This window comes from uncultured Caldilinea sp., assembly GCF_937128415.1.
Lineage (GTDB): Bacteria > Chloroflexota > Anaerolineae > Caldilineales > Caldilineaceae > Caldilinea.
Genome location: NZ_CAKZMJ010000084.1, coordinates 1 through 57,671, shown reverse-complemented (window position 1 = coordinate 57,671; position 57,671 = coordinate 1). Strand labels below are relative to the sequence as shown.

At 61.1% G+C, this 57,671-nt stretch carries 48 protein-coding genes (1 of these 48 running past the window's edge); 35 read left to right on the top strand and 13 right to left on the bottom strand.

The window, feature by feature from the left end; all coding sequences use genetic code 11:
- The 8 genes from secF to Q0367_RS16430 all read left to right on the top strand — a co-directional run.
- Positions 1 to 234, top strand: the 3' portion of a protein-coding gene (gene secF, locus Q0367_RS16465; protein ID WP_298983591.1) for a protein translocase subunit SecF. 723 nt of this gene lie to the left of the window's left edge; 234 of the gene's 957 nt are visible here — the last part of the coding sequence; its start codon lies off the left edge, out of view; it ends in the stop codon at positions 232 to 234.
- 161 nt (positions 235 to 395) lie between these two features.
- On the top strand, positions 396 to 1,373 hold the full coding sequence (locus Q0367_RS16460; RefSeq protein ID WP_363325881.1) for an alcohol dehydrogenase catalytic domain-containing protein: 978 nt from the start codon (positions 396 to 398) through the stop codon (positions 1,371 to 1,373).
- 359 nt (positions 1,374 to 1,732) lie between these two features.
- On the top strand, positions 1,733 to 1,990 hold the full coding sequence (locus tag Q0367_RS16455) for a type II toxin-antitoxin system RelE/ParE family toxin (protein ID WP_297633887.1): 258 nt from the start codon (positions 1,733 to 1,735) through the stop codon (positions 1,988 to 1,990).
- Positions 1,987 to 2,379: a helix-turn-helix domain-containing protein gene (locus Q0367_RS16450; protein WP_297633890.1), complete on the top strand. Its 393-nt coding sequence runs from the start codon at positions 1,987 to 1,989 to the stop codon at positions 2,377 to 2,379. Before Q0367_RS16455 ends, Q0367_RS16450 begins: the two co-directional genes overlap by 4 nt.
- A 90-nt stretch (positions 2,380 to 2,469) precedes the next feature.
- Entirely contained in the window at positions 2,470 to 3,372 is a 903-nt protein-coding gene (locus Q0367_RS16445) for a pseudouridine synthase (protein WP_297633893.1), read from the top strand.
- Positions 3,369 to 4,130 carry a (d)CMP kinase gene (cmk, locus tag Q0367_RS16440; protein WP_297633896.1) on the top strand — a complete coding sequence of 254 codons (762 nt, stop codon included), beginning with the start codon at positions 3,369 to 3,371 and terminating at the stop codon, positions 4,128 to 4,130. The genes Q0367_RS16445 and cmk overlap by 4 nt, the downstream gene beginning before the upstream one ends.
- A 15-nt stretch (positions 4,131 to 4,145) precedes the next feature.
- Positions 4,146 to 5,126 carry a thiamine pyrophosphate-dependent dehydrogenase E1 component subunit alpha gene (locus Q0367_RS16435; protein ID WP_297633899.1) on the top strand — a complete coding sequence of 327 codons (981 nt, stop codon included), beginning with the start codon at positions 4,146 to 4,148 and terminating at the stop codon, positions 5,124 to 5,126.
- A 47-nt stretch (positions 5,127 to 5,173) separates the two neighbouring features.
- On the top strand, positions 5,174 to 6,175 hold the full coding sequence (locus Q0367_RS16430) for an alpha-ketoacid dehydrogenase subunit beta (RefSeq protein WP_363325880.1): 1,002 nt from the start codon (positions 5,174 to 5,176) through the stop codon (positions 6,173 to 6,175).
- 60 nt (positions 6,176 to 6,235) lie between these two features.
- Here Q0367_RS16430 and Q0367_RS16425 read toward each other — a convergent pair whose 3' ends face one another.
- The 4 genes from Q0367_RS16425 to Q0367_RS16410 form a co-directional block, all read right to left on the bottom strand.
- Positions 6,236 to 7,285 (bottom strand): hypothetical protein, encoded by a 1,050-nt coding sequence (locus Q0367_RS16425; RefSeq protein ID WP_297633905.1) that lies wholly within the window; start codon positions 7,283 to 7,285, stop codon positions 6,236 to 6,238.
- Positions 7,282 to 7,965 carry a hypothetical protein gene (locus Q0367_RS16420; protein ID WP_297633908.1) on the bottom strand — a complete coding sequence of 228 codons (684 nt, stop codon included), beginning with the start codon at positions 7,963 to 7,965 and terminating at the stop codon, positions 7,282 to 7,284. The genes Q0367_RS16425 and Q0367_RS16420 overlap by 4 nt, the downstream gene beginning before the upstream one ends.
- 75 nt (positions 7,966 to 8,040) lie before the next feature.
- On the bottom strand, positions 8,041 to 8,862 hold the full coding sequence (locus Q0367_RS16415; RefSeq protein WP_297633911.1) for an ABC transporter permease subunit: 822 nt from the start codon (positions 8,860 to 8,862) through the stop codon (positions 8,041 to 8,043).
- Complete coding sequence (locus Q0367_RS16410) at positions 8,859 to 9,821, bottom strand: ABC transporter ATP-binding protein (protein ID WP_297633914.1); 963 nt, start codon at positions 9,819 to 9,821, stop codon at positions 8,859 to 8,861. The genes Q0367_RS16415 and Q0367_RS16410 overlap by 4 nt, the downstream gene beginning before the upstream one ends.
- A gap of 352 nt (positions 9,822 to 10,173) precedes the next feature.
- On the opposite strand from Q0367_RS16410, the gene Q0367_RS16405 reads away from it, so the two are divergent.
- From Q0367_RS16405 to Q0367_RS16330, 16 genes are all read left to right on the top strand, one after another.
- Positions 10,174 to 11,844, top strand: a complete 1,671-nt coding sequence (locus Q0367_RS16405) for an isovaleryl-CoA dehydrogenase (RefSeq protein ID WP_297633917.1) — start codon at positions 10,174 to 10,176, stop codon at positions 11,842 to 11,844.
- Positions 11,845 to 12,056: 212 nt separating this feature from the next.
- Positions 12,057 to 12,341 (top strand): ubiquitin-like small modifier protein 1, encoded by a 285-nt coding sequence (locus Q0367_RS16400; protein WP_297633920.1) that lies wholly within the window; start codon positions 12,057 to 12,059, stop codon positions 12,339 to 12,341.
- Positions 12,338 to 12,598: a DUF1952 domain-containing protein gene (locus Q0367_RS16395; protein ID WP_297633923.1), complete on the top strand. Its 261-nt coding sequence runs from the start codon at positions 12,338 to 12,340 to the stop codon at positions 12,596 to 12,598. The genes Q0367_RS16400 and Q0367_RS16395 overlap by 4 nt, the downstream gene beginning before the upstream one ends.
- 78 nt (positions 12,599 to 12,676) lie before the next feature.
- Entirely contained in the window at positions 12,677 to 14,524 is a 1,848-nt protein-coding gene (locus tag Q0367_RS16390; RefSeq protein ID WP_297633926.1) for a cytochrome c, read from the top strand.
- A gap of 9 nt (positions 14,525 to 14,533) precedes the next feature.
- Entirely contained in the window at positions 14,534 to 16,867 is a 2,334-nt protein-coding gene (locus tag Q0367_RS16385; protein WP_297633929.1) for an AAA family ATPase, read from the top strand.
- A gap of 225 nt (positions 16,868 to 17,092) precedes the next feature.
- Positions 17,093 to 18,031, top strand: coding sequence for a CAP domain-containing protein (locus Q0367_RS16380; protein ID WP_298983585.1), 939 nt, complete (start codon positions 17,093 to 17,095; stop codon positions 18,029 to 18,031).
- Positions 18,032 to 18,304: 273 nt separating this feature from the next.
- A complete protein-coding gene (locus Q0367_RS16375) occupies positions 18,305 to 19,498 on the top strand; it encodes an ROK family transcriptional regulator (protein WP_298983582.1) in 1,194 nt (397 codons plus the stop codon).
- Between the two features lie 39 nt (positions 19,499 to 19,537).
- Positions 19,538 to 20,326 (top strand): PIG-L deacetylase family protein, encoded by a 789-nt coding sequence (locus Q0367_RS16370; protein WP_298983580.1) that lies wholly within the window; start codon positions 19,538 to 19,540, stop codon positions 20,324 to 20,326.
- A 63-nt stretch (positions 20,327 to 20,389) separates the two neighbouring features.
- Positions 20,390 to 21,316, top strand: coding sequence for a hypothetical protein (locus tag Q0367_RS16365; RefSeq protein WP_298983578.1), 927 nt, complete (start codon positions 20,390 to 20,392; stop codon positions 21,314 to 21,316).
- A gap of 3 nt (positions 21,317 to 21,319) precedes the next feature.
- Positions 21,320 to 22,369, top strand: coding sequence for a uroporphyrinogen decarboxylase family protein (locus tag Q0367_RS16360; protein WP_298983576.1), 1,050 nt, complete (start codon positions 21,320 to 21,322; stop codon positions 22,367 to 22,369).
- Between the two features lie 139 nt (positions 22,370 to 22,508).
- A complete protein-coding gene (locus Q0367_RS16355; protein WP_298983574.1) occupies positions 22,509 to 23,810 on the top strand; it encodes an extracellular solute-binding protein in 1,302 nt (433 codons plus the stop codon).
- A 79-nt stretch (positions 23,811 to 23,889) separates the two neighbouring features.
- Positions 23,890 to 24,825, top strand: coding sequence for a carbohydrate ABC transporter permease (locus Q0367_RS16350; protein ID WP_298983572.1), 936 nt, complete (start codon positions 23,890 to 23,892; stop codon positions 24,823 to 24,825).
- 2 nt (positions 24,826 to 24,827) lie between these two features.
- A complete protein-coding gene (locus Q0367_RS16345; RefSeq protein ID WP_298983570.1) occupies positions 24,828 to 25,673 on the top strand; it encodes a carbohydrate ABC transporter permease in 846 nt (281 codons plus the stop codon).
- Positions 25,674 to 25,757: 84 nt separating this feature from the next.
- Entirely contained in the window at positions 25,758 to 27,728 is a 1,971-nt protein-coding gene (locus Q0367_RS16340) for a GAF domain-containing protein (RefSeq protein ID WP_298983568.1), read from the top strand.
- Between the two features lie 295 nt (positions 27,729 to 28,023).
- Positions 28,024 to 28,410 (top strand): response regulator, encoded by a 387-nt coding sequence (locus Q0367_RS16335; protein WP_297633939.1) that lies wholly within the window; start codon positions 28,024 to 28,026, stop codon positions 28,408 to 28,410.
- Between the two features lie 441 nt (positions 28,411 to 28,851).
- Positions 28,852 to 32,043: a response regulator gene (locus tag Q0367_RS16330; RefSeq protein WP_297633942.1), complete on the top strand. Its 3,192-nt coding sequence runs from the start codon at positions 28,852 to 28,854 to the stop codon at positions 32,041 to 32,043.
- Here the strand turns inward: Q0367_RS16330 and Q0367_RS16325 are convergent.
- Positions 32,036 to 32,890 carry a TIGR03936 family radical SAM-associated protein gene (locus tag Q0367_RS16325; protein WP_297633945.1) on the bottom strand — a complete coding sequence of 285 codons (855 nt, stop codon included), beginning with the start codon at positions 32,888 to 32,890 and terminating at the stop codon, positions 32,036 to 32,038. The two genes, Q0367_RS16330 and Q0367_RS16325, sit on opposite strands and share 8 nt — an antisense overlap.
- Positions 32,891 to 32,893: 3 nt before the next feature.
- Positions 32,894 to 34,942 (bottom strand): TIGR03960 family B12-binding radical SAM protein, encoded by a 2,049-nt coding sequence (locus Q0367_RS16320; protein WP_297633948.1) that lies wholly within the window; start codon positions 34,940 to 34,942, stop codon positions 32,894 to 32,896.
- Positions 34,943 to 35,281: 339 nt separating this feature from the next.
- Between Q0367_RS16320 and Q0367_RS16315 the strand changes: the two genes are divergently transcribed.
- From Q0367_RS16315 to Q0367_RS16295, 5 genes are all read left to right on the top strand, one after another.
- Complete coding sequence (locus Q0367_RS16315; protein WP_297633951.1) at positions 35,282 to 36,349, top strand: GNAT family N-acetyltransferase; 1,068 nt, start codon at positions 35,282 to 35,284, stop codon at positions 36,347 to 36,349.
- A 95-nt stretch (positions 36,350 to 36,444) separates the two neighbouring features.
- Positions 36,445 to 36,876 (top strand): hypothetical protein, encoded by a 432-nt coding sequence (locus Q0367_RS16310; RefSeq protein WP_297633954.1) that lies wholly within the window; start codon positions 36,445 to 36,447, stop codon positions 36,874 to 36,876.
- 221 nt (positions 36,877 to 37,097) lie between these two features.
- On the top strand, positions 37,098 to 37,544 hold the full coding sequence (locus tag Q0367_RS16305) for an Lrp/AsnC family transcriptional regulator (RefSeq protein WP_297633957.1): 447 nt from the start codon (positions 37,098 to 37,100) through the stop codon (positions 37,542 to 37,544).
- Positions 37,545 to 37,800: 256 nt separating this feature from the next.
- Complete coding sequence (gene gntE / locus Q0367_RS16300; protein WP_297633960.1) at positions 37,801 to 39,141, top strand: guanitoxin biosynthesis PLP-dependent transaminase GntE; 1,341 nt, start codon at positions 37,801 to 37,803, stop codon at positions 39,139 to 39,141.
- Positions 39,142 to 39,672: 531 nt separating this feature from the next.
- Entirely contained in the window at positions 39,673 to 40,110 is a 438-nt protein-coding gene (locus Q0367_RS16295) for a response regulator (RefSeq protein ID WP_297633963.1), read from the top strand.
- Between the two features lie 248 nt (positions 40,111 to 40,358).
- Here Q0367_RS16295 and Q0367_RS16290 read toward each other — a convergent pair whose 3' ends face one another.
- From Q0367_RS16290 to Q0367_RS16270, 5 genes are all read right to left on the bottom strand, one after another.
- Complete coding sequence (locus Q0367_RS16290; RefSeq protein WP_297633966.1) at positions 40,359 to 41,501, bottom strand: PotD/PotF family extracellular solute-binding protein; 1,143 nt, start codon at positions 41,499 to 41,501, stop codon at positions 40,359 to 40,361.
- A gap of 23 nt (positions 41,502 to 41,524) precedes the next feature.
- Positions 41,525 to 42,364, bottom strand: coding sequence for an ABC transporter permease (locus Q0367_RS16285; RefSeq protein ID WP_297633969.1), 840 nt, complete (start codon positions 42,362 to 42,364; stop codon positions 41,525 to 41,527).
- Complete coding sequence (locus tag Q0367_RS16280) at positions 42,361 to 43,263, bottom strand: ABC transporter permease (protein WP_297633972.1); 903 nt, start codon at positions 43,261 to 43,263, stop codon at positions 42,361 to 42,363. Before Q0367_RS16280 ends, Q0367_RS16285 begins: the two co-directional genes overlap by 4 nt.
- Before the next feature lie 5 nt (positions 43,264 to 43,268).
- Positions 43,269 to 44,366 carry an ABC transporter ATP-binding protein gene (locus Q0367_RS16275; RefSeq protein ID WP_297633975.1) on the bottom strand — a complete coding sequence of 366 codons (1,098 nt, stop codon included), beginning with the start codon at positions 44,364 to 44,366 and terminating at the stop codon, positions 43,269 to 43,271.
- A gap of 246 nt (positions 44,367 to 44,612) precedes the next feature.
- Positions 44,613 to 46,595, bottom strand: coding sequence for an NAD(+) synthase (locus Q0367_RS16270; RefSeq protein WP_297633978.1), 1,983 nt, complete (start codon positions 46,593 to 46,595; stop codon positions 44,613 to 44,615).
- Between the two features lie 204 nt (positions 46,596 to 46,799).
- On the opposite strand from Q0367_RS16270, the gene Q0367_RS16265 reads away from it, so the two are divergent.
- The 3 genes from Q0367_RS16265 to Q0367_RS16255 are packed head-to-tail and all read left to right on the top strand — an operon-like array spanning position 46,800 to position 50,033.
- Entirely contained in the window at positions 46,800 to 47,744 is a 945-nt protein-coding gene (locus Q0367_RS16265) for a carbohydrate ABC transporter permease (RefSeq protein ID WP_298983555.1), read from the top strand.
- Positions 47,734 to 48,747 carry a carbohydrate ABC transporter permease gene (locus tag Q0367_RS16260; protein ID WP_298983552.1) on the top strand — a complete coding sequence of 338 codons (1,014 nt, stop codon included), beginning with the start codon at positions 47,734 to 47,736 and terminating at the stop codon, positions 48,745 to 48,747. Before Q0367_RS16265 ends, Q0367_RS16260 begins: the two co-directional genes overlap by 11 nt.
- A complete protein-coding gene (locus tag Q0367_RS16255) occupies positions 48,744 to 50,033 on the top strand; it encodes a sugar ABC transporter substrate-binding protein (protein ID WP_298983548.1) in 1,290 nt (429 codons plus the stop codon). The genes Q0367_RS16260 and Q0367_RS16255 overlap by 4 nt, the downstream gene beginning before the upstream one ends.
- Positions 50,034 to 50,071: 38 nt before the next feature.
- Here Q0367_RS16255 and Q0367_RS16250 read toward each other — a convergent pair whose 3' ends face one another.
- Positions 50,072 to 50,701: a DedA family protein gene (locus tag Q0367_RS16250; protein WP_298983545.1), complete on the bottom strand. Its 630-nt coding sequence runs from the start codon at positions 50,699 to 50,701 to the stop codon at positions 50,072 to 50,074.
- Between the two features lie 131 nt (positions 50,702 to 50,832).
- Positions 50,833 to 55,290 (bottom strand): BTAD domain-containing putative transcriptional regulator, encoded by a 4,458-nt coding sequence (locus Q0367_RS16245; protein ID WP_298983542.1) that lies wholly within the window; start codon positions 55,288 to 55,290, stop codon positions 50,833 to 50,835.
- Positions 55,291 to 55,755: 465 nt separating this feature from the next.
- On the opposite strand from Q0367_RS16245, the gene Q0367_RS16240 reads away from it, so the two are divergent.
- The 3 genes from Q0367_RS16240 (at position 55,756) to Q0367_RS16230 (ending at position 57,542) form a co-directional block, all read left to right on the top strand.
- Positions 55,756 to 56,658, top strand: a complete 903-nt coding sequence (locus Q0367_RS16240) for a GNAT family N-acetyltransferase (RefSeq protein WP_298983540.1) — start codon at positions 55,756 to 55,758, stop codon at positions 56,656 to 56,658.
- 91 nt (positions 56,659 to 56,749) lie between these two features.
- Positions 56,750 to 57,013: an RHS repeat-associated core domain-containing protein gene (locus Q0367_RS16235; protein ID WP_298983538.1), complete on the top strand. Its 264-nt coding sequence runs from the start codon at positions 56,750 to 56,752 to the stop codon at positions 57,011 to 57,013.
- On the top strand, positions 56,976 to 57,542 hold the full coding sequence (locus tag Q0367_RS16230; protein WP_297634001.1) for a hypothetical protein: 567 nt from the start codon (positions 56,976 to 56,978) through the stop codon (positions 57,540 to 57,542). The genes Q0367_RS16235 and Q0367_RS16230 overlap by 38 nt, the downstream gene beginning before the upstream one ends.
- The last annotated feature ends 129 nt before the right edge of the window (positions 57,543 to 57,671 follow it).

Here is a 57,671-nt window from a genome sequence, read left to right as displayed (position 1 = left end):
GCCACGCGCTCGATTGCCACGCAGATCACGGTGTTGTTGATCCTGGTCGCCATCCTGGTGCTCGGCGGCGTCACCCTGCAACAGTTTGTCGCCACCATGTTGGTTGGCTTCGTCTCCGGCATGTACAGCTCGATCTTCAACGCCACGCAGATTCTTGTGGCCTGGGACGAGCGTTCGCTTTTCCATCGCGATGGAAAGAAGTCTGTAGGACAGGGCGCCGCCGCAACTGCATAAGCGGCCGTCGAACTCGCCATCGTTCCGGGAAGATTGCCTTTCTGGAACGATGGCTGTGCTGCCTCATAGTTCAGTCTCCCGATTTGTTCCCGAGGCCGGCAAGACAAGCCGGCTTGCTGTAATTGAGCATGAAACCACCGAGTGTTCCTATCCCTCCCACAATGCGCGCAGCCGTGGTGAGCAACGGCTCGCTGGTCGTGCGCAACGACTACCCGACGCCTCAGCCAACCGGCGACGAAGCGCTCATCCGCGTGCGCCTGGCGGGCGTCTGCGCCACCGACATCGAGCTCTTGCGCGGCTACAAGGGCGGCTTTCAGGGCGTCCTGGGGCATGAGTTCGTGGGGGAGGTCGTGCGCTCGCCGGCGGATCCTTCCTGGGAAGGGCGCCGCGTCGTCGGCGAGATCAACGTGGGGTGCGGACGATGCACGCTGTGTCGTCGCGGTCTCGCCAAGCACTGCCGTCAGCGCACCTCGCTGGGCATCATCGGGCGCGACGGCGTCTTTGCGGACTATACGCTGCTCCCGCTCCAGAATTTGCATCCTGTCCCAGACTCGCTGCCCGACGAGGTCGCCGTCTTCACCGAGCCGCTGGCCGCCGCCTACGAGCTGCTGGAGCAGGCGAGCATCGGGCCGGGCCAGCAGGTGATCGTAGTGGGCGATGGCCGGCTGGGGCTGCTGTGCGCCTTCGTGCTGGCGCAGACCGGCTGCGACCTGACCGTCGTCGGTCGCAATCCGGAAAAGCTGGCGTTGCTCGCCTCTACGCCGGCGCGCACTGTGCTCGCTGCGCCGGATCGGCTCGAGCGCCTGGCCGACGAACCGGCGGACATCGTCGTCGACGCCACGGGCGCGCGCGAAGGCTTTTTTACGGCGCTGCGGCTGGTGCGCCCGCTCGGCGTGCTCATGCTCAAGAGCACCTTCGCCGATCGCCTTCAGGAGTTCGATCTCAGCTGCCTGGTCGTCGATGAGGTGACAATCATCGGCAGCCGCTGCGGCCCCTTTCAACCGGCGTTGGCGGCGCTGAGCGAAGGGCGAATCGATCCACGTCCGCTGATTCACGCCGAGTATGCTCTGGAGGACGCTGCGCAGGCCATTGCTCGCGCCGGTGAGAAAGGCGTGCTCAAGGTGTTCATACGGATATGAGATGGTTTTTGAACGGCTCGGCGTTTCCCGAAGCTTCTGGGGGGAATCACCGGTATCGTTTATTGAAATTGCAAATTGCAAATTTTTCTTGTTGATATTTATTGCATTATGCTAATATATATATATTAAATTAACATAGTAGGTGCGGCTCCCAGCCGCACATTCTCGAATGACAGGGCTGGTCTACAATCTGTCAAAGCAACGATGATGGTGGAAATGCGGCTCCCAGCGCCTGTTCTCGAAGGACAGGACCAGTCTACAACCTGTCGGGGAGGCAGCCGGCGCGGCTCCGCACTGTACATTCTTGGGGAACCGCAAGGTCTTAGGAAATTCAACGAAGCGCAACATAATACAAGATTGTGTATAGAATTGTATTTGCAAAGGAAGCGCAGAGAACCTTGTTGCGCTTGCCCAGAAATACAGCCATTCTGATACGCGAAAAATTACAACTGCTGGCGTTAGATCCATATGCACCTAATAGCAATATCAAAAAGCTGCAAAATCGCCCAGGATATCGCTTACGAGTAGGGGACTGGCGAATCATTTATGAAATCCAGCACGATGTCTTGGCGATTTTAGTGATCAAGATCGCAAAACGTGGGGAGGTTTATCGATGAACGCCTCTGTACAGATCATAGCGCGTGATGGACGACCTGAATGGGCAGTGTTGCCCTATGAAGCCTACCTGCAGCTCATCGAGGAAGTTGAACTATTGCAAGATATTCGTGATTTCGACGCCGTAAAGTTGGCGATTGAACAAGGAAAAGAAGAAACTATTCCAGGCGAGGTTGTCTTTGCGCTGTTAGATGGTGAAAATCCGATCAAAGTCTGGCGCGAGTATCGCGGGCTCACCCAACAACAACTTGCGGAAAGAGCCGGGATCAGTCCGGCGTATTTATCACAACTCGAAACCGGCAAGCGCGTCGGCAGCAAAGGGGTGTTGCTGGCGATTGCACACGCACTGAATGTCTCATTGGATGATCTTGTTTTCCAATCCGATTCATAGCCTCCGAGAAGCCCAATTCGCTCGAATCGGACAACAGCGCCCGCCTCTCCGCGTTGACGCAAAAATGCATCGGCGCTACAATCCATCTTCATGACTCTTGAGAGATTGCAAAAAGTGTTGGCCGCCGCAGGCGTCGGCAGTCGGCGCAAGTGTGAAGACTTGATCGCGGCCGGCCGCGTGCAGGTGAACGGAAAAATCGTGCAGACCTTGGGCGTCAAGGTCGATCCGGCGCGCGACCGCATCGTCGTCGATGGCGCAACGGTGAAACCCGCCTCGACGCACCGCTATTACAAAGTGCACAAGCCGCGCGGGGTGCTCAGCGACGCTCCGGCTGCAGAGGGCGAGCGCCGCACCGTGCTCGACCTGGCGCCGCCGGACGCGGGCCGACTTTTCCCGGTCGGACGGCTCGACCTGCACAGCGAAGGGCTGGTGTTGCTCACCGATGACGGCGAGCTGGCGCATCGGCTCACCCATCCGCGCTACGAACATCCCAAGACCTATTACGTGTTGGTGGAAAGGACGCCCACCGCCGCCGCGCTGGCGGCGCTGCGCGAGGGCGTCGAGTTGCCCGAAGGTCGCACCGCGCCGGCGGAAGTGGAGATTGTCCAGGCGCCGCCCGAAGCGCTGAAGCTGAGCAAAGGGCCGAGTGCAGGCGTCTGGCTGCGCATTGTGCTGCGAGAAGGCAAAAAACGTCAGATTCGCCATATGACCGCAGCGGTGGGGTATCCTACCCTGCGGTTGGTGCGCTGGGCGATCGGCCCCTTGACGCTGGGCGACCTGGCGCTGGGGCAGTGCGTGGCCTTGTCCCAGGCGGAGGTGCGCGCGCTGCGCAGGGCGGTGGGGTTAGAGCCGGCGCCCGATGGCCGTTCGACGACCCGCACGCCGAATCGACGAACGCCTATTGCATCGCCTCGCCCCAAAGAAAGGCGCAAGGAGACAGTCGCAAGAAAAACAAGCCTGAACCTGCAAAGCCATCCGAGAAGGCGAAAATGAGCTTGGCCGACGAACAGGTGAACAAGCCGCTCATCCACCTCCAACTGGCGCCCGCCATGATCGCAATCGACGGGCCGGCCGCCTCCGGCAAGAGCACGCTGGGCTACCGGCTGGCGCAGGCGCTCGACTATCTTTTCTTTGACACCGGCGTGATGTATCGCGCCGTCACCTGGGCGGCGCTGGCGCGAGGCGTCCCGGTGGAGGATGAAGGCGCCGTCGCCGCACTGGCGCAGCAGATCGACATCGACATTCGCTCGCCCGGCCCCGACGAGCAGGATGGACGCCACGCCACCGTGCTGGTGGATGGACAGGACGTCACCTGGCGGATTCGAGCGCCGGAGGTGGATCGCAACGTTTCGGTGGTCTCGGCCTATCCCGCCGTGCGTCAGGCCATGACCGAGCGTCAGCGCCAGATCGCCCATCGCTACGGACGCGGCGAGGGCGACCGCCGCGGCGTCGTGTTGGTGGGCCGCGACATTGGCACGGTGGTGATCCCGGAAGCGCCGATCAAATTTTACATAGACGCGGCGCCGGAGGAACGCGCCCGCCGGCGTTATCATGAGCTGAAAAAACAGGGCAAGCATGTGCCCTATGAACAGGTGCTCGCCGACATCTTGCGCCGCGACCGCATCGACAGCGAGCGCGATCTGTCGCCCCTGCGCGCGGCGGAAGACGCGGTGCGCATCGACAACACCGGGCAGAGCGCCGCCGAGACGCTGGCGCAGGCGCTCGCCATCTTGCGTGCCAAGTTCGGCTGATCGACGGGAGGCTGCATGACGACCTCGCGCTTGCTCACCAATCAGCAACGGCTCGAGCTCTTCTACTGGATGCTGCTGACGCGCATCTTCGATGAGACAATGGTCAATCTCTGGAAACAAGGACGGGGCGTGGGCGGCACATTCAGCCAACGCGGACACGAGGCGATCAGCGTGGGCGCAGCCTACGCCCTGGGGCCGGAGGATGTGATTGCACCCATGCATCGCGACCTCGGCGCCTACCTGCTGCGCGGCCTGACGCCGGCCCGCGTCTTTGGCAACCTGCTGGGCCGCGCCGACGGCGTCTCTCGCGGCCGCGACGCCAACCTGCACGGCATGGGCGACCTTCGCCACAACATCATCGGCTTCATCAGCCATTTGCCCCATTCGTTGCCGGTCGCGCTCGGCGCCGCCATGAGCTTCATCTACCGCAACGAGCCGCGCGTGGCGCTCACCTTCACCGGCGACGGCGCCAGCAGCGCCGGCCTCTTCCACGAGACGCTGAACATGGCCTCGCTCTGGAATGCGCCGCTCATTGTCATTGTCGAGAACAATCAATACGCCTATTCGACGCCGCTGCATCAACAGATGAAAGTTCCCGACATCGCCCGCCGCGCGGAAATCTACGGTATGGCGGGCGTCACGGTCGACGGCAACGACGTGGAGGCGGTCTACGCAGCCGTGCATGCGGCGGCGACGCGCGCGCGTGGCGGCAGCGGCCCCACCTTGATCGAAGCCAAAACGATGCGCATGCTCGGACACGCCATCCACGACGGCGCCGAGTACGTGCCAAAGGAGTTGCTGGAATACTGGGAGGGTCGCGACCCCGTCAAGCGCTATCGACAGAAGCTGCTCGATGAAGGCGTCGCCGATGAAACGGAGCTCACGGAAATCGCCCAACGCGTCGAGGTGGAGATCGCCGACGCGCTGGCGCAGGCCGAAGCCAGCCCGCTGCCCGACCCGGCGACGGTGGAGCAAGGCGTCTATGCAGGAGAGTGAAGGGGATGAAGACGGCCGGCGCACTTCCGTTCACCGATGACCCAAACATGCTTCAGAGTCCAACCGACGTCGCCCGCGAGCTGACCTACATCGCCGCCATCAGCGAGGCGTTGCGTGAAGAGATGCGCCGCGACCCCAACGTGCTGTTGATGGGCGAGGACATTGCGGGTGAATTCGGCGGCGCATTCAAAGTCACCAAAGGCTTCGAGGCGGAGTTCGGCGCGCGGCGCGTCATCAACACCCCGATCGCCGAGCTAGGTTTCGTCGCCGCAGCCACCGGCATGGCGTTGATGGGACTGCGGCCCGTGGTGGAAATGCAGTTCGCCGATTTCATCAGCTCGGCCTTCGACAGCATCGTGCAATTTGCCGCCACCACCCATTACCGCTGGGGCGGGGCCGTGCCCTGGGTCATCCGCGCGCCGGCGGACGGCGGCCTGCGCGCCGGGCCGTTTCACAGCCAGAATCCCGAAGCGTGGTTCGTCCATACGCCGGGGCTAAAAGTCGTGGCGCCGGCCACGCCCGCCGACGCCAAAGGACTGCTGATCGCTGCGATCCGCGACGACAACCCGGTGATCTATTTCGAGAGCAAGCCGCTCTATCGTTCGCTGAAGGGACATGTGCCGCCCGGCGAGTACATCGTGCCGCTGGGCAAAGCCAACCTGGCGCGCGTGGGGGCGGATCTGTCGATCATCACCTACGGTGCAATGCTGCATCAGGCGCTGGCGGCTGCAGAGCGGCTGGCGCAGGAAGGCGTCGACGCCGAGGTGCTCGACTTGCGTTCGCTCAAACCGCTGGACAAAGAGGCGATCCTGGCGACGGCGCGCAAGACCGGCAAGGTGCTCGTGGTGCACGCGGCCAACAAGCTGGCCGGCGTCGGCGCCGAAGTGGCGGCGCTGATCGCCGAGGAGGCCTTCGAGTGGCTCGATGCGCCCGTGCAGCGCATGGGTGGGCTGGACACGCCGATCCCCTTCAGCCCGCCGCTCGAAGACGCGTATCGCCCTAATGCAGAGAAAATCTATGCGGCGGCGCGTGCGTTGGCTGCCTATTGAAAGCGACCTCGTTGCGGCGCCAAGAGTGCAGCGAGTGAAACGTTTTTCCTCTCGCGCAATTTACGCTGCAGTTTGGAGAGAGGACGACGGAGGCGCCTCTTGCATCGTTGCAGCGGCGCTGCGCTGCCTTTGTTCTTCCTCTTCCGACGCTCCACCGATCAATTTTTGATCTTCCAGAATATGAACGACGGCGTCGAGCGTTTTCTCTCCGTACGTGCGCCCGCGGGCGTCATTGGGCAACGGCGTTTTCATGTCGAAGTAATTGCGCTCGTTGTTGTGTCTGTAGTGGCCCAGGCAAATGATATCGATCCGGCCTTCCGCCATGGCGTTGTTCCAGGGCGAGTGCGGGAAGATCGGCCAGCGACCGGCGTAGAGGACGGCTCCTAACGCCTGCAGCGGATCGGCCACGCCGTAGAGATGCCAGAGATGCGTCAGCTTCTCCAGCCCTGGGTCGTCGGACAACATGCCGCCGAGCGAGATGACGTACAACGGACTGGGCAGGTCGGCCAGGTAGTTGGCCGCGCCGATGGCGATCTGACCGCCGCCGCTCCAACCCAACAGCACGATCGGACGACCGTTTTCCGGCCTGTAGCCGTGTTGCAGCAAGACGCGGTAAATTTCATTGGCGATGCCGAGATTGTAGATCGGCCCATAGCGGCGATCGGCGGAGACGAACATTTGCAAAGCGTTGCGCAGGTTGACAAACAACGCCAGCATGCTGTTGGGGTTCTTCCAACGCATCTTCTCGATGCGCTTCCAAAGCCCGGCGAAGAAACGCTGGCCGGTCAAGCCGTTGTTGGTGACCGAGTAGGGGTAAACGTCGGTGATCACCTTCGCAGTGGGCAGGCGAGCCTTGAGTCCTTGCAGGAAGGGATACTCCTCTTCCGGGAAGGAGTCGCCGGAAATGGCACCGATGCCGGAGAGATAGATCAGATAGAAGTCGGGTTCGTCCGCCCGGTGTGCAGCGACGGAGGGTTTCGCCTTCGGTCGAGCTTCTTTGGCGCTTGCTTCACGCGTCCAACCGGCCCACCAGCCCAGCGACTCCAGCGGCGCCAGTGCAGCGGTGACAAAGAGGAGAAGAAACACGCCCAGGAACAGGTAGGTGATCATTGACGGCCTCTCTGCAGCACCACCGGCGCTTCGCCTTTTTGGGCGAATTGCAACAACAGGTCCTCCGTGGACGCGTCCAGCGAGCTGCCGATGACCCGCCGCCAGAGCCGATTGCGCAGCGCCACGATCGGCCGCCCCACTGCGCGATGGAGCGCCAGCATCAATAGCCAGCCGAGGCCCACGCATAGCAGCGCCTGCCAGAAGCCGATCTGAAAGCCGAACTCCACGGCGCTTAGCAGGATCAGGAAGCCCCACACATTCAACACGCGACCGATAAACGGCCCCATCCAGGGGATCAAAATGAAAAAGCCGAAGATCAGCGGCGCCGTGCTCAACCCGACCAGACGGATGACCGAACCCCAAGCGGGCGGATCGCTGAACAGAAACCGCCCGACCAGAGCAATCATGGCGCCCCACACCAGATAACTGATGATATACATCACACCGTTGAGCGCCAGACTAAAGAGAAATCTTCCTCGCCGCACGCGGTTGACGAAGAGCACTACGCTCTGCCCCAGCAACGTCGATGCGCCCGCCAGGAAGACCACGCCGGCGACGAGCCAGTTTGCGCTTGGGTTGGCGCTCACGTAGGCGTAGAGGCGTGGATCCAACGTCAGCGCGTAGTGGATGACTTGCGAGAGATGGTGAAGATAGGTGAAAAAATCTTGGAGAACCCCCATGGGGCGCGTCCTTTCGTCAAAAAGCCGAGACGGTGCAGGACAGAATACCCGCAAGTAGCGCGTTACGCAAACGATTCACCAACGCGCAATGATTTCGCTGCGCCGGAAGGTGCGCACACCCCACCCCAGCAGTGCAGCCGCCGCCATCCAGATGATCAATCCCAGGAACGCGGTCAGGGCGACGCTCAGATAAAGGACGCCCAGCGCCTGGACGATCACGAGCGCCACAATGGGGACCACCACCACGCCGGAGATCTGATACGCCTCTTGAAACGTGTTGACGCGCGAGGAGATCAACACCGCCGCGCCTATGCCTGCGGCGGCGGCGGCCGGCGTCACCCAGAAGACCAACACCAGCCACATGGCGTTCGGGAAGAAGATGCGCTGCATGATCGGCCATGCGGCGAGATTGGCGGTGACGCCATAGAGTGCAAAGCTGAGCAGCGAGATCGCCATGGCGGGCAGCCAGGCGGACAACAGCTTGCCGAGAAAGAGCTCCAGGTCGGTGGTCGGCGTGTAGATGAGCGCCTCCAGCGTCTTGCGCTCTTTTTCACCCGCAAAGCTGTCGGCTGCGATCACGGTCGAGACCATCAGAGGCATCACCAGAAACAGCGGCGCAAACATATAAAGCAGCATATACGCGACCAGTTGCTGCTCGAGCGTATCCCCGGCCAATTGCGCTTTCAACGCAGGGGGCGTTTGCTCTAACAGTTGCTCCATGCCGGCCAGATTGGCGCCGGGGATGTGCGCAGAGGCCGGCGTTGCGAAGGCGACCACCGTCGGCAGGACGATCATCAGGATCAGCGGAACGAGGATCAAGGGGATCATCACGCCTTTGCTACGCGTGACCGAGAGCAGGTCGCGGCGAACGACCGCTCGAACGGCGCGGCGATTCATCGGCTCTCCTCCTTTCGTTCGTGCAGGGCAAAGTAGACGTCCTCCAACGTCGGCTCCCGAGGCGTCAGTCGATAGATCGGAATTTCGGCGGCTGCCAGGTGCGCAACGAGCCGTGGAATCTCTTTGCGATCGGAGAGCGCCAGGGTCAAAATCGGGCGTTCGTCGGGTTGCGTCACCTCACGCGCCGAGGCGAATTGTTGCAAGGCGGCGCAAGCCGACGTCACCGCCTCCGGCGACGTTTCCACTTCCAGGCGCACGCCCTTCCAAAGATTGCGCCCCAGCTCAGTCGGCGCGCCCAACGCCACGATGCGCCCACGCTCCAGCACCGCCACGCGGTGGCAGAGTCGTTGCGCTTCCTCCAGGTTGTGGGTGCACAGAAAGACGGTGTGATCGCCGCTGCGGCTCTGCTCGCGAATCAGGGTGTGCACCTGTCGCGCCGAGACGGGATCAAGGCCGGCAGTCGGCTCATCGAGAAAGAGCAGCTCCGGGCGATGGAGCAGGGCGCGCGCCAGGGCCAGGCGTTGTTTCATGCCGCGGCTGTACGTGCTCACCCGCTCATCGCCCCGATCGGCCAGTTGAAAAATTTCCAACAGCTCGTCGACGCGCGTGCCCACCGACTGGGGAGGCACGTCGTAAAAGTCTGCGTAGATTTGAAGCTGTTCGCGCGCGGTGAGGCGTTCGTCGAGCGAGGGCGTTTCTGTGAGCACGCCGGTGCGCCGCCGCAGCGTTGCGCCCTCGGTCGCCGGGTCGAGGCCGAGCACACGCGCCTTGCCGGCGCTCGGCGTCAGCACGCCGTTGAGCAGCCGCACCGTCGTCGTCTTGCCTGCGCCGTTGTGCCCTAAAAAGCCGAGGACTTCACCTGGATAGACGGTCAGATTCAGCGAATCCACCGCCGTGAGCGCGCCGAATCGCCGCGTCAATCCTTCCGTCACAATCACAGGAGATGCATTTCTGTTCATCGACCCCTCGCTCGCCCCTGCTCTTCGGGCGCCATGTTTGGACGGCGCCGCAGACGATGAAACCCCGCCCGGCTCACAAAGCGCTCTTTTGCGCTTCTTTGCACCTTTGCGTTGAATCTATTTTCACATTAGCGCCATGAAAAATTGAAAAACCGTCGTCTCTGACTTTTGAAGAAGCCGGTGAAGAAACCCAGGCGAAGCCAAACGATTTCGGCGTTCGAAGCGCAGACGAAGGCCTGCGCCCGCAGTCCGCGTCCATAACGAATGCAAAGAGCGAACGGAAGGACATCGATGGTAAAATGCAAAGACAGATGCGTTTACTTCGATCCCCAGTTGAACCGAGGAGGAGACCATGACGGCGCTTTCAACCTTCCAGTCGTTTACTCCGGAGAGCGTGCTCAATCAACCCGAGCCACTGGAGGATTACAATCTGTACACCCTGGACGTCGCTCTGCAAGAGGCGGTGCACCGCGAGGGCGGGGGCTGGATTGAAGCGCGCGCCGTCGAGTTCGGCGCGCTGCTGGGCCGGCGGGAGACATTGCACCTGGGCGAGCTGGCGAACCGCTACACGCCGGTGCTCTACACGCATGACCGCTTTGGCCGGCGTCGCGACGAGGTCGAATACCATCCCGCCTATCATGAGCTGATGCGGATCGGCATGGCCTATGAAACCCATTCCATGCCATGGAGCAAACCGCAGCCCGGCGTTCACGTCGCCCGCGGCGCGCTGATGATGTTGCGTCATCAGGTCGATGAGGGCACGAGCTGCCCGTTGACGATGACGTTCGCCGTGGTGCCTGCGCTGCGCAATCAACCCGATGTCGCCGTCATTTGGGAGCCGCGCGTCCTCGCCACCGAGTACGACCCGAGCTTTTTGCCCGCAGAAGAGAAGCGCAGCGCGCTTTTTGGCATGGCGATGACGGAACGGCAGGGCGGCAGCGACGTGCGCGCCAATGTCTCGTGGGCCATCCCCGAAGGTAGGCCCGGCCCCGGGCAAAGTTACCGCATCACCGGCCACAAGTGGTTCTGCTCTGCGCCGATGTGCGACGCCTTCCTGGTGCTGGCGCAGACGGAGCGCGGGCTTTCTTGCTTCCTGCTGCCGCGCTGGACGCCTGACGGCGAGCGCAACGCCTTTCGCATCGTGCGGCTCAAGGACAAGCTCGGCAATCGCTCGAACGCCTCCAGCGAAGTGGAGTTCCACGGCGCGTGGGCGCAGCTCATCGGCGAGGAGGGCCGCGGGATCGCCACCATCATGGAGATGGTGCGCCACACCCGATTGGACTGTGCGCTGGGCTCTGCGGCGACGCTGCGCCGCGCGGTGGCCGAGGCGTTGCACCACGCCGCGCAGCGCAAAGCCTTTGGCCGCCTGCTCGTCGAGCAGCCGTTGATGGTCAATGTGCTCGCCGACCTGGCGGTCGAATACGAGGCGGCGGTGGCGCTGGCGTTGCGGCTGGCGCGCAGCTTCGACGCTGCGCCGGAGAATGAGGCGGAGCAGCTCTTCGCGCGCATCGTGACGCCGATCGCCAAATACTGGATCACCAAACGCGCCATCGCCGTCGTCACAGAGGCCATGGAGTGCCTGGGCGGCAACGGCTACATCGAAGAGTCGCCCATGCCTCGGCTCTATCGAGACGTTCCGGTCAACTCGTTGTGGGAAGGCGCCGGCAACATCCAGGCGCTCGATTTGCTGCGCGCCCTGCGCCGCGAGCCGGCAGGGCTGGAGATTGTCGTCGATGAATTGCGCGCGGCGGCCGGCGTCAACGCCGAGTACGACGCTCATCTGGCGATGGTGGAGCAGTCGCTGCGCAGGGACGCCGGCGAGGAGGTCGCCGCGCGGCGACTGGCGGAGCAGCTGGCGCTGGCGCTCCAGGCCGCTTTGCTCCTCCGCCATGCGCCGCCGGCCGTGGCGGACGCCTTCTGCCAGGGCAGGCTAGGGGCGGAGCGCAGCTTCTTCTTCGGCGCCTTGCCGCGCGGCCTCGACCTGCGCGCAATCCTGACCCGGGCGTGGCCACGGCTTGCGTAGGGGCGTTGATGCAGGGGCTTATGCGTTTTTTTGATGCAAGATGAGAGCTTCGTTTTGCTCATCGGAATCGTTTTCGTGCATTTGATCGAATCAATTATGATGAATGGGGTGACGCACGAGGGTTTTTGGCGCGAGGTTGAGACCGAGACGCCAACGGCAGGGGAAAACCGGATGGATTCGTTTAAAGGATTTTTGAACAAGGAAACGTAGCAATGAATGTCCGTGTCTATGCAACGTTGCGCCCCATCGTGGGCGGCAAGGAAGCGCAGCTCGCCACCGACGCCGGCGACACTTTTCGTCAGATGATCGAGGAGATGATCACGCGCTGGCCGGCGCTGAAGCGGGAGTTCTTCGACAGCAACGGAGAGCTTCGCTCCAACATCCATATCTTTCTGAACGGCCGCGATATTCGCTATCTGGGCGGCCTGGATATGACCATCCCGGAAAACGCCGACGTCTGCATCTTTCCGCCGGTCGGCGGCGGACGGCCCCGATGACGGTGCGCGTCGAACATGACTACTACGGCGTGCCGGTTTGGCTGATGCAGGAGTACCTCACCCAGCTCGGCGGTCACGCGGTGGGCGAAAACCAGATGGAAGGCGACGGCTGGCGCGCGGAGCTGCGACCGGCCCAACGTCGCCAGATCGGTTCGCTCAGCGTCGGCGGCGCCACCGTTGTCTTTGTCGGCGAGCAGGCGACGCTCGACGCGCTCTTTGCGCAGTTGCATTGGAAGACGCTGCGCGGCGGCGGTTGACGGCGATCGTCATGATAAGTTTCCGCGAGTCGTCGCCTCTTCCTGCTCGCCGATTCTTGCTACGATTGGATGCCTCGCATGTTGAAACAGTTTGCCTCTCGTTTGACGCTTTTGGCGCGTAGACTGGCGTTTCTGTTGGTTGTGCTGGCGGTCTTGTGCGCCGCGCCGGCATGGGCGCAGGAGGAGCTTCCGCCTTTTGACGCTGGTCAGGTGACGCTTCCCGACGCTCCTCCGGCGGCGCTGCTCGGACGCAGCAGCTATCTGAGCAACTGCGCTCCCTGCCACGGCGAGCTAGGGCGAGGCGACGGCCCAACCGCGGCCAGCCTGCCCGGCCCGGCGACCGCCTTCGCCGAACGCTCGGCGATCTGGGAGCGCAGCCCCGCCATGCTCTTCTACACGACCAAGTTCGGCTGGTTGGACAAGCTGATGCCGCCGTGGTCTAATCGCCTGACCGATGACGAAATCTGGAACACCGTGGCGTATGCGTGGAGCCTGCATACGTCCGAGGCGGAGGTGGAGATGGGCGCAACGCTCTATGCCGCCAATTGCGCGTCCTGCCACGGTGAACGAGGCGCAGGCGATGGCCCGGAGGCCGAAGGCGCCTTGCCCGATTTCACCGACCTTTCCTACACCACCTTCGTCAGCCAGGCCGACTGGGACGCAGGCTGGCGCCGCGCGCATCCCGACCTGGGCGCCGACTGGACGCAGGCGCAACGAGAGGCGACGCTCGAATTCATCCGCACCTTCAGCTACGCGCCGCCCTGGGTTTCGCTCTATCAGGCGGGCGAGGGCGTGATCACCGGCGCTGTGCGTTTTGCGGAAGGCGCGCCGCAACCTGAGGACGCGCTGCAAGTTGCGCTCGACGCTTACCTGAATTTCGAGCGCGTCGCCAGCTTTACGACGACGCTCGGCGTCGACAACACCTTCGTGTTCGATGGTTTGGACGTCAACCCGGAGCTGGTCTATCTGGCCACGGTCGTAGTGGATGGCTTCACTTACTCCAGCCCTTTGATTACGTTGACGCCGGAGCAGCCGCAGGCTGCGGCTCCGATCACCGTCTACGGCGTCACCGAGGACCCGTCCGGCGTTCGCCTCAGCCGCATGCATTGGATCGTAGACGTGCGGCCGGGCGCGCTGCTTGTGGCCCAAATTTATCTGTTTCGCAACGACGGCGACCGCGCCTTCGTCGGGCGGACGATGGAGGGCGTGGAGGCGCCGGTCACCGTCGGCGTCGACGTCCCCCTGGATGCGCAGGAGATCACCCTGCAAGGGGGCGTCCTGGGCGGTCGTTTTCGCCGCGTGAGCAACATCATTTACGACACGCTGCCGGTCATGCCCGGCGAGAATGCGCAGCAGATTATCGTACAGTACGCCATTCCTGTGGAGGGCGATGGATACACCCTGGCGCAGGAGCTGCTGTATCCGACCGATTCGCTCTCCATGCTCGTGACCAACGTTCCTGGAGTGCGCATCGATGCGCCGGCTATGAGCTTCGACGGCGTCCAGACCTTCGAAGGCGTGGAGTATCAATTGTGGAGATTGAACGATTTCGGCCCCGGACGAATCGAGGTTCTGTTCCGTGGCCTGCCTCGCTTCGATGCAGCCGCCGCAGGGCTGCCGGCGACCTCTTCACGCTCCACCCTCAGCCCGCCGATGGAGCCGTGGGTCTCCTGGGTGATGATCGCATTGGTGGCGGCGGCGTTGTTGGCCGTGACAGGGGTCGCCATTCAGCGCGGCGCCTTCGCCACATCGACGACGCCGGAAAATCCGGAGGCGTTGCGCAACGCCCTCCTCGATGAAATCGCCCGGCTCGACGATCTCCATGCCCTAGGGCAGATCGACGAGAAGGAGTGGCTGCGCCGGCGTTCTCATCTGAAGGCGCAACTGATCGCTGCGACAGGCAAGCGAAGCGGCGCGGCCTCATAGACGAATCCTATGGATACGCTGCGCGGCGTCGTCGAACGCATCACCTTTCACAATGAAGAGACCGGCTACACCGTCGCCAAGCTGACGCCGGAAGCGACGACGCACACCCTGTTCGGCCCTGCTCGCGAAGTGACAATCGTCGGCGCCATGTTGGGGCTGAACGTCGGCGAGTGCGTCGAGTTGACCGGGCGGTGGACGGTGCACAGCGACTATGGCCGCCAGTTTCAGGTCGAAACGTTTCGCCCGGTTTTACCCGCCACCATCGCCGGGCTGGAAAAATATCTGGGCAGTGGGCTGATCAAAGGCGTCGGTCCGGTGACCGCCCATCGCATCGTCAAACAATTTGGCCTCGACGCGTTGACCATCATCGAAGAGCAGCCGGAACGCTTGATCGAAGCGCCGGGCGTCGGCCCGAAGCGGGTGGAGATGATCCGCAAGGCGTGGGCCGAGCAGCGCGCCATCAAGGAGGTGATGCTCTTCCTGCAGAGCCACGGCGTCAGCACCAGCCTCGCCGCCAAAATTTACAAGACCTACGGCGACGACGCCATCCACATCGTGCGCAGCGACCCCTACCGGCTGGCGCGCGACATCTTCGGCGTCGGTTTTCTCACGGCGGACAAAATTGCGCGCTCCCTCGGCATGCCGGAGGATGCGCCGGAACGCGTGGCTGCAGGCGTCGCCTATGCGCTCAACCAGGCGAGCGAGGAAGGGCATGTTTTTCTGCCCACTTCCGAGCTGGTGAAACTCACCGCCGAACTGTTGAATGTGCCTCCCTCCTTGATCGGCCTGGGCCTGGCGCGCCTGTGGAACGAGGGTCAGGTCAAGGTCGCGCCTGGAGCGGGGGGTGAAGCCATCGAGCCGCAGCCCGCCTTCGTCGCCGAGCCGAAGCTCGTCGCCGAGCAAGGGCAATTGTACGCCGTCCATACGGTTGAAGAGGCGCAGCAGCTGCTGGCGGAGGAGAACGCCGTCTACCTGGCGCCGCTCTATTTCAGCGAAGCCGGCGCGGCGCGGCGTCTCCGTCGCCTCCTGAACGAAGGAGAGAGCCGGCTGGCGGTCTTCGCGCAGTATCGTCCGGAGGAGTGGTCCCACGCCCTGGCCGCCGCCGAGCCTGGCGAGGGGTTTTCTCTCGCCCCTCAGCAACGACAGGCGGTGCAGGCTGCGCTGACGCATCGCGTGACCGTGCTGACGGGCGGCCCGGGCACCGGCAAGACAACCACTGTGCGCACGATTCTTCACCTCTGTCGGCGCGAGGGCAGACGCGTGTTGCTCGCCGCCCCCACCGGCCGCGCCGCTAAACGACTGGCGGAAACGACCGGCCAGGAAGCCAAAACCATTCATCGCCTGCTCGAATTCAAGCCGGGCGAAGGGCTGGCGTTTCAGCGCAATGAAGAAAACCCGCTCGAGGGCGACCTGTTGATCGTCGACGAAGCCTCCATGCTCGACCTGCCGCTTACGCATCATCTGCTGAAGGCGATTCCACCCGGCATGCATCTGCTGCTGGTGGGCGACATCGATCAATTGCCGAGCGTGGGCGCAGGCAATGTGCTCAAGGATGTCATCGCTGCGCTGGAAAGTCAGGAGAACCCCGGCGCCCGCGCAGCCGTCGTCCGTTTGCAGACCATTTTTCGCCAGGAGGCTGGTTCGCTGATCATCGCCAACGCCCATCGCATCAACGCAGGGCAAATGCCGATCATCGACAACCGGGCGGCGACCGACTTCTTCCTTTTTCGCACCGAAACGCCGGAGCGCGCCGCGCAACTGTGCGTCGAGCTGGTGACGGAGCGCATCCCGCGCCGTTTTGGCATTCCACCGGAGGAGATTCAGGTGCTGGCGCCGATGCATCGCGGGGTGGTCGGCGTGGCGGCGCTCAACGCTGCGCTGCAGAAGGCGTTGAACCCGCCTGCGCCCGATCGTCCGGAGCGCACCGTCGGCAGCCGCGTCTATCGCGTTGGCGACAAGGTGATGCAGGTTCGCAACAACTACGACAAAGATGTGTACAACGGCGACATCGGCCGCATCGTGGCCCTTGACCCCGTGATGCATACGTTGACGGTTGTGTTCGATGGCCGACCGGTTCGCTATGAGTTTCTTGAACTGGATGAACTGATCCACGCCTATGCCGTCAGCGTGCATAAGAGCCAGGGCAGCGAATTCACCGCCGTGGTGATCCCGCTCCTCACGTCGCACTACATGATGCTGCAGCGCAATTTGCTCTACACTGCAGTGACTCGAGCGCGACGGCTGGTCGTGCTGGTCGGGCAGCCGCGCGCCATCGCATTAGCCGTCAACAACAACGCCGTCACGGCCCGCTACACAGGGTTGAAGGAGCGTTTGCTCGGATAACGCGCCATCGACTCTCTGCATTAGCCCACTGATAACTCTAACGCTCAATATTAGACGAAAAGCCGTGCATCAGGCGCATGCAACTCGAAGCAAATGCACCATGAAATGGGTTGTCTTTCTGCGTACAATGAGGAACGTTTAGACAAGCGTTTGGCGATATTTTATAGTCATCATCCTTCGCAAAAACCTGGAAATTGCATAAAGCGCAAAAAGGTGTGGTCTTTTATGAATCGGGGATTTTGGGCTTGTTCGGTGATGAAGTTCAGACAAGGCGTCATTGGAATTGCGGCCATTCTTCTGTTGTCTTGCCTGGCGACGGCGCCATCCATCGCGGCCTCTGCTTGGGAAGTCGCCTTCACCGGCTGCGGCGGAGCGGATGTCGCCGTCGTCAACAGCGAATATGAAGCGCGCGTAGTGGAATTGGTCAACCGCGAACGCGTCGCCAACGGCGTCCCGCCGCTCAAGCGCACGGCGGCGCTGGACAAGGCGGCGCGCTACCACGCCGCCGATCTGGCGCTGGACAACTACTTCAGCCACGACACCCATGACCGCAACAACGGCGCGCTGGTGCGCGTCTGCAGCGCATTCGAGCGCATGCGCGTCTGGTATAACTATTGGGCGGCGGCGGAGAACGTCGCCGCCGGCTATCGCACGCCGGAGGCGGTGATGCAAGGTTGGTTGAGCAGTGAAGGCCACCGGCGCAACATCCTCAACCCCGACCTGCGCGAGATCGGGGTGGGGTATTTCAGCGGCGCAGGCGATTATGGCGCCTACTGGGTGCAGGATTTTGGCTCGCGACGGGACGTCTATCCCATGGTCATCAACAACGACGCTCCTACCACCGCCAGCCGTGAGGTCAGCGTCTACATCTACGGCGACTGGAGCGAGATGCGGCTACGCAACAACAGCGGCGCCTGGGAAGCGTGGCGTCCCTTCGCCAGCAGCTTCGCCTGGACGCTCGACGACCGGCCCGGCGAGCAGGTCGTCTCGGCGGAGCTGCGCAAGGGCGCGCAGACCTACGCCGCCTGCAGCCGCATCACGTTGGTGACCGCCGGCGCGGCGGAGGCGATGAACGGCTATCAGATTTTCCTTCCGGCGGTGAGCGCAGGCAATCAACCCTCACAGACCCCACCCAACGAGGAAATTGTTACATGTGATTGGTGAAGAACAGCCACCGATGATAGAGTCGGATGAGGCGCTGCTGTTCATCGATTTTCTGTCGGAAAAATATTAAGCTATCTCCGAACCGAACTGCACTGAGCGCCAAAAGCGAAACTGCGAGCGTTGACAACAGCGGAACAACAGAAAAAAAGACAATGAAATAACGCTTGACAGTCGCTCGTCGCTCTGATATTCTTTCTTTCAGAAAGAAACTCCCTTTGTGGTTTCCCTGTTAAGTGTATATCTCAAAGCGTATAGTTTTTCGTTTCACCTGCGATGAAGCGAACCGGTGATGCAAGGTTACTGCGTCGTGTGAACCGCTCGGCGGTGCTGGACCTAATCTATCGCGAAGGGCCGTTGCCTCGCGCTGAAATTGCGCGTAGGCTTCAGCTCAGCCCGCCAACCGTCACGCGCATTGTCTCTAAAATGCTCGAAGAGGGCGCAATTCTTGAATCCGAAGTGGTCGATTCCCAAGGTGGGCGCCCGGCGACGCTTTTGCGCTTTAACCCTCAGTCTGCACTTATGATTGGGGTCTATATCGGCCAACAGGTCGTAGGCGCGCTTGCGGACTTAAACGGTCAAATCATCGAATCGCGCACAGAGCGAATGGAGTGCGGTGATGGCGGTGTCGAGCAGTTGATTCAATTGATCTCGGCGCTTCATGCCAAAGCGCACTCCCTTGGCATCCCTGTGCGTGGGGTTGGCGTCGGAGCCCCGTCGATCGTGCAATATCCTGAGGGCATTGTCGTCTGGTCGCCGACGTTGGGCTGGCGCAATCTTCCTCTGCGCAATTTGCTTCAGGATACGCTTCACCTGCCGGTCTTTGTGGAGAATGAGGTGAACCTGATTGTGCTGGGGGAGAACTGGCGGGGCGTAGCGCAGGGCCTCAATAATGTTGTCTGTATTTCGCTCGGAGACGGCATCGGCGCCGGCCTGATTCTCAATGGCAAACTCTATCGGGGGACACATTGCGCATCCGGTGAGATCGGATACCTGATTCCCGGACGGCAGTTTTTGGGCTACGCCTATGACACTTATGGGTGTCTGGAAGGTCTGGCCGGATGTTCCGGGATCGTCCGACGTTTTTGGACCGCAGTGGAAGCTGGAGCGTCATCGATGTTATTTGCTGCGGATCGAACGGAGATCACAGCGGAAACGATCCTGATTGCAGCCACGCAAGGAGATGAAGCAGCGGCGCAGGTCGTCGATGAGACCATTGATTACATCGTCATTGCCATCGCCAACCTGTCTGCAATTCTTGATCCAGAGATGGTCATCATCAGCGGAGAACTGGCAAAATACGGCTCAATCTTGATCGACGAAGTCCGGCGGCGGTTCAACGGCCTTGCGCCCCATACGCCGCCGATCCTAGTGTCGGCGTCTCATGTAGACGCCGCCGTGATGGGGGCGGTGGCAAGCGCAATGATGGAGACAAGCAACGCCCTGGAGCTTTACCCACGCAATTTGTGAAAAGGTGCTATCTACGGTGGCATGGATAAAAGTCGCCCTATGAGTATTGTTTCATCCAAACGCGCCTTCGCCATCGTTGCGCATCCTGACGACCTCGAATTCATGATGGCGGGTACGCTTATTTTGCTTCGTCAGGCTGGCTACGAAATTCATTGCATGACGGTTGCAGATGGTTCGTTAGGCAGCGTGAGATGGGACGCCGTAACGACTGCCTCCATCCGTCGGCAGGAGTCCATCGAGGCCGCGGCCTTGTTAGGCGCAGTCTATCATGAGAGCATCTGCCCGGATATGGGCATCTTTTATGAGCCGGTGACGTTGAGGCGACTGGCTGCCGTCGTTCGAGAGGTCGCGCCTACGATTCTGCTCACCCATCCGCCGGTTGATTACATGGAAGATCACATGAACACCTGTCGGCTGGCGCTTTCGGCCGCTTTTGTGCGTGGGGCGCCGAACTATGTGACCGACCCACCCCGTCCTCCGGTCGATGCGCCTGTCACCATCTATCACGCTATGCCCTATGGCTTGCGAGACCCGATGGGAAGGGTTGTGCATGCAGAATACTATGTGGACATCAGCGATGTTCTGCCCTTAAAGCGCCGGATGTTGGAGATGCATCGCAGCCAGAAAGAATGGCTGGAAGCCAGCCAGGGAATCGGAGCCTTCGTCGCCCACATGGAGGCAATGAGCCGACGGGTTGGGGAGCTGTCCGGTCGTTTTCTGTACGCGGAAGGATGGACGCGCCATCTTTCCCTTGGGTACTGTAGGGAGGAAGATGACCCCCTGGTGGATGCACTCGGGGAGCGCGTGCTGCATTTGGAATTGAAGTAGGCGGCGAAGGGGTTTGCAGCTTTTTGGCGAAAAAATTCAGAGCACTGATTCAGAGGGAAAACTATGAGACCGCTGAGCATTGTGGCGCCTGATTGGTGGGATTACACAACACTCGATCGCGAAATCCTTGATGACGCGGCGCGACTAACCCCGGAAGACTTGGTTGCGCTCAGCCGCCCCGGCTTCACCGTGAAAATCTACGACACCGTAGAAGAGTTTTATCTGGCCGAAGCGCTCGAGTACATTCATGCCTGGCAGCAGGCGACGCCGGAGCAGCCGGCCGGCATCTGTGGGCCGATCGGCCCCACCGAACAGTTGCCGTTGGTGGCTCAACTGGTGAACGAGCTGGAGCTCGACCTGCGCTATGCTCACTTTTGGGGCATGGATGAATGGGTGATCGACGGCAAGGAAGCGCCTATCGACTTTCCGTTGAGCTTCGCCCGAGCCGACATGGAGCTTTGCTTCAATCGCATCCGGCCAGATTTACGCATGCCGCCCGAGAACATCCATTTTCCCAAAGCTGACCCCACCGAGTATATCGCAAGCTGGTCGCGGGCGCGCTGCGTCATCATGCAAGGGGGGCAGGGCGAGGTGAAACATTGGGCGTTCAACGATCCGCCCCGACGCGAACCGCCCTGGACGGAAACGCCGCCTCCGCCTGAGGTGTATCGCCAACTGGGCACCCGCGTAGTCGATTTGCACCCCATGACCATTATTCAGAACGCAAGAACGTCAGGCGGTGGGGTGGTGCAGAATGTGCCGACGAAAGCGGTGACCGTCGGTCCTCTCGAAACCTGGCGCGCAGAAAAGGTTTCTATCTGGCACGCAGGCAAACACGACAATCCGTTTGGGCAACGATTGACCACGCTCATGATTTCCAAACGGATCGTCGACACCTCAGTGCCGATGTCTTTGTTGGCCGATCACCCGAATGTTCAATTTAATTTCTTGCGAAGCGGCATCGGCGTGTGCGCGGTGGAGATGCACTAACTCATGAATTCGTATGAACGCTACGAGGCGGTTTGCAATTTGCGTCAACCGGATCGAGTTCCGGTCAGCCCTTTGATCATGACTTTCGCCGCCCGGCTGGCAGGCGTCAAATACAGCGACTATTGCCGCTACGGCGAGGTGATGGCGAGCGCCCAACTTCAATCCATCCGGCGCTTCGGCTACGACAGCGTCAACGTCACCTCAGACGCCGTGCGCGAGTCGGAGACGGTCGGTGCGCCTGTCATCTGGCAGGAGGACGAAGTTCCCGGCGCACCTGGGGATGACTCTTTGATCAAAGGGCCGGATGATCTGAAAAAGTTGCGTTTGCCCGATCCACTTGGCCCGAACCGCATGCACGAGCAGATCAAGGCCCTGCGCATTCTGCAACGCGAATTGGGCGATGGCCAGGTGGTGTATGGGTGGGTGGAGGCGCCGTTCCAGGAAGCGGCCATGCTGCGCGGGCTGAGCAATCTGATGACGGATCTCTACGAGCACCCCAAGATGGTGCATGCGTTGATGCGTTTTGCCACAGAGATGGAGCTTGCCTTTGGTTTAGCGCAGGTTGAGGCGGGCGCTCGCTACATCGGCGTAGGCGATGCTGTTGCGTCGTTGGTTTCGCCGCGGCATTACCGAGAGTACAATTTCCCCTACGTTTCCGAACTGATCTCCTCCTTGAAGAAAACCGGTGTGCGCATCAAATATCACGCCTGCGGGAACACAACGGCGCTGCTTCCGCTTTTTGCAGAGTTAGAGTTGGACATCATCAACCTCGACTCCCTGATCGACTTGAAGGAAGCCAAGGCGATTCTCGGCCATAAGATGTGCGTCAAAGGCAACATCGACCCGGCTCGAGTGATGCTGGCCGGCACTCCAGAGCAAGTGCGCGCAGAGGTGCGACGTTGTTTGCGGGAGGGGGGGATGGATGGCGGCTTTATTTTGAGCCCGGGCTGCGAGCTGCCGCGCGATACGCCGTATGAAAACCTGGAGGCGCTGGTCGCCGCAGCCGACGAATATGGCCGTTATCCGCTGAAAGATTCCTTGCTCGAAGGGTGAATTGGCTTGAGACGAGCCATCGATAGCCATCGATGTGGTTTCGTCGGTTGTACTGATATGGTTGCGTGTGCGTCATCCAGAATTCCGGGTCTTTGGTGCAATGAAGCTGCAAACCATCAAATAAAGGAGGAAAGTCAACATGCAACTCGTCCGCTGGGTCTCTTTTTTCTTAGTTCTTTCTCTGTTGATAGGGTGTACGGCGCCTGTCGCTGCGCCGTCGGCGGCGCCGGCTCCGAGCACGCAGACGGTGCTGCGCGCGCTGTTCATGCAACAGGCCGGTTACCAGCAGAGCGACATCGAGGCGATCACTCAGGAATACGAGGCGCAGAATCTCGACGTTGACGTGCAGCTTGATTTTGTCGCCTACGAAGCCCTGCACGACAAGATCGTCACGGCTGCCGCCGCCGGCGCCGGCGGTTACGACGTCGTGCTGATGGACTGCATTTGGCCGGCCGAATTCGCCTCCGCCGACTTCATTCTCGACGTGACCGATCGCATTCCAGAAGATGTGCGGGCGGACATCTGGCCTGGGGCGCTGGAGGCAGTGACATGGCAGGGGCGACTCTACGGGATGCCATGGTTGAATGATGTGTTGTATCTCTATTACAACAAAGAAATGCTGGAGAAGGCTGGTTTCTCGGCGCCTCCAAAGACATGGAGTGAACTGCGCGAGATGGGCCTGGCCGCCAAAGCCCAGGGTCTGGTTGAATATCCTTTCATTGAGTATTTCCAGCAGGATGAGGGCCTGACCATTGCCTTCGCTTATTATCTCTTCGCCTTCGGCGGCTCGTTCTTCGATGAAGAAGGCAAGCCCACCTTCAATAGCCAGGAAGGACTGGCTGCACTGAATTTCATGGTGAACGGTCTCAAAGACGGATTGATCAATCCGGCGTCGCTGGAGTCCACTTACGAGGAAGTGCGTCGCACGTTTTCGCAGGGCGCCTCGCTCTTTTCCGTCAACTGGGCGTACCAGCTGAACCTTGCCAACGATCCGGCGGAGTCACAGATCGTGGGCAACGCAATTGTGACGTTGATGCCTGGCGAAGTTGAGCCCAGCGCCACCATCAATGGCGGCATGGGCCTCGCTATCATGAAGAGTTCGCAGAATCCAGATCGGGCGTGGGAGTACATTCAGTTCCTTTCCAGCAAAGATGTGCAAAAACGCTACTCCCAGAATGCACTGCCGATCTGGAAATCGCTCTTCGATGATCCGGAGTTATTAGAGATGCAGCCAGCTGTGGCGCGAGAGCAGGATTTTGTGAACGTCTCTAAACAGCAATATGCTTTCCTCCGCAACCGCCCGATCGTGCCGTATTATTCGGAGACGTCTGAGATTATTGCGCGAGAAGTGCAGGCAGCCCTCACCGGCGCCAAGACGCCGGAGCAGGCGCTGGCGGACGCAGAAGCGGCGATCCTGAAAGTGCGCGAACAGTATCAGTGACGCCATCTCTCTGACCTGTCGTCTGCGCAGCAGAAAGAACGTCTGTTGCGCAGACGACGTCTGACCAGAGGACCGATTGATGACTACAGCTTCAACGGTGCGCCATTCCAGCCCGCAACGCACCCAGATGAGCCATTCTCGTCAAGAGAGGTTTCTGGCTTGGCTGCTTATCGCTCCCGCCTTTCTCGTTGTCTTTGCCCTCATCTTCATCCCGATCGTGCGCGCCCTGTGGATGAGCCTTCACGTGATCGATCTCAAGCGTCCGGCGCTTGGACAACCGTTTGTCGGTCTGGGCAATTACGCCGATATTTTACAGGATGGCTCTTTCTGGGCGTCGGTGGGGCGCACGGCGTATTTCATGGGTCTTTCGATCGCTCTGGAAGTGGTATTGGGCGTAGCGGTCGCCGTGTTGCTGAATCAATCCTTCAAGGGCCGAGGGCTGCTGCGGGCGCTTGTGCTCATCCCCTGGGCGCTGCCGATCACGATCGACGCCATCATGTGGAAGTGGATCTACAACCCTTCCTACGGCGCGCTCAACAGTCTGCTCTACCAATCGGGCCTGATCAGCAGCTATCGCACGTGGCTGAGCGATCCGATCTCCGCCATGCACATGGTGATCGTCGCTGACGTCTGGAAGACGACGCCGTTGGTGATTTTGTTGACCCTGGCTGCCCTGCAGACAATCCCACCCGCCCTCTATGAGGCGGCGCGCGTCGACGGCGCTTCCGCCTGGCGCAGCTTCTGGTCCGTCACGTTGCCTCTGTTGCGTCCAACGCTGACGATCATCTTGGTCATCCGAACGATGGACGCCTTTAAGGTGTTCGACATTATCTACATCATGACCTCAGGCGGCCCCTCTGATGGCACCAAGGTGATCGCCTACTATACATATCTGGAGGCCTTTTCATTTTTGCGACAGGGACGCGGCGCTGCGCTGGCGTGGCTGATGACGCTCTTTATCGGGGTGATGGCTTTCTTCTATATTCGACTGGTGAATCGAGAGACGGAATACTGACGATGCGTCGCCTTCTTCCACAGATAGGTCTATACGCTGCAGCAGCGCTGGTGGCAATTGTCATTCTGGCGCCGCCTATCTGGCTTTTGATCTCAAGCATCTCTTCCACAGCGGAATTGCTGCGCGTGCCGGTGCACTGGATTCCGGAAGCGCCGACGCTGGAACGCTATGTTCAGATTGCCACAGCCACCGGCGGGGATTCGGCGGCGAATTTCAGGCGCTCCTTGTTCAACAGCCTGGCGATCGCAGCCTCAGTGACTGCGATCTGTGTGACGGTGGGCGCCCTGGCCGCCTATTCCTTCGCACGGATGTCTTTTGCAGGTCACGGTCAGCTTGTCTATGTCCTGCTCATTTCCTACACGTTGCCGCCGATCATGCTGGTGATTCCGTTGTTTCGGGTCATGGGCGATCTGCAGTTGCTGGACACCATCCAGGGACTGGTGATCGTCTATTCGTCTCTGATCATGCCCTTCGCCATCTGGATTTTGCGGAGCTACTTTCAGACGATTCCCGCCGATTTAGAGGACGCGGCAATGATCGACGGCTGTACGCGGCTACAGGCGCTAACTCGCGTCATCCTGCCCATCTCATTGCCCGGCATTGTGGCGACCGGCCTTTTCTGTTTTCTCGCCTCTTGGGAGGAATTCTTGATTGCGCTCATCTTCACCTCCAGCCCGGCGGCCAAGACAATCCCGGTCGCTATCGCCGAGTTCACCGGTCGGCATGCGATCGACTATGGCATGATGGCGACGGGAGGCGTGATCGCTGCCCTTCCTCCAATCTTGATTGCCCTCCTTTTTCAACGCTACCTGATCAGCGGGCTGGCCTCTGGTGCGGTCAAAGGATGACCTTTGACCCGCCGGAAAATCTGTGGAATAATGGTGTAAGCATAGCGCCATAGTTCTAGCCGCCGGCCTATATGAAGGTCATCGATGCCCTTCAGAAAACCTTCGCCGCCGTCTCAAACTTCCTCCGCTGATGTGGAACTCGATGGGTTCAAGACCATCTGGCGCGTCGTGGTCCCGTACACCCTCTTCAGCGCCCTATGGATTGCTCTGTCGAATCGTGCGCTTGCGCTGTGGGCGCCGGACGCAGCAACGTTGACAACCTGGCAGACTTTCAAAGGCTGGCTTTTCGTCCTCATCAGTGCGCTCTTCATCGCCTGGCGGTTGCGCATCGAATTTCAGCGCCGCCGCCGTGCAGTCACTGCACTGGCGGCCAGCGAACGCCGCGTGCAAAAGCTGAATCGCATCTACGCCGTCCTCAGCGAGGTCAACCAGACCATCGTGCGCGTGCGCAATCCGGCGGAATTCTTGCCCAAAGCCTGCGAGGTCGCCGTCGAGGTTGGCGGGCTGCGCATGGCCTGGATCGGCCTCGTCGATCCAGAGAACGGCGCGGTCAGGCCGGTCGCTCACGCCGGCGTCACCAATGGATATCTGGAACAGCTCCACATTGCCCTCGACGACTCCCCGCGCAGCAAAGGGCCGACGGCCAGCGCGCTGCGCAGCGGTCAGCCTGTCGTCGTCGATTCGGTGGCCGACGACCCGCGCATGGCGCCGTGGCGCAAATATGCACTGGAACTGGGGTATCGCTCCATCGCTGCCCTGCCGCTCATTTCCGGCGGCGCCGTACGCGGGGTGATTACGCTGTATTCCTCGGAGCCGGCCTTCTTCAACGCCGATGAGGTGAAGTTGCTCGAGGAGCTGGCGCTCGACGTCGCGTTTGCGCTCGAGATGGCCGACCAGGAAAAGCGTCGCGCTCAAGCCGAAGAACGTCTACGCATGGCGGTCAGCGCCAGCGCCGTAGGGCTGTGGGATTGGGACCTGCGCACCAACGAAGTGTATTTCTCTCCAGAGTGGAAACAACAGATCGGCTACGCCGACCATGAGCTGGAAAACTCCCTGGACGCATGGCGACGCTGCATCCATCCCCAGGATCTGGCGAGCGTCTTCGACGCCTCCGGCTCGTATCTCGTCGTCTCCGAGCCAAACTATCGCCTCGAATTTCGCATGCGCCACAAGGACGGTTCGTATCGTTGGATTCTGGCGCAGGCGGCCGTGTTGTTCGACGAATGCGGCGCCCCTTCTCGCATTCTCGGCGCCCATATCGACATTACGCCGCAAAAGATGCTGGAGGCGGAGCTGGAGGCGCGTGTGCATGCGCGCACTGAAGAACTAGAAGCCGCCATGGAAAAGGCGCAGACCGCAGACCGACTCAAATCGACCTTTCTGGCTACGATGTCCCACGAGCTGCGCACGCCGCTCAATTCCATCATCGGCTTCACCGGCGTCTTGTTGCAGGAGCTGGCCGGACCGCTGAACGAAGAACAGAAGAAGCAGCTTGGAATGGTCTACGAGAGCGCTCGTCATCTGCTGGCGCTGATCAACGATGTCCTGGACATCTCGAAGATCGAAGCGGGTCAGATCGAGCTGAAAATTGCTCCCTTCGACGTGCGCAGCGCCATCGAGGCCGTCTTGCGCAGTATGATGCCTGCAGCGCAGCGCAAAGGCATCGCATTGTCGGCAATCGTCGATGAAAATGTGAGCGAGGTGATCAGCGACCGCCGTCGCGTCGAGCAAATCTTGCTCAACCTGCTCAGCAATGCCGTCAAGTTCACCGAACGAGGGTCTGTTCACCTTCACTGTCGGGTGGAAGCGCCGATGGTGCTCATCAGCGTGCAAGACACCGGTGTCGGCATTCGGGAGGAGGACCTTGGCCGCCTGTTCCGGCCCTTTCAGCAGCTCGACGAAGGGCTGACGCGGCGTCACGAAGGAACGGGGCTGGGGCTGGCAATCTGCGCCAACCTGGCCAGATTGTTGGGCGGCTATATCAGTGTTGAGAGCAAGTGGGGCGTCGGAAGCACCTTTACGCTGCATCTGCCGCTGCGCCCGCCAACCTCTTGAAAGCGCCGATCGGAGACAAAGTTGGAACGGCTTCACAACTTATGTTACGCAGTCAAGTGAAACCTTCTTGTAGAATACGGACCTCCAGGAAGCTGGATGGAATTTCACAAAGGATTCTGGCGCCTTGTAGGCGCAATTATGAGCTGCGCCTCCTCGATTCCCAAGACTTTGCGGACCATCGAGAACGTGCGGCTCCCAGCCGCACCTGCCGCCATTGCCAGATGATTTTGTTCAAACTCTAGAGCTTCCCGGGCAAGAAGCCAACTGCGCAACGTCTATTCATAAGGAAGTAGAGATGGCAACCATTTTAGTGATCGAGGATAATCGCCAGAACCGCTACCTGGTCACTTTTCTGCTTGAAAGAGAGGGACACACCGTCCTTCAGGCCACGAACGGTCTGGAGGGAGTTGCGCTGGCCGAAGAGCTGCATCCCGATCTCATCCTGCTCGACATTCAACTGCCGGACATCGAGGGCTATGCAGTCGCCGAGCGTCTGCGACAGGCACCCACCCTTGACGACACCCCGATCGTCGCCGTCACTTCCTTTGCCATGGTCGGCGATCGGGAGCGCGCGCTGGCGGCCGGCTGCACCGGCTATATCGAAAAGCCGATCGACCCGATGACATTTCTGGATGAAGTGGCGATGCATTTGCAAGGCGGCTCTCAAGAGACGCCGTCTTGATGAGGGGATAAAGTGCACACCGAACGAATTCAGCGTCCGATAGCAGGAGCTGCGCCAAAGCGAGCGGAGCATGGCGCGGAAGCCAACCGGCTTATGATTTTCATAAAATCACCCGACAATGGGGGCGGCTACGAGCCGCAGGCGCACCGCCCGTAGCTGCGGCTACGAGCCGCAGTTCCTGGCATGCAGTTAGCGCAGGCGCACCGCCCGTAGCTGCGGCTCGCAGCCGCAGTTCCTGGCATGCAGTTAGCGCAGGCGCACCGTCCGTAGCTGCGGCTCGCAGCCGCAGTTCCTGGCATGCAGTTAGCGCAGACACACCGTCCGTAGCTGCGGCTCGTAGCCGCAGTTCCTGGCATGCAGTTAGCGCAGGCGCACCGCCCGTAGCTGCGGCTCGCAGCCGCAGTTCCTGGCCGGAAGAAATGACCAATTACAGGAGATCTTATGGCGACCATTTTGGTGGCGGATGACCACGAGGCGAACCGGTATCTGGAGCGCACGCTTCTGGAAGCGCACGGTCATCGCGTATTGACGGCGACGAACGGCGCCGAAGCGCTGAGCATCGCTCGTCAGACGCAGCCCGATCTGATCATTTCAGACGTGTTGATGCCGGTGATGGACGGCTTTGCGCTGCGCCGCGCTTGCCTGAGCGATGAGGCGCTGCGGCGCATTCCGTTCATCTTCTACACCGCCACGTTTTACGACGAAAAAGACGCCGAGCTAGGGCTGCGGCTGGGCGCTGCGCGCTATCTCATCGGACCGCTTGAAAATGACGTCTTTCTCCACCATGTTCAGCAAGTTCTGACCGAAACAGCCTCCGGATCGCCGCCGGTCTTGACAGGAGAGTCGGCAGACGTCGAATTTTACCGGCTTTATAATGAAGCGTTGGTGCAGAAGCTCGAAGCCAAGATGAATGAGCTGGCGTTGGCCAATCGTCGCCTGGTCGAACGCGAGCGCTTTGTCTCCGGCATCCTGGATCACCTCTCTGCGCAGATCGCCATTCTGGATAGCAACGGCGTCATTCTCGCCGTCAACAAACCATGGCGCTCCGCCGACGACTTTCCTCCAGGGCGACGCCTGCTGAACGAAGGCGCCGATTATCTGGCCTTTTGCGACGCCGCAGCCGCCGGCGATGAACATTTCGCCCGGCTGGCGGCCGCGATCCGTTCCGTGCTGGCGGGCGAGCAGGCGTCGATTGAGCTGGAACATCCTCTGCCGGCGCCGAATGAGATACGCTGGCTTCGCACCCGCATTGTCCGTTTCCCCGGCGAAGGCTCCATGCGGGCGTTGATCGCCCATGAAGATGTCACGCCGCGCGTCGCAGCGGAGGAGAAGCAGCGCCAGAGCGAGCGCAACCTGCAGCAAAGCCTACAGCGCCTGGAGATAGCTGCTCGCGCCGCAGGCCTGGGCGTTTGGGAAGCCGATCTAAGGAGCGGCGTCGAAATCTGGGATGAGCGCATGTATGAAATTTATGGCGTTTCCCCAGAAACCTTCTCCCCCACCCCAGGAGCGTGGCGCGCTTTGGTCCATCCCGAAGATTTGCCGCAGGCGCTTGCAGCGGAGGAAGCCGCCTTCAAGGGAGAAGGCGACCGGGTCGCCCATACTCATTATCGCATCATTCGTCCGGATGGCGCCATCCGTTTCATCGAGACCTACGCCCAGGCGCAGCTCGCCCCAGATGGCTCGATTCAAAAATTATATGGGGTCGACCGCGATGTGACGGAAATGATGATGGAGGAGGAGCGACAGCGCCTGCGCGAGGCGGCGCTGCACAACGCCGCCAACGGCATCGTCATCACCGACCGTGAGGGGCTGATCGTTTGGGTCAACCCGGCGTTTTCGGCGTTGACCGGCTACACGCTGGAGGAGGCGGTGGGACGCAACCCCAAGGACCTTGTTCGTTCTGGGCTGCAAAGCCAGGAGTTTTACGAAACGATGTGGAGCACGATCCTGGCGGGGAAGCCCTGGCGCGGCCGCCTCATCAACAGACGCAAGGACGGAACTCTCTATCATGAAGAGCAGACGATCACGCCGGTGCGCAACGCAGAGGGCGAGATCACGCATTTTGTCGGCATCAAACAGGACATCACCGAGCGGGTGCGCGATGAGGAAGAGCGGGCGCGACTGCTCGAACAGGTGAAGGCGCAGGCGGAGCAGCTGGCGCAGATCATGCACAGTACGCCCGACGGCATCCTCCTGCTTGACGCCGAAAAGCGCATCCTCAACGCCAACCCCCTGGCCGAGGCGTTTCTCCACGAGCTGGTGGACAGCCCGTCCGAAACCCTCACGCGCCTTGGCGACTGCGACGTCGACGAACTGCTGGCGTCGGCGCGGCCCGGTCACTGGCGCACGATCCAGCGCGGAAAACGCATCTTTGAGGCGACGGCGCAACCTGTAACGCACAATGCCTCCTCCGGTTGGGTGGTCGTGATTCGCGACGTCACCGAACGCCGCGAGGTGCAACGTCAACTCTACGCCCAGGAGCGGCTGGCGGCGGTCGGCCAACTGGCCGCCGGCATCGCCCACGACTTTAACAACATCATGTCGGTGATCGTCGCCTACGCCGAACTGACGGCCGAGTCGCCGTCCCTGAGCGAACGCGAGCGCGAACGGCTGCTCACAATCCGTCAGCAGGCGTTGCGCGCCACGCAGATGATCCGCCAGATCCTGGACTTCAGCCGGCGCTCGGTGATCGAGCGACAGACCTTTGACCTGCTGACGCTGCTTAAAGAGCAGGTGAAGCTGTTGCGGCAGACGCTCCCGGAGAATATTGAAATTCGACTGGATTATGAACCTGAGGACTACCTCGTCAACGCCGACCCAACGCGCATGCAGCAAATGGTCATGAATCTCGCCCTCAACGCGCGCGACGCCATGCCGGAAGGCGGACGACTGCGCATCGCCCTTCATCGGCGTCAAATTGACGAGAAGAACGCGCCTGTCTTCGGCATGAAGCCCGGTCTATGGGTGCAGCTGACCGTTTCGGATACAGGCGTAGGCATCCCGCCGGAAATCGGCGATCGCATCTTCGAGCCATTTTTCACCACCAAAGCGCCTGGCAAGGGCACCGGCCTGGGCTTGCCGCAGGTGCAGGGCATCGTCGCCCAGCACGAAGGCCATATTACGGTGGAGAGCGCGCCCGGCGCCGGCGCCACCTTCACCATCTACCTTCCCGCCGTTCCCTTGCCGAACGATGGGCAATTTGTCGCCGCAACGGCGTCCATCACGCCTCGAGGACAGGGTGAGACCATTCTGGTTGTCGAAGATGAAGAGTTTGTGCGCAAGGCGCTGGTGGAGCTGCTCAGCGCCTGGAATTATCGCGTGCTCGCCGCTGCGAACGGCGTAGAGGCGTTGAGGGCATTGGAACCGTGTGCAGCCGTAGACCTGGTGATCAGCGACATCGTGATGCCTCAAATGGGCGGCGTAAGCCTGTTGAAGGAGCTGCGCAGACGAGGATGTCGGGTGCCGGTGGTGCTGATGACCGGCCATGCGTTCGACTTTGATCCCGCCGAGCTGCGCTCCCTGGGGCTGAGCGGTTGGCTCAACAAGCCGCCTTCCATCGCAGAATTGGCGGAGGTGGTTGCGAAGACGTTGAGCAAGGCGGCTTTTCCCGGCGTAAAATCAACGGTCAAATGAATTCATCCACCGCGCGCTCGTTGATGCTGCGTTGCCCCTCGCGAGGGCCGATCTCGACGCCGGGCGCCGGCCGGCGCAGCGACTCGCCCCGCACCCCGCGCGGGGCTGCAATCTGCTCCTGCGAGATGACCGGATACTGCGCCATCACGGCGACATCGTCTTCGTTGTCGGCGAAGTAAAGGCGGTCTCGCCGCAAGGTGCGCGCGAAATCGTCGAAGCCGAGCGCGTCGACCACTTCGTCGGGCCGGCCGGTGGCGCCGCTGCGCGCCTGCACGCGCAGGAAGATGCGATGCTCCTCCAACGTTGGGTCATAGCCCAGGTAGCGCAGCTCGAAGACAAGCGGACGCAGATTGTAGGTGTAGCGCTTCCCCTTGCGCTCTCGCTCGCGCCAGATCGTCGTGCGCGCCAGAAAGTCAGCGATGCGCTCTGCGAGCAGACTTTCGGGGATCTCGTCCGGCGCTGCATAGAGGAGGATCGTGTAATCGGCGCCGATGACTAACGTCTGCAGCGGAGGGGCGTTGAGAGGAACCTCCTCGAACGCGTGGAGGGTGACGGCGGGCGGCAACTTGGCGCGCAGCCGCGCCGCCGCCTCGTCGAGTGGAACCGGCGGTGAGAGGACGATGTCGAGCAGCTCGTTCACGCCGGTGATGCCGACGCCCAGCGCTGCGGCGAACTGAATGTGCGGCTGTGGGTTGAAGCCTTGCTTGTAGAGCAGCGGCAGGTCGGCGCGACGCAGGGCTCGTTCCCAGAGCCGGAACTCATCGTGATGTGAGATGAATTTGATGGCTTCGCCTTTCGCATAGCGGATACGTATGCGTTGCCGCAAAAGCGATTGCGCTGCGTCCATTTCCTACGCTGCTCCGTGCTCCGTCGTCGCCATGCGTTTGCTCACCGTGCCGAACCTGCGCTGCGGCACGCGATGGTCGAACTGGCCGCTCTTGTCCGGCGCCATCTCGTCGTTGAAGTAGAGCGGGATCGGCGCAATGCTGACCGGCTGTCGCGCCTTGCCGCGGCCCAGCGACGGGCAGCCCCACGCTTCGTCCGGCGCGGCGCGGCGCTGCTCCTTGAAATAGCCCAGGATGCCGCACGAGAAGCAATGCTCGCGGCAGTCGTCGATCACGGCGCCCTCGTAGGCGTGCAGATACTCGTCGATCAAAAACTGCTTTTTCACGCCGGCGGAGATGTGATCCCACGGCAGCACCTCGTCGAGCGGCCGTTGACGGCGGGCGTACCAGTCCATGTCCAGCCCAAGCTCCTCGAAGGCTGCCTGCCAGGCTGCAAAGTTGAAATACTCGCCCCAGCCTTCGAGTTTGGCGCCCTTGCGCCAGGCCAGCTCGATCACATCCGCCATGCGTCGATCCCCGCGCGTCAGGAACGCCTCCACCAACGTCTCCTCCGGGTTGTTCCAGGAGAAGTGGATGCCCGGACCGCGCAGCTCGCGCTGCAACAGCTCGATCTGCGCCTTGATCACCGCCTCGCTCTCCATCGGCGCCCACTGGAAGGGCGTATGAGGCTTGGGCACGAGCGTGCTGACGCCGATGCGCACGTTGGCCTTCCTGCCTAACACGCGGCGGCCGACGGCCAGGACCTGTTTAGAGAGATCGGCGATGGCCTGAACGTCCGCCAGCGTCTGGGTCGGATGGCCGATCATGAAGTACATTTTGATCGTCGTCCAGCCGCGTTTATAGACCTCTTCGGCGGTGGCGAGCAGCTCTTCGGACGAGATCGGCTTGTTGATGACGTCGCGCATGCGGTCGGTGGCGGCTTCCGGCGCAAAGGTGAAACCGGAGCGGCGCCGGCCTTTCTCCAGCAGCTCCATCAGGTCGACGCTGAAACTCTCGATGCGTAGGCTGGGCAGGCCGATGCTGAGTCGTTTGGCGCCGTGGCGCTCCACCGTGCGGCGCACCAGCTCCTCGACGTAGGTGTAGTCGCTGCTGCTGAGGCTGAGGAAGCTCACCTCCTCAAAGCCGCACTGCTCGATCATCTCGTCGACGGCCTGCAACACCTCCTCGACCGGTCGCTCGCGCACCGGGCGGAAGATCATGCCAGCCTGGCAGAAGCGACAGCCGCGCGTGCAGCCGCGCATGATTTCGATGGCGGCGCGGTTGTGCACCACGTTGATGTACGGTACGATGAAGCGGGTCACCGGCGGCGGCAACACCGTGACGATGCGCTTGCGCACCTCGGCGGGCGCGTCTGGGTGCGTCGGCCTGACGGCGGCGATCGTCCCGTCCGCCGCGTAGCTCACCTCATAAAACGAGGGAACATAGACGCCGGGAATGCGCACGAGCCGCTCCAGCAAGGCGTAACGGGATTGGCCCGCCTGCTTCCACTCCCGCACGGCGTCGATCACCTCGAAGATCACCTCTTCCCCTTCGCCGATCACCATGGCGTCGAAGAAGGTGCTCATCGGCTCAGGGTTATAGCAGCCGGAGCCGCCGGCGATCACCAGCGGGTCGGCGGCGGTGCGTTCGGCGGCGCGCAGCGGCACGCCGGCCAGGTCGAGCATGGTCAGCACGTTGGTGTACAGCTGCTCGTAGGGCAGGCTGAAGCCGATGATGTCGAAGTCGCGCAGCGGGTGGCGCGTCTCCAGGCCGTAGAGCGGGATTCCGTCGCGGCGCATGTAGCCTTCAAAATCCGGCCAGGGGCAGTAGACGCGTTCGGCCAGCAGGTCAGGTCGGCGGTTGATCAAGTCATAGAGCACCATCAGGCCGAGGTTGCTCCCGCCCAGCTCGTAAATGTCCGGGAAGGCGAGCGCCACCTTGATCTGGATCGCCGGATCGCTCCAGTCTTTGACGACGGCGTTCAGCTCGCCGCCGGTGTAGCGCGCCGGTTTTTCCACCTTATGCAGCACGCGGTCGAGCGCGCGCGTGATCTGATGCGGCGTCATTTGCACCATGAGAAACTCCTTTTCCTTCGCATCCGCCGGGCGTCATTCAGCCCGGGTGGGGTTTGAACCCACTTGTTGTCAGGAAATTTTAGTATACCACGAAATGGCCGTCAGACAGGAACCTTGAAAGATCTGTTGGAACGTTCATCGCTTGTCAACTTGGTGCGCCGAACTACTGTTGTTTCCATCGGCTGCGTTATACTCTATACGTTATGCTAAATAGGAAACCAAAGTCGGGTCGATGGAGTATATCCTTTGAGCCGAGCGACTTAGGAGGAGAAAGAACACCCCATGAATGGCGATTGCCTGGTTCAAGACAGACCAGATCTCATGAGCCAGACTCCCGATGTGAATTCATCCCCTCTGCGCTGGGTGGTGTATGGCCCCGACGCGCGCCCCGATGGCTTTGAGGCGTTGCGGGCCGAGTGGAATGACCTGGTGCGCCGCGCCCGGTTCAACTCGCTCTTTCTGACGCACGAATGGCAGACCACCTGGTGGGAGCAGCTGGGAGACGGAGCACTGTGGATTGTGGCGTTTCGGCGCCGTCATAACAATGAACTGGTCGGCATTGCGCCGCTGTTTCTTCGTGAAATCCAGAATGGGGAGGATGCAGGCAAACGGCAATTTAACATTGTCGGCTGCATCGAGGTCAGCGATTATCTCGACCTGATCGTGGCGCGCGGTTGGGAGAAACAGGTGTATGCAGCGTTCCTTCAGTGGCTGTGCAGCCCCGAGGCGCCCGCCTGGGACATCGTCGACCTTTGCAACTTGCCCGAAGCCAGCCTGACCTATCAGGAGTTGCCGGAAATCGCCCGGCGGGCCGGCGTCGATGTGAAGGTGATGCAGGAGGACACCGCCCCGCAGTTTCCGCTGCCGATGCGCTATGAAGAGTACCTGAGCAATCAGGTGGACAAGAAGCAACGCCATGAAATTCGCCGCAAGCAGCGCCGCGCAGAGCGCGAGGCTGCCGTGGGGTTTCATCTGGTGCAGGACTTGCGCACGTTGGACTCCGAGGTGGACGATTTTGTGGCCTTGCAGCGAGCAAGCCGACCGGACAAGGCCGAATTTATGACGCCGCAGATGCATCGTTTCTTCCTGGCGGCGGCGCGGCGGTTGTTAGAGGCGGACATCCTGCGCCTTTTTTTCCTGACCCTCGACGGAGAGAAGGCGGCGGCGCTTTTTGCATTTGAGTACGATCGGCGCTTTTGGCTGTATAATTCAGGCTACGATCCGGCGTCGCATGCGCACCTCAGCCCCGGATGGGTGCTCTTGGGCTATGCGATTCAATATGCGATTGCCTCTGGATGTCGCGTCTTCGACTTCATGCAGGGAGACGAGGAGTACAAATATCGCTTCGGGGCTCATGACTACAAGGTGATGCGCGTGAAACTACGACGACCTGAGCCTCTTGGCTGACGCAGGGCGGAGAATTCCCAAAAGACAGTCTCCAGGTTCACGCCTGGACAACGCAAACCACACAAACCGCACTTCAAATGGGAGCATCGAAGAGAATGCGAGGCAACGGCGCTCGACACGACGACCCCGACAACCGATTCGATCGACGAGCGGGCGAAACGTTCGATCGGCTCGATGACGAAGAAGAGGGCGAACAGATCCGCGAGAGCGCGCGTCAACGCGCGCGGCGGCGACGTTACCGCCCGAAGTACAGCAAACCGCGCCGTCGGCCTGCGTCGGAACGCGAGGGCGCTTTCAACGCGCTGATGTGGATTCTAGACGGCGTGACGGGTCTGCTCGAGGAGCTGCAACATAACGACCTGGGTCTGCCCGAGGAATTTTGGGTGCACGCCTACGCAGCCCGTCGCGAGGGCCTGCTTGCGCTGCGCGCCATCCTCGACGCATGCATCGATGAAGATGCTCCTCCCACCGAAGCGTCCCCCTCTTCAGAGCGTCCCAAGCGCGGCGGGATTAACATCGATTTCTAGCGCCGCCGTTGCAAGGCTCCGCCGAAGAGCCCTGTTGTAATCCTCATTCTATTCAACAAAATCATGAAGAATTGTCACAAAGATAGAATATTTGTGACAATTTTGCATTTTAGGGGCTTGACAAATCACAATTCCGCATAGTACAGTAATTTCGTCGATTCGATAAAAGAGGCGATCCGGAAAGAGGTGATGGGGAATTGGCGGGGATTGCGCTGGATGCCATGGATCGAGCGATCATTCGGGCGCTCAAGAACGATGGGCGCCTGCCGTTCAGCACGATCGCCGCGCAGCTGCATGTGTCGCCGGGAATGATTCGCCAGCGGGTGCAGCGCCTGGTGGATGCGGGCGTGCTCCAGTTTGTGGCGGTGACGCATCCTCTGCGCACCGGTTACCACACGATGGCGCTGATCGGCGTCAAAGCCGACGGGCATCGCCTGCGCGAGATTGCCAACCAGATCGCAGCGTTTGAAGAAGTGATCTATCTGGCGATCACCTCGGGCACGTACAACTTTCTGGTGGAAGTCACCTGCATCGACAACGCCGACTTGCTGCGCTTCTTGAGCGAAAAACTCTACAGCGTCGAGGGCGTGCGCGAGGCGGAGACCTTTATCTATCTGGACATCGTCAAAGAGATCTACGCCTGGGACCCGCCGCCAGGCAATGCGTGAACATGCGCCGCGTGTTTCGCGCCGTGTGTTGAGTTTCGTTACGAAACACGCAACACGCAACACAGATCACGCACTCTCGATCTCGGCGACTCACGAAGGAGGCATTTATGGACGAGGATCCCACGGACAGTATCCGTGGCTTCCACAAGGGGGGTGACAGGCGTTGCAGATAAGCAACGAAGCAAAGAACTCAGCGCAGGATTCGATTGCACCGGTCGCCCGTACCGACACCTTGTGAAGCCATGGAGACGAATCTATGATTCTGCAGAAGACAAGAACGCATCAACTCTTTGCCAAAGCAAAGCAATACATTCCCTACGGCGTCAACTCGAACTTTCGCTACTGGGGAGACGAGGACACCCCCATCATCACGCGCGGAGCAGGCGCATATGTATGGGACGCCGACGACAACCGCTACATCGACTACCGCCTCGGTTTTGGGCCGATCATTTTGGGCCACGCTTATCCAGAAGTCAACCGCCGCGTCGCCGAAGCCATCCAAAACGGCGTGCTTTTCGCCGCCACCACGCCGATCGAAATCGAGCTGGCCGAGCGCTTCACGCGCATGACCGGCATGGACAAGGTGCGCCTTTCCAACACGGGCACCGAGGCCAACATGCACGCGCTGCGCATCGCGCGCGCCTACACCGGCCGCGAAAAATTTATTAAATTTGAAGGCAACTACCACGGCAACTTTGACTACGTCATGTTCAGCGGCCCGACGGCCAAGGCGGAGCTGCTCGGCCCGCGCAACCATCCGCATCGCCTGCGCGCCACCGAGGGCATGCCGGTCGCCATCCGCAACTACATGATTTCGCTGCCCTACAACGACGTCGAGCTGCTGGAGCGCGCCATGGTCGAACACAGCGATGAACTGGCGGCGGTGATCCTGGAGCCGGTCATGGGCAACGTCGCCTGCATTCTGCCGGACCCGGTCTGGCTGCGGCGCGTGCGCGAGCTTTGTGATGAGTTCGGCGTGGTGTTGATCTTCGACGAGGTGAAGACCGGCTTTCGCCTGGCCCCGGGCGGCGCCCAGCAATATTTCGGCGTCAAGGCGGATTTAGCCGCCTACGCCAAGGCGATGGGCAACGGCTTCCCGATTGCGGCGGTGGCGGGGCGAGAGGAAATCATGGCGGTTGTGGAGCCGGGGCGCGTGGCGCACGGCGGCACCTATTGCGGCAACGTCGTCGCCGCCGCGGCGGCAGCCGCCACCCTCGAGATCATCGAGACGCAACCTGTCATTGAGACCATCTTCGCCAATGGTCGACGACTGATGGAAGGAATTCACGTCATCTTGCGTCAGGTCGGCGCGCCCCATGTGATCAGCGGCGCGCCGTCGATGTTCAGCGTGCTGTTGGGCAAGGATGAGCCGCCGACCGACTATCGCAGCTACGCAGAGTTTGATGGCGCGTTGTTCGGCCTGCTCGGCGCCGAGCTGATTCGCCGGGGGGTGCTGATCGACGATGACCCACGGGAACCCTGGTTCCTTTCCTTCAGCCACAACGCCGCCGTCATCGATGAATCTCTGAACCTCATCGAAGACGCTGCGAAGGCGGTTTTCCGCTCCTCGGCGCGAAGCCATCGCCTGGCTGCCTGAGAAGCCGCATCTTGGAGTTGCAACGCGCACGGAAAAAGAGAAGAATCGTCGAGGGCGCTACGCCTGACAGGCGCCAACCTTCCTGAAAGCTCCGAACTTTCAGGAAGGTTGGCGCCCTTCTGTTACGCCAGTCCAACTTTTGACAGAGCGCCTCGGTCGGTTGCTACATGCGATGTCAGAGATGCTAAGGAGAGAGGCCATGCTTTTTTCCGATCAAACTCTCGTCCGGGCGCAATTGTAAGGAGCCATCGAGAATCCTATACTGACGATGGGACCCGCTGCGTCCTGAGCTGGCGACATTGGAGCTTGACGTTGTAAACATTGGCCGGCCCTGGGGGCATCTGATCGACAGAAAGGAGGGTAGGAATTATTCTGAGTCTGCTGGCGGCTTCTCTCATCCGGGCCTTCATCCACGCGCCGAGGAATTCAGCACTCGCCTTGTGCGTCGTTGAAGCGTTCATCAAAGCTGTGGATGAATGGCGCGCCAGCGTGCTGCATTTATCTGATCGTTCATTCAACACGGAGCGGAGCATGATTCGGGTGCTGATCGTCGAAGAATATGAAGGAATGAGGCAGGGATTGTATGACCTGTTGAAGGACTTGCCGTACGTGGGTGCAATCGACATTGCGGATGACCTGGTCGAAGCGTCGCGGCTGTTGCGACGCACGAAGTATGACGTCGTGGTGCTCGGGCTGGAGAACACCGACCGCAGCGGCCTCGGCGTGATCCAGGCCTTCCGCCAGATCAGCCCGCTCACCTCAGTTCTTCTGCTCGGTCTGAGCATCGACACCCGATTGGCGCTGTGGCCGATCCGTTTCGGTGTAATGGGGTATATCCCCAAAGAGGCTATCGTGGAAGAGCTGCCTGCGGCGCTGCAACATGCAGCGGCAGGCAAGCCGTACATCCCTCGAATGTACTGCGAGGCTGCTGCACCGGCATGGATGACAGCTCCACAGGTCGCCATGTAGGCAATCCCTGTCTGTCAATGAGGGCTTGAGCCATCGAAGGAGTCATCGTCGCACATCGCTCAACCGTCTTCTCACCGTCAACGGCGCCCCATGCGGGGCAATCGAGCCTCTGTCGATTCGGGTCCCAAAATCGATCAAGGGGGTGGCTGGACAGCCACCCCCTTGTTGCATTCTGCGCCGCTCGATTGGAAGTCTCGACCCTGGCTCCACCGGATGCTATGGTTGCGCGCTTGGGGCGCTCCCTCCGCTCATCCGCCTTTGATTTCCGTCCACACCCGGTCATACAGAGGCGTTGCGTCGCCCACGTCGCGGATGCGATGTCCTCGCTGCAACTCTTCCGGCGGCGTGTTGGTGATGTTCGAATTGATGTACTCTTCATAGAGCTCGGGGTGATTCTCTTTGGCGTATTCCAGCGCGGCAAGGTTGGGATTGGTGTAGGGGAACTCCTCCAGCATGCGCCAGAAGACGTCGCCCTGCATCGAGTAGTTGAGCCAGGCGTAGGCTGCGTCCAGATTCGGCGCATCCTTCGGAATCGCATAGTTGTCCTGCCAGAGGATGGCGCCCTCGGTCGGATAGATGTACTCAAAGGTGGGCACTTCGCGTTTGGCGATCACGGCCTCTCCTGTCCAGACGATGCCCAGATCGACGTCGCCTGCGATCAGCGCCGTCTTGGGGCTGTCGCTGTCGAAGAGTTTAATGCCTCGCGCCAGCTCGGCCAGCTTCACTTTGGCCTCTTCCAGCTCGGCGGGATTGGTGGTGTTGACGTCATAGCCGAGCGCCAGGAGCGTTGCGCCGATGATGGCGCGCGAATCGTCGATCATGACGAGGCGGCCGGCGTAGGCCGGATTCCACAGGTCGGCGAACGATTGAGGGATGGGATCAACCGTCGCCGTGTTGACGATGATGGCGTCGGTGCCCGCCTGATAGGGAATCGAGTAGACGTTGCCGGGATCGAAGTCGAGATTCAGATAGTTGGGGTCGAGGGAATCGAGGATCGGCAACCGGCTCTTGTCCAGTTCCTGCAACAGCCCCTGCCGAATCAACAGCGGCACGAAGTAATCGGTCGGCTGCACCAGGTCATAGTTGGCGCCGCCCGCCGAGAGTTTGGCGTACATCTCTTCATTGCTCGAGTACTCATCCTTGTTGACGCGGACGCCATACACCTGCTCGAAGCAGCGAATCGTCTCCTGAGGAATGTACTCCGTCCAGACGAAGAGATTCACCTGCCTGGAGGTCACTTCCAGGCGCGGGTTCGGTTCGGGGCAGTCGGAGGCGCCGGTCGCCGGTTCGCCGGTCGTCGCCGGCGCTTGCGCGGGCGCAGCGCAGGCGGCCCCGATCAGCGCTGCGATCAACAGCGCACTGAGTGCACTCCAGAAACGTCGGTCATTCATGAGTCGCATCCTTTCTGTCCAAGTTATTCTCGCCTTTGAAACCACTGGGAAATTGCAACGACGATCAACACGACGAGCACCCAAATGGTGGAGAGCGCATTCAGCTCTGGCGTTACGATGCGGCGAAGCAAGCCATAGACGTAGATAGGCAGCGTCGTAGCGCCTGGACCCGTCGTGAAGAACGTGATGATGAAATCATCGAGCGAAAGTGTGAAAGCCAGCATGGCGCCGGCCAGCACGCCGGGAGCGATCAGCGGCAAGGTGACTTTGCGAAAGGTTGTGAACTCGTTGGCCCCGAGGTCCATTGCCGCCTCCTCCAGGCGGTCGTCGAAGCCGTGCAGGCGGGCGCGCACCACCAGTGTGACAAAGGGGATGCTGAAGGCGATGTGAGAAACGATCACCGTGCCAAGCCCCATCGTCAGACGTTGATTGGGGGCCAGCGCCAGCGCCGTGTTGATCCAGCCGAAGACGGCGCTGAAAAAGACCAGAATCCCGATGCCCATGACGATCTCCGGCGTCACGATCGGGAAGTAGAGCGCCGTCTCTGAAACTTTCTTGCCGAAAAAGTCATAGCGTTGGAGCGCCAACGCCGCCATCGTGCCGATGATGGTCGAGACAACCGTCGAGGTGAAAGCGATGATCAGGGTGTTGCGCGTGGCGTCCATCACGCTGCGATTGCGAAAGAGCTCGCAGTACCAGTAGAAAGGGCCGCAGGGGCCTTGATTGACCACGCCCTCAAACACCACGTTTGTGCGCGAGGCGTTGAAGGAAAAGACAATCAGCACGATGATGGGCGCGTAGAGGAAAAAATAGACCAAAATTGAGACGAGCGTCAGCCAGGGCGATCGTTTTTTGGCGCTCATCCTGCTGCGATCTCCTCTCCAAGGCCAAAACGGCGCGTGTAGTAGAGCGTCAACACCAGCGTCATGACCAGCAAAATGATGGAAGCGGCGGCGCCGAAGGGCGGGTTGCGCGCGTCGAGAAACTGGCGTTGCACCAGGTTGCCGACCAGGATCACCTGTCGCCCGCCCAGGATGTCGGAGACGACGAAGGTGCCGATCACGGGAATGAAGGTCAGAATGGTTCCGGCGACGATGCCCGGCATCGAGAGCGGCACTGTAACGCGCCAAAAGGTGCGAAACGCGTTGGCGTACAGGTCGGCGGCCGCCTCATACAGACTCGGCTCGATCTTTTCCAGGGAGGTGTAGATCGGCAGGATCATGAAGGGCAGGAATTCGTAGACCATGCCGATCAGCACGGCGGTTTGGGATGGGTAGAGGTCCAACGGTTGGAAGGGAACGTTCAGCAGGCCCGCCATTGCTCCCAGCGTCGAGTTGAACACCCCCTGGCTGCGCAGGATCATCACCCAGGCGTAGATGCGAATCACGAAGTTCGTCCAGAGCGGCACCAACACCAGGAAGAGCAGGAAATTGCGCCGTTTTTCCGGCGAGCGGGCGATGAAATAGGCCAGCGGGTAGGCCATCAGGATCACAATGACGGTCGTCTGCACGGCCAGCCACAGCGATCGCAGCAGAATGCGCAGATAGAGATCGTCCCATCCCTGTTCGGTGAAGCCCAGCAGCCGCCAGTAGTTTTCCAACGTGAAGGTGTAGATGACGTTGCCGTCGGCGTCGCGCTGCCCAAAACTGGTGATCACCGTCAGGGTCAACGGGATCACGAGCAACGTCACCATGACGAACATGGCGGGCAGGATGAGCAGAAAGCCTTGCAGACGGCGATTTTCACGAATGTGCTGGATCATACCGGCTACTCCGTCAGAACCCGGGCGGCTTCGATCGAAAAGCGGACGCACACTGCTTCGCCCTCGCGTGCAAGCAGGCGCGACTCCGCAGAGTAATTTTGTTCGCGCACGCGGATCGTCTGGCCGCCGCTCAAGACCACGCCGTAGTGCGTGTCGGTGCCGATATAGACGATGTCCGTGACGTAGCCTGTCACCTGGTTGACGTCGGTGGCGTTCGGGCGAATGTGCATCTTTTCCGGTCGCACGGTGACCGTCACGGCCTGACCTACGGCGACGCGCTGCGGCGTGTGCGCCCACAGGCTGACGCCGCCGGGGAGATCGATGCGCGCTTTATCGGTGTCGACTTCGGCAACCGTGCCGTCGAGAAAGTTGGTTTCGCCGATGAAGTCGGCCACGAAGCGGCAGTTGGGATGTTCGTAGATGTCGTTGGCGGTGCCCACCTGCAGCGCAACGCCGCCCTCCATGACGGCGATGCGGTCGCTCATCGTCAGCGCCTCCTCCTGGTCGTGCGTGACGAAGATGAAGGTGATGCCCACCTCGCGCTGCAGGCGTTTCAGCTCGAGCTGCATCTCTTTGCGCAGCTTCAGGTCGAGCGCTCCGAGCGGCTCGTCGAGCAGCAGCACTTCCGGTCGGTTGACGAGCGCACGCGCCAGGGCGACGCGCTGCTGTTGTCCGCCGGAGAGCTGTTTCGGTTTGCGCTTCTCATAGCCGGAAAGGCGCACCATCTCCAACGCCTCGGCCACGCGGCGCGCAATTTCCTTTTTGTCCACGCCTTTCATTTGCAGACCGAACGCCACGTTTTCACCGATGGTCATATGGGGGAAAAGGGCGTAGCTCTGAAAAACGGTGTTCACCGGCCGTTGATAGGGGGGCGTTTTGCCCATGGGGCGTCCATGGATGAAAATTTCGCCTTCGCTGGGCAGTTCAAAGCCTGCAATCATGCGCAGCGAGGTCGTTTTGCCGCAGCCTGAGGGGCCAAGCAAAGCGAAGAATTCACCATCGTAGATCTGCAATGAGACATTTTTGACTGCGGTGACGACCTCGCCGCCCGGTCCGGGGAACCGTTTCCACACATTGCGCAGTTCAACGGCGTACTCGGCCATTGAGCCTAACCTCCAACTCCAAGAGCGAACATCCGCTAGAGGGCAGATCTGTGAAGCCTCGACTCGATTTCCTGCATCTCAGGGACTGCGTGTGAAAGTAGACAACTCCAGAGAAAACCGCTCAGAGTGCAATTTTTTTTCTGAAAAATCGTCCTCTGTCCACGCCCTTGAGGAAAAGCTTGGGATGAAAGTGTAGCATGTCGCCCATAAATTTCAAAACATTTAGAAGTTACAAGGAACCCCAGATTATGCCAGCTGTCTCATCAGCCGGTCGATCTGCGCGCTCCACAGGGCGCTGCTGGCGTCGCTGGGCATTCGCCAGTCGCCGCGTGGGGAGAGCGCCACGGAACCGACCTTGGGGCCGTCGGGCATGGACGAGCGCTTGAATTGCTGCGCAAAGAAACGACGGTAAAAGACGCCCAGCCAGTGCAAGATAGTCTTCTCGTCGTAAACGCCGGCGAACGCCTGGCGCGCCAGGAAAAAGACCTTGATCGGCGCAAACTGGTGACGCACGACCTGAAACAAAAAGAAATCGTGCAGCTCATAAGGTCCGATCGTCTCCTCCGTCTTCTGTGCAAGGCGCTCGCCGTCTTGGAGGGGCAGCAGCTCCGGCGTGATGGGCGTCTCCACGATGTCGCGCAGGATGTCCGCGATGGCGCCGGTGAAGACTTCATCGGCGCACCAGCTCACCAGGTAGCGCACCAGCGTCTTGGGCACGCCAGCGTTGACGTGGTACATCGACATGTGATCGCCGTTGAACGTCATCCAGCCCAGAGCCGCCTCCGAGAGGTCGCCCGTGCCCACCACCAGGCCGCCGGTCTGGTTGGCGACGTCCATCAGAATCTGCGTGCGTTCGCGCGCCTGGGCGTTTTCATAGGTGACGTCGTGCACATTCTCATCGTGCCCGATGTCGCGAAAGTGTTGGCGGACGCTTGCTGCGATCGGGATGGTGCGCAGGGTGACGCCAAGCTCCTGGGCCAGCCGTTCCGCGTTGCTGCGCGTGCGCGCCGTAGTGCCGAAGCCCGGCATCGTGATCGCCAGGATGCCCGTCCGATCCAGCCCCAAGCGGTCGAAGGCGCGCACGCAGACGAGCAGCGCCAGGGTGGAATCGAGCCCTCCGGAGACGCCGAGCGTCACCCGACCGGCGCCGGTGTGACGCAGCCGTTGGATCAGCCCCGTCGTCTGAATATTGAAAATCTCGCGGCAATGTTCGGCGCGCCGCGCCGGATCGGCGGGCACGAAGGGCGTGCGCGACAGGGGACGGTTCGCCAGGGGGGCGGCGGGCTGTTCTGTGGATGCGAGCGAGAAGGGGACGCGGCGCAGGTGGCTTGCGGCTCTCGCCTGGCTGAAGGCGCTGTTTTTCAGCCGTTCGTGGTCAAGCCGCTCGACGTCGACGTCGGCGACGATCCTCTGCGTCCCTAATTGGAAGCGTTCGCTTTCCGCCAGGAGCTGGCCGTTTTCTGCGATCAGGCAATGTCCGCTATAGACGACGTCCGTAGTCGATTCGCCGTCGCCCGCGCCGGCGTAGATGTAGGCGGCCAGACAGCGCGCCGACTGCTGGCGCACCAGGTCGCGTCGATAGTCGGCCTTGCCCAACAGCTCGTTGCTGGCCGAAGGATTGACGAGCAACGTCGCCCCGGCCAGCGCCAGACGACCGCTCGGCGGCTCCACCGCCCACAGATCTTCACAGATTTCAATGCCGACCACGCACGCCGGCATTTCCTCCGCCGCAAAAAGCAGATCGGTTCCAAAAGGAACGGACTGGCCTGCGAGCTCAAGCGTCGGGGGCAGGCTCCGATCGCCGGGCGTGAACCAGCGCTGCTCGTAAAATTCACCCGTCGTGGGCAGGTAGCTCTTGGGAACGACGCCGACGATGCGCCCTGCGCTGACCAGCCCCGCGCAATTGTACAGTCGGCCATCCACCCGCAGGGGCAGGCCGAGGATGCAACTCATCGAGAGCCGAGCGCTCTCCTCGGCGAGGCGATGCAATCCTTCCAGGGCGGCGTCCAACAACCTGCGCTGGTAGAAGAGATCGGCGCAGGAGTAGGCGGTGATGCACAGTTCTGGAAAGACCGCCAGCTGCACCCCCTGTTTCTGCGCCTCCCTCAGTGCAGCCGTTATTTGATCCACGTTATAGTCGACATCCGCCACGCGCAGCGACGGCGAAATGCTCGCCACCCGCACAAAGCCCAGGTTTCTCCGCACGAAGAGTCGATCCAGATTGTGCATATTTGCAAACCTTCCGCTGTGAAAACAGAGTCAACGCAAAGCCGTCAAGGCGCAAAGAAAATGGCGAGATCGATGCGCTCTTTCTCGGAATCGACGCCATCAAGCTGCAGCGCCTGTCCAAAACATTGAAATCATTGTACACGAAGAGAGGCTTTGCGATTCGCCCTGCGATCGGCGAGTGTGCCATAATTGATCTTCGTATCCATGATGGCAGCGAAACGCAGCGGAGCCGCTTCCGCTTCATCCCAAATAACCGCCTCGCGCTTCTTCCGCCCTGGACAGCTCTGGCATGCGCAGCTTTGGCTGATGGCTGCGCCGTTCGTATTCGGCGCGCTGCTTTTGGTCGTCCTGCCTGCATTCTTGAGTTTTGCGCTGGCCTTTGTGCAATACGATGCGCTTTCCCCGCCAACCTGGAGAGGGATTGAGAATTTCGCCGTAATTTTTCGTCGCGAAGTCTTTTGGATTGCGCTGCGCAACACGCTGGTCTTTGCGTTTAGCGCCGCGCCGCTGCAGGCGCTCGGCGCGCTCATGATTGCGTTGTTGCTTCACCCTGAACGGCGGGGCGTGCGCGTCCATCGCGCTGCGGTCTATCTGACCAGCGTCCTGCCCGACGTCGCCTACGCGCTGATCTGGCTGTGGCTCTTGAATCCGCTGTATGGGCCGATCAATCTGACGTTGGCCTGGCTCGGGCTGCCGACGCCCGCCTGGCTCGTCGACCCGCGCACGGCGCTGGCGTCGCTCGTCATCGTGGCGGCGGTGCGCGTGGGGGAAGGAATGTTGCTGCTCATTGCGGCGTGGCGCACTGCGCCCGACAGCATCTACGACGCCGCGCAGATCGACGGCGCCGATCGTCTGCGCACCTTCTGGCATATCACGCTGCCCTGGCTGGCGCCCTGGCTTTTGCTGCTGCTGATCCGCGATCTGGTGATGGCCATCCATAGCAGCCTGACGCCCGTGATCCTCATGACCGGCGGCGGCCCTGGCTACGCCACTACGCTGTTGCCTTTTCTGATGTACGAGGAAGCCTTCACCCATCTGCGTCTCGGCGAGGCGGCGGCCATGATGGTGGTCGTCTTTGCGCTCATCGGGCCGCCGATCGGGCTGGCCGGCTGGTTGACGCGTCGATGGTGGAGAGAGGATGCAGCGTAGGAAAACCCCTCAGAGGGCGTCGGGCGCGGCGACGGCGGTGAAACCGATGCAGGCGCTTTCTGCGCCGTTCGGCTCCACAGCGCTGCAGCGTATCGTTCGTCTGTGGCGACGGAAGAGGATCGGGCGACTTCTCCGGCATGTCCTGGCGTGGAGTGTCGCCGCCCTCTACGCCGCGCCGTTGCTGTGGCTGCTCGTCGCCTCGTTGCAGCCGGTTGGGCAGCCGCCCCCGCGCACGTTGGCATGGTTTCCGCAGGGGGTGGCATGGTCGAACTACCTCGAAATCTTCCGCGTCGCGCCGCTGGGAAGACAGATCGGCAATTCCCTGTTGGTCAGCGTTGCGGGCGCGCTCATCACCCTGCTCACCGCCTCATGGGCCGGCTTCGCCATGAGCCGGTTGCCGGCCTCAAGTCGTCGCTGGCTGGTGGGGCTGGCGCTGCTGTTGATGCTGATCCCTTCCAGCGCAGTCTGGCTGCCGCGGTACGTGCTCTTTTCCGGCATGGGGCTGCTCGACAGCTACGCAGCGCTGGTCGCGCCGGCGCTGCTGGGGACGCGCTCGCTGCTGGCGCTGATGTACTATTGGAGCTTTCATCGCATTTCCTGTGAGATCTACGACTCGGCCAGCCTGGACGGAGCGGGCGTCTGGGCGCTCTGGCGCCGAATTGCATTGCCGCTCGCCAGGCCGACGACGCTGGCTGTGGCCGTCCTGGCCTTCACGCACTACTGGAGCGATTTCGTCGATCCGCTTCTCTTTCTGAAATCGACGCAGCGCTTTACAATTGCGGTGGGGCTGCGCATGTTGCAACAGATGGACGCCACCAACTGGCCGCTGCTGATGGCCGCCGTCGTCGTCATGGTCGCGCCGGTGCTGGTTTTGTATTTGCTGCTGCAAATAATTTTGGACAAAGATGCATCACTCCATCTACGCAGCTCACGCCTCTGGCGTGACGCACCCATCCATCTCCAACTTTCGGCTGGAAGCCGAACGAAAGAGGAACGAAGATGATTCGGATCGTCGGCGTGTTGGGAATCGCCTTGCTGTTGTCGGCGGCTTGTGTTGCCTTGGAGCCTTCTTCTGCGCGCGCGCCCGAACAGACGTCGGTGACCTTTCTCATCTCCGGCGACCCGGCCGACGAGGAGGCCTATCGCACGCTGGTCGAGCATTTCATGGCGGAAGTCCCGGAAATTCGCGTCGAGCTGCTGAATATTCCGGGGCAAGGCGACTTTCGACGGCGGCTCACCGCCGATTTCGCCGCCGGGACGCCCCCGGACATTTTTTTGATCAACTATCGGCGTTACGGCCCCTTCGCGGCGCGCGACGCCATCGCGCCGATCGACGCTTTTCTGGCGCAGAGCGACGTCCTGCGTCGAGAGGACTTCTATCCGCAGGCGCTCGCCGCCTTCACCTGGCGCGGGGAATTGATGTGCATGCCGCAGAACATGTCCAGCCCGGTCATTTACTATAACAAAGATCTGTTCGATGCAGCGGGTCTGCCTTATCCGACGAACGACTGGCGCTGGGATGACTTTGTGAACGTTGCGCAAATGCTGACCCGTGATCTGAACGGCGACGGGGAGATCGACCAGTATGGCTTTGGCGTGGAAGCGGCATTGGTGCGCGCGGCGCCTTTCATCTGGATGAACGGCGGCGAGATCGTGGACGACCCGGCGGCGCCGACGGCGCTGGCGCTCGCCGAACCGGCGAGCCGGGAGGCGCTGGCCTGGTTTGTCAGCTTACAAAACGCCCATCGCGTGGTTCCGGACGCGGTGGCCGAAGCCGCCGAAAGCAGCCTGAGCCGGTTTCTGAACGGGCGGCTTGCGATGTTGATGGAAAGTCGCCGCGTGGTGCCTGAGTTTCGCCGCATCGAAGCGTTTGATTGGGATGTCGCCCCGCTTCCGCAAGGCAAAGAGCAGGCGAGCATTTTGCATTCCGATGCGTTCTGCATCGCCGCCGCCAGCCCCTATCGGGAGGCTGCGTGGCGGTTTGTCGAGTTCGCCAACACGCGCGTGGGGCAGACGATCCTGGCGCGCAGCGGCCGTACGATCCCCTCGCGCATCGACCTGGCGCAAGACCCGGCGTTTCTCGATGCGCAGGCCAGACCGCACAACAGCCGCATCTTTCTCGACGCCATTCCGACGCTGCGCGCGTTCCCCGCTCTCGCCACCTGGGCTGACATCGAGGGCGCAGTGGATGCAGAGCTAAAACAGGCGTTTTACGGACAGATTGCGCTCGACGACGCCATCGCAGCGGCGACGATGCGGAGCGCAGAATTTTTCTCTCGGCAAGAATAAAAGCTTGTCCATCGCCAATCGCCGAGGCGCGCGTCGATTCATTCCAGTATCTTATCCATGCCGGTGACGCGTCGAAACACCCCTCGATAAATGTGCGCCAGCAGGAGGAAGAGCAGAATGCTGGCGATCAGCGCAAAGATGCGCAGTCCCCGTTCCAGGTGAGAGATATAGTCCCCCAGCAGATAGCCGGCCAAAATCAACGCAGCGTTCCAGATCGGTTCAAAGATCAGGCTGACGACAAATAAGCGCCACCAGGGCACGCGAGCGGCGCCCGCAGCCATCAGAACCGGGATCGACATCAGGCCAAAGGAGGCTTTGGTCAATATGAATAACCGGGTCGCCTGGCGGTGAATGTTATGGATGAGATGTTGAATTGCCACCTCGTTCTGCTGCATCCAGCGCAGCCTGGAGAGGGCGGGCAGCGAATGGTAGAGGCCAAAATAGCCGAGCAGATACCAGGTGTAGTCGGCAACTGTGTTGCCGACGACCGCCACGACAAACACCCAATCAAAGCGCAGCACCTCGGCGCCCGCCAGGGCGCCGGCCGTCATAGTGATCGCCGGCCCTTCAACGAAGATCAAGATAAAAAGAATGAGATAGCTCCAGCCGCCCAGGTCGGGCAGCTCACTCGCGCGCAAGGCATTCCACAATTGTTCCCAGAGTTCCATAAATTCCTTCGTTTGAAGGGGATGATTGAAAGAGGCATCCGTCCCTGAGGTGATGCTTGTCTTTGTGAATTATATCACGCAGCGACGGTGAAGTGAGAAGTGAGCCAGGCGCAACACATCGTCACCCTCTATCACTCCGTCGCAGGGGAGGAGCAGACCGGTCGATAAGTCGCATCCCCGATGAATCGTCGCCATTCTTCTTCACTGAGCGCGCGCGCCGCCATCGCGCAGCTCCGTCGTCGCCAGGGCCGAGAGTCCAACCGCCACTTTTCCAGGCGGTCGTCGAAGCTCGCCAGGTAGACTGCGTCGCCCTGTTTGCTGACCGCAAACGACTCGGTTTCCAGCGCGGTGCGCAACGCCGGCGCCAAAAGGCTGTGGGTCGCGAGGTCCCACAGGTGGATCGCCCCCCCGCCGGTCAACGTTGCGAGGGTGCGCTCGCCATGGGGTGGGTAGAACTGGACGCCCCAGACCTGTCCTTCCAGTTCGAGCGGAGGAGCGGACGGCTGTTGGCTTGCGACGTTCCAAAAGCGCACGCTGCCGTCGGCGCTGCCCGAAATGAGCGTGTCGCCGTCGCTGCTCCACAGCAGGGAGGTCACCCAGTAAGTGTGCCCTTCCAGCACGCCGTGGGCTTTTAACTCGCCCGAAGCGGCTTCATCCGTGCTCCAGAGATAAATTTTGCCGCTCTGGCTGCCGGTGGCCAGCAGGGCGCTGTCAGGCGAGAAAGCGAGGCTCAGCACCCAGCCATCCTGCAAGTGCGCCATGAAAGTCGATTTGCGCAACGCTTCATCTGTGAGATCGAACAGCGAGACTTTGCCGGAAAAATGCCCGGCGACAAGCAGCCTGTTGTCCGGTGAGAAGGCAAGCCCGATGATGACGTCGCCCATGTCGTCCTTCCATCGCCCTCTTTCTTCCTGTTTCACCAAATCCCAGAGCGCCACCAATCCGCCGGCGTCTCCTGTGGCCATGAGCGTTCCATCGGCGTTGAAGGCGACCTGAAGCACGGCGTTTTGGTGAGGCGACCGGAACTGGATAAGCGGACGCCCTTGTTGGGCGTCCCATACAAGGACCTGCCTGTCATAGCTGGCCGTCGCCAGCAGGCGACCGTCGGGGCTGAGCGCCAAGGCTCGCACGCGATCCGTATGCCCTTCCAACAACGCTCGCCGTCCGATCTCCCAACGCACAAGCCTGCCTTCAGATGTGGCCGAATAGAGGGCGTTCCCCTGCCAGTTGAAGCGCAGGCTGCGCACCCAGTTGTCATGCCCCGTGAGCGGCTCGCCGATGATCCTTCCTCTGGCGACGTCGTAAAGATAGACGTAGCGATCGGCGCCGCCGGTGGCGAGGATGCGTCCATCGGGGCTGAAGGCCGCCGAGAGCACCCGCCCCGCATGCTCGTTGAGCGGCCCCAACAGCAGTTCGCCGCTGGCGACGTCCCACACGCGCGTGGAGCCGTCGAAACTGACCGTGGCGGCGACTTTTGCGTCCGGCGTGAAAGCGACGGCGCTGATGACCGAACTATGGCCTCCCAGCCGCACGCCGGTCGGTTGACCGGCGTCAATGCTCCAGATGTCTACGCCGATGTCCTCTTCGATCGGCTGCACCGCAGCCAGCAATCGTCCATCGGGGCTGAGCGTCACTGCGTCTCTGCCGCTGGGTAGGAAGAAGCGCTGCAGCTCCGTCTGGCTCTCGACGTCCCATACGATGATCGCCCCTTGAATTGTTTTCGCCAGCAGGCGACTGCCATCCAGCGTAAATTGAAGCAAATTGATCACGTCGTCGCTCTCCACGCGAGGAAGCAGCTCGCCGATCCACTGTCCGTCGACGCCGCTCCATAGCTGGACGGCGGTCCCTTCTGAACTGGCGATCAGCGTTGCATTGGGCGCAATCGTCACCGTTGCGGCTGCCGCAGACGGGATGAGAGCGCCGACGCTGCGGCCACTGGCTGCGTCCCAAAGACGCACTGTTGCTTCGCCGCCCTTTTCCTCGACGCAAAGGATTCGGCTCTCATCAGGCGCAACGACGATCTGCGTGATGTCGCCGTCGCTGCCCCAAAAGAAACGATCTAGAAAGGCGTTGACCGGAAGGGCAGCCAACAACGCCGTTTGCTCCGCCGGGTCCGTCATGCGTTCGAGCGCTTCTACGCTCAGGAGCAGAGCCAGGTCGGCGGCGTCATCGGCGAAATTGAGCGACTGCGCCGCGAGCTGACGCGCCAGCGCCACTTGCGCAAAGCGTTGCGCCTCCTGACGCGACAAAAATGCAAGAAGAGCTGCTGCAATTGTAGTGAGTGAAACAAGCGTAAGGGCGACCGTCAACCTGCGCAGTCGGAGCGCGACCCGGTGTTCCTGTTCCGCGCGACGAGATTCCTCTTCGGCGCGCTGAGACTCCATCTCCGCCAGGCGCTGCGCCCGCTCGAGCTCCTGTCGATGGAGGCGCTCCTGTTCTTTCAGGCGACGCTGATGCTCCTCGATGCTGGCGTCGATGAACTCTTGTTCGATCCGGCTCAAGTCTGCGCGACGCAGCTCTGACCAGCGCACGGCCTCGGTGAGCGAAAGTCCTCGCAGCAGATCTTCCGGCCCGCGCCCGCTGGCGAGCCAGTGTTGCAGGAAGGTGCGCAGTCGCTGCTGCCAACGTCGAAAGTCGCGGTCTTCGTCCATCCACTCCCGCAGCAGAGACCAGTGGCGAATCAACGCCTCGTGCACCAGCTCGATGCTCTCTTCGCCGTCGCTGCGGCCGGCGACGACCAACCGAAGGTCCGCCAGTTTCTGCGCCAGCGCCCACGCGGAATCTTCCAACTCTGAACGCAGCGCCGGTCGCCGCGTGTCGCCGGTCTCCTCGCCGGGCTGGACAAGCTGCACAAACAGGCGCCGCGCCGCCGTCTGCTCTTCCGGACTCAAGCCTTGATAAACCTGGTCTGCATAACGCGCCAGCGCGCCGGCCACGCCGCCGATGGCGTCGTAGGTCTCGTGCGTGATCTGCCAGCCGCTGCGCCGGAGCCAGAGCTCGGAAAGGGCGAATTGCAGCAATGGAAGGTTTCCGGGAGACTCGCCGACGTCATCGAGCAGACGATCGACCAGGCCTGGCTCGAAGGTGACGCCACGGTTGCGCGCCGGCTCTTCGATGGCGCGGCGTAGCTCATCCCGACGCATCGGTCCAAGCACAATGCCGCCGGCCTGCAGCGCATCCGCCAGCTCGCGATGCGCCAGCGCCTGTCCGGTGAAATCGGCGCGCATCGAAACCAGCAGGGAAATGTGAGGGCTTTCGTCGGCTGTGGAGGCGGTGCGAAGCAAAAAATCGATGAAGGCGCGCCGCGTCGTGTGCACGGGGCAGAGGGTGTACAGCTCCTCGAATTGATCGACGAAGATCAAAACGCGCGGGCTGCGAAAGCGCAAGGAGAGATGATGAAGCGTGGTCCCTTCTTCGCTCAGAAGGCGGGCCAGGTCTGCAATGTCGCGCTTCACCGCAAGTTGACGCACCAACGCCTCTGCAAAGGAGCGAAACGGGTCGGCGCCGGGCCGAACATCGAGGACCGTCCAGACCCGCCCCGCGTGTGGGCCGCCGGAAGTTGAAATGGGGATCTGCCTCAAACTCAGGAGCGCCGGCAACACGCCGGCGCGAATCACCGAGGATTTGCCGCTGCCCGAGGGGCCGATTAAAAACACAGCGCGATGCGTTTCCAGGCGCCGAAGTAGATAATCCACCACTTCCTCGCGCCCATAAAAGTCGGCGCTGTCGGCAAGTGAAAACGGATAGAGTCCTTTGTAAGGATTGTCTACGATCGAGTCATCGGTCAGCGGCAGTCCCCGTTCGATGCGGTGAAACAATTGCACGGTGTCCGGCGACGGTTCAACGCCTAGCTCCTCCGCCAGCAGTCGACGCATTTTTTCGAACTGCTCAATGGCGGCGATGCGCTGATTGTTCAGCGCCAACAACCGCATCATGTGGCGATGCGCCTCCTCATCCCACGGCTCCAGCTCCAGGAAGCGCAGCAGGAACTGTTGAGCGGCCCCATAATTGCGCCGGCGCTCATGAAATTCGACGAGCGTTTTGAGTGCAACGATCGCCTGGGCGCGGAAACTTTCGGCGCGAGAGCGCCGCCACTCTTCAAACTTTTCCGCATCCGGCAACGTCAGCCCTGCCAGAAAGTCGCCGGTGTAGAGGGCCACCGCCTCTTCCAGTCGGGCGGCGCACGTCGGGCAGACGCTTGAATGGGGGTGCGGGTGCTGATGAACCGCCGCCATCAGCGCCTTGAACGTTTCGACGTCGCACCAGTAGTCGCTGTCGAAATTAAACGCAACGTCCTGGCGCGTGACGGTCAGATAGGGTGAGTGGAAACGCAGTGAAGACGGCGCAGCGCGAAGCTGGGGGGTGAGGCGACGACGCAAATCATACAGCGCCTGGCGCAGATTCTGGGCGGCCGCTTTGGAATCCGCCTCCGGCCAGAGCAATGCAGCTAGTTGCTCGCGCAGATGGGGCTGGTCGCTTTCCGTCACCAGATACGCAAGCAGCGCTTTCGCTTTGGCGGTGGCGATGGCCGGCTCTCCGCCGTCAGAAAAGGTCAGATGGACGGTTCCGAAAAATCGTAGATTGAGCATCGAAGTTTGTTGCTGTCGTCCGATGGTTGCAAGTTGATTCTATCAACGAAGGAGCTCCTCGCCAAACGGTTCGATGATACGGAACGCCTTTGCGTCAAAAACTTTTTGACGATCTTTTGACGTGAATTTGCTAAAGTAGAAACAAACATCTCCCCCCGCAATGCTGTTTGGGACAACATGTGGATTCCCCGACCTCCCCCAAAAAGCTGTGCGGATCGGCGCATCCCCCGGCGCCGATCGCAATCTCCGGGCGAGGGGATGGCGGTTTTGTTGTCCCCTCTCTTTTGTCTGGCTCCACCAAACGCAATGCTCCTGTCATGACCGGAACCTCGTCGCAACCGGAACGATGTACGCAACGCGCACCCACGTTGCGCTTGAGGGCGTCGTGGCCTAAACTTATTGCCGAAACCGAACGCCCCAGCGGATCGTGGCGCAGGAACTTTGGGAATGAGGGAAAGGGACGCCATGCAGGTTCGCATCGCCGAAGCAGCGGATGTTGAGCCTCTTCGTCGCCTGTTGAGCAGCGCTCCGCGTCAGCAGGTCCACTTGAATTTTGATGGCATCGAGCTTGCGGTTCGAGAGCAGCGCTGCCTGGTGTTGGAGCGCAATGCAGAGGACGCGCTGCTCGCTTTATTGATCTTCGTCTGCGAGGAGACGCCTGCGCCGACGGGTGAATCGGCGCCGCGGCGCGTCTATCTACAGGGAATGGCTTTTCAGCGTCCCATCTCCCCGACCGAAGCGCTGCGCGTGCTGTTGCGCGCATTGGCTCGCATGCTGGAGAAGCATCAGCCCTATCTAATCATTGTTTACAGTCGACAAAGCTGGCTCGATCGCGCCCTGCGCAGCGCCGGCATGGCGCAGGCCGAGCGCGTCGAGTTCTTCTCCCTCGAAGACCTGCAGAGGCGACGATGGCCGCAGTTCGACGTCGCCGCAGCGTGTCGCATTCGTCAGGCCGCAGCGACGGAGCTGGGCGCCCTGACAACGCTGGACGCCTGTGCGTTTGAGCCGCTCTGGCGCTATTCTCGCCGCCAGATGCAAGACGCCCTGGACGCAGGTCCGGTGTTGGTCGCGCAGGTGGGCGATCAACTGGTTGGGTACATGGCCTTTCAATTTCTGGAGGAGACCTGCCTGTTGGTGCGGCTGGCGGTGCATCCCGACTGGCGAGGACGAGGAATCGGCCGCGCCCTTTTCGGGGAGGCGTTGTTGCAAGCGCAACGTCACGGGTGTATGCGCGCTCTCCTCAACACCCAGGCCAGCAATCAACGCGCCAAAGACATTTATCATGCGTTCGGCTTTCGCCCTACAGGCGAATCGTTCGCAGTTTTCACGCTCGAGCCGTCGATGCTTGACCCCGCCATCTCTTTTTAATCACCGCTTATTTCGTCGGGAATTCGTCATGCAAAACGGAAAGGATTTAAGATAAAAATCACAATAAACGCCCACAAGCTGTAGATTCAAGTTGAATTCATCGCACTTCTCCGTGAGCGGGACGACCAGGACGGGCGAGCTGCGCTACCGTCCCTTCAGCGTCACCCGCTTTGCGTCGGGGACGACGCCGACCACCTATCGCTTCACGGGGCAGCGGGAGGAGGCGGCGCCGGGGCTGCACTTCTATGACGCCCGCCGGTATGACCCGGCGCTGGGACATTTCCTCTCGCCGGACAGCATCGCACCGGAGGCGGGCAATGCTCGACTACCATCGCTATGCGTATGTGCGGTTTAACCCGCTGAAATACGAGGATGAATCCGGCCACTGCGCCACCCTCGCCAACGGCCAGGCAGACGAAAACGATGCGGAATGTTGGCGGCTGGCGCGCACCATCGCCAATCTGTGGAATGACACCGACTACTGGCGCATGCGCTTCGGTGAACTTGACGTGTGGAACAATCATATCGCTCCCTCCGCCGTCACTGCTGAGTTTATGCAGGATGAGTTCGACAGGTATCTGCAAAGCGATGCATACAAGACGTGGGCAGCAGTACATCCAATGAGTGGCGACGATTCTGGTGGAGCGGTCGACTGGGGAGACTACTGGTCTGTAACCTTACAATATGCTGTAATTCAAGGAGGATTTGCAATTGACGAGCATGGGAATGGCTATCTCCGCATCGGTCTTAGTTTCGGTACACCGGGGATAGCGATTAACAGGGGCGATGTCATTGTGTATAAAGAAGGACGATATGTTGACATTGACCAGCTATATCTAAGTGGTCTTCTCGCTAAATATTTGATATATTGCATTCATGACTAATGCTGAAACCGCCCATCAAAGGAAGCTGTTCCTGGGGTCGTTTTTTCCAGATATAAGGGCGCCGATGAGCATTCCAGTACTCCACAGCCTCATACAAAGCCTGGCTGATTTCATCCAAGGATTCAAACC

What these genes read in the sequence shown, in the direction of transcription:
- Q0367_RS16385 (WP_297633929.1), top strand. Translation starts at nt 14,534, where the DNA reads ATGGATACGCTGCGCGGCGTCGTCGAACGCATCACCTTTCACAATGAA.
- cmk (WP_297633896.1), top strand. Translation starts at nt 3,369, where the DNA reads ATGAGCTTGGCCGACGAACAGGTGAACAAGCCGCTCATCCACCTCCAA.
- Q0367_RS16375 (WP_298983582.1), top strand. Translation starts at nt 18,305, where the DNA reads ATGAAGCGAACCGGTGATGCAAGGTTACTGCGTCGTGTGAACCGCTCG.
- Q0367_RS16330 (WP_297633942.1), top strand. Translation starts at nt 28,852, where the DNA reads ATGGCGACCATTTTGGTGGCGGATGACCACGAGGCGAACCGGTATCTG.
- Q0367_RS16445 (WP_297633893.1), top strand. Translation starts at nt 2,470, where the DNA reads ATGACTCTTGAGAGATTGCAAAAAGTGTTGGCCGCCGCAGGCGTCGGC.
- Q0367_RS16395 (WP_297633923.1), top strand. Translation starts at nt 12,338, where the DNA reads ATGACGGTGCGCGTCGAACATGACTACTACGGCGTGCCGGTTTGGCTG.
- Q0367_RS16340 (WP_298983568.1), top strand. Translation starts at nt 25,758, where the DNA reads ATGCCCTTCAGAAAACCTTCGCCGCCGTCTCAAACTTCCTCCGCTGAT.
- Q0367_RS16355 (WP_298983574.1), top strand. Translation starts at nt 22,509, where the DNA reads ATGCAACTCGTCCGCTGGGTCTCTTTTTTCTTAGTTCTTTCTCTGTTG.
- Q0367_RS16450 (WP_297633890.1), top strand. Translation starts at nt 1,987, where the DNA reads ATGAACGCCTCTGTACAGATCATAGCGCGTGATGGACGACCTGAATGG.
- gntE (WP_297633960.1), top strand. Translation starts at nt 37,801, where the DNA reads ATGATTCTGCAGAAGACAAGAACGCATCAACTCTTTGCCAAAGCAAAG.
- Q0367_RS16240 (WP_298983540.1), top strand. Translation starts at nt 55,756, where the DNA reads ATGCAGGTTCGCATCGCCGAAGCAGCGGATGTTGAGCCTCTTCGTCGC.
- Q0367_RS16275 (WP_297633975.1), bottom strand. Translation starts at nt 44,366, where the DNA reads ATGGCCGAGTACGCCGTTGAACTGCGCAATGTGTGGAAACGGTTCCCC.
- Q0367_RS16335 (WP_297633939.1), top strand. Translation starts at nt 28,024, where the DNA reads ATGGCAACCATTTTAGTGATCGAGGATAATCGCCAGAACCGCTACCTG.
- Q0367_RS16370 (WP_298983580.1), top strand. Translation starts at nt 19,538, where the DNA reads ATGAGTATTGTTTCATCCAAACGCGCCTTCGCCATCGTTGCGCATCCT.
- Q0367_RS16230 (WP_297634001.1), top strand. Translation starts at nt 56,976, where the DNA reads ATGCTCGACTACCATCGCTATGCGTATGTGCGGTTTAACCCGCTGAAA.
- Q0367_RS16435 (WP_297633899.1), top strand. Translation starts at nt 4,146, where the DNA reads ATGACGACCTCGCGCTTGCTCACCAATCAGCAACGGCTCGAGCTCTTC.
- Q0367_RS16425 (WP_297633905.1), bottom strand. Translation starts at nt 7,285, where the DNA reads ATGATCACCTACCTGTTCCTGGGCGTGTTTCTTCTCCTCTTTGTCACC.
- Q0367_RS16270 (WP_297633978.1), bottom strand. Translation starts at nt 46,595, where the DNA reads ATGCACAATCTGGATCGACTCTTCGTGCGGAGAAACCTGGGCTTTGTG.
- Q0367_RS16245 (WP_298983542.1), bottom strand. Translation starts at nt 55,290, where the DNA reads ATGCTCAATCTACGATTTTTCGGAACCGTCCATCTGACCTTTTCTGAC.
- Q0367_RS16260 (WP_298983552.1), top strand. Translation starts at nt 47,734, where the DNA reads ATGCAGCGTAGGAAAACCCCTCAGAGGGCGTCGGGCGCGGCGACGGCG.
- Q0367_RS16285 (WP_297633969.1), bottom strand. Translation starts at nt 42,364, where the DNA reads ATGAGCGCCAAAAAACGATCGCCCTGGCTGACGCTCGTCTCAATTTTG.
- Q0367_RS16295 (WP_297633963.1), top strand. Translation starts at nt 39,673, where the DNA reads ATGATTCGGGTGCTGATCGTCGAAGAATATGAAGGAATGAGGCAGGGA.
- Q0367_RS16365 (WP_298983578.1), top strand. Translation starts at nt 20,390, where the DNA reads ATGAGACCGCTGAGCATTGTGGCGCCTGATTGGTGGGATTACACAACA.
- Q0367_RS16345 (WP_298983570.1), top strand. Translation starts at nt 24,828, where the DNA reads ATGCGTCGCCTTCTTCCACAGATAGGTCTATACGCTGCAGCAGCGCTG.
- Q0367_RS16360 (WP_298983576.1), top strand. Translation starts at nt 21,320, where the DNA reads ATGAATTCGTATGAACGCTACGAGGCGGTTTGCAATTTGCGTCAACCG.
- Q0367_RS16400 (WP_297633920.1), top strand. Translation starts at nt 12,057, where the DNA reads ATGAATGTCCGTGTCTATGCAACGTTGCGCCCCATCGTGGGCGGCAAG.
- Q0367_RS16265 (WP_298983555.1), top strand. Translation starts at nt 46,800, where the DNA reads ATGATGGCAGCGAAACGCAGCGGAGCCGCTTCCGCTTCATCCCAAATA.
- Q0367_RS16380 (WP_298983585.1), top strand. Translation starts at nt 17,093, where the DNA reads ATGAATCGGGGATTTTGGGCTTGTTCGGTGATGAAGTTCAGACAAGGC.
- Q0367_RS16305 (WP_297633957.1), top strand. Translation starts at nt 37,098, where the DNA reads ATGGATCGAGCGATCATTCGGGCGCTCAAGAACGATGGGCGCCTGCCG.
- Q0367_RS16255 (WP_298983548.1), top strand. Translation starts at nt 48,744, where the DNA reads ATGATTCGGATCGTCGGCGTGTTGGGAATCGCCTTGCTGTTGTCGGCG.
- Q0367_RS16320 (WP_297633948.1), bottom strand. Translation starts at nt 34,942, where the DNA reads ATGGTGCAAATGACGCCGCATCAGATCACGCGCGCGCTCGACCGCGTG.
- Q0367_RS16430 (WP_363325880.1), top strand. Translation starts at nt 5,174, where the DNA reads ATGCTTCAGAGTCCAACCGACGTCGCCCGCGAGCTGACCTACATCGCC.
- Q0367_RS16410 (WP_297633914.1), bottom strand. Translation starts at nt 9,821, where the DNA reads ATGAACAGAAATGCATCTCCTGTGATTGTGACGGAAGGATTGACGCGG.
- Q0367_RS16420 (WP_297633908.1), bottom strand. Translation starts at nt 7,965, where the DNA reads ATGGGGGTTCTCCAAGATTTTTTCACCTATCTTCACCATCTCTCGCAA.
- Q0367_RS16280 (WP_297633972.1), bottom strand. Translation starts at nt 43,263, where the DNA reads ATGATCCAGCACATTCGTGAAAATCGCCGTCTGCAAGGCTTTCTGCTC.
- Q0367_RS16405 (WP_297633917.1), top strand. Translation starts at nt 10,174, where the DNA reads ATGACGGCGCTTTCAACCTTCCAGTCGTTTACTCCGGAGAGCGTGCTC.
- Q0367_RS16325 (WP_297633945.1), bottom strand. Translation starts at nt 32,890, where the DNA reads ATGGACGCAGCGCAATCGCTTTTGCGGCAACGCATACGTATCCGCTAT.
- Q0367_RS16290 (WP_297633966.1), bottom strand. Translation starts at nt 41,501, where the DNA reads ATGAATGACCGACGTTTCTGGAGTGCACTCAGTGCGCTGTTGATCGCA.
- Q0367_RS16350 (WP_298983572.1), top strand. Translation starts at nt 23,890, where the DNA reads ATGACTACAGCTTCAACGGTGCGCCATTCCAGCCCGCAACGCACCCAG.
- Q0367_RS16390 (WP_297633926.1), top strand. Translation starts at nt 12,677, where the DNA reads ATGTTGAAACAGTTTGCCTCTCGTTTGACGCTTTTGGCGCGTAGACTG.
- Q0367_RS16310 (WP_297633954.1), top strand. Translation starts at nt 36,445, where the DNA reads ATGCGAGGCAACGGCGCTCGACACGACGACCCCGACAACCGATTCGAT.
- Q0367_RS16250 (WP_298983545.1), bottom strand. Translation starts at nt 50,701, where the DNA reads ATGGAACTCTGGGAACAATTGTGGAATGCCTTGCGCGCGAGTGAGCTG.
- Q0367_RS16415 (WP_297633911.1), bottom strand. Translation starts at nt 8,862, where the DNA reads ATGAATCGCCGCGCCGTTCGAGCGGTCGTTCGCCGCGACCTGCTCTCG.
- Q0367_RS16460 (WP_363325881.1), top strand. Translation starts at nt 396, where the DNA reads ATGCGCGCAGCCGTGGTGAGCAACGGCTCGCTGGTCGTGCGCAACGAC.